This window comes from Geobacillus zalihae NBRC 101842 (assembly GCF_001544135.1).
Taxonomy (GTDB): domain Bacteria; phylum Bacillota; class Bacilli; order Bacillales; family Anoxybacillaceae; genus Geobacillus; species Geobacillus zalihae.
Map to the genome: position 1 here is coordinate 1 of NZ_BCPV01000031.1, position 45832 is coordinate 45832.

At 54.4% G+C, this 45832-nt stretch carries 44 protein-coding genes, 1 pseudogene, 1 riboswitch and 3 other annotated features; of the genes and pseudogenes, 4 read left to right on the forward strand and 41 right to left on the reverse strand.

Annotated features, from left to right (window positions below; all coding sequences use genetic code 11):
• Positions 1-158: 158 nt before the first annotated feature.
• From GZ1_RS19270 to zapA, 6 genes are read right to left on the reverse strand one after another with little or no spacing between them, the layout of a single operon-like run.
• On the reverse strand, positions 159-323 hold the full coding sequence (locus tag GZ1_RS19270) for a hypothetical protein (RefSeq protein ID WP_162833771.1): 165 nt from the start codon (positions 321-323) through the stop codon (positions 159-161).
• A gap of 13 nt (positions 324-336) precedes the next feature.
• Entirely contained in the window at positions 337-744 is a 408-nt protein-coding gene (locus GZ1_RS10130) for a DUF350 domain-containing protein (protein WP_015375560.1), read from the reverse strand.
• 14 nt (positions 745-758) lie between these two features.
• Positions 759-3113: an endonuclease MutS2 gene (locus GZ1_RS10135; protein WP_373278100.1), complete on the reverse strand. Its 2355-nt coding sequence runs from the start codon at positions 3111-3113 to the stop codon at positions 759-761.
• 20 nt (positions 3114-3133) lie between these two features.
• Positions 3134-4858, reverse strand: coding sequence for a DNA polymerase/3'-5' exonuclease PolX (polX, locus tag GZ1_RS10140; RefSeq protein ID WP_060788415.1), 1725 nt, complete (start codon positions 4856-4858; stop codon positions 3134-3136).
• A gap of 42 nt (positions 4859-4900) precedes the next feature.
• A complete protein-coding gene (locus GZ1_RS10145; RefSeq protein WP_060788416.1) occupies positions 4901-5440 on the reverse strand; it encodes a CvpA family protein in 540 nt (179 codons plus the stop codon).
• On the reverse strand, positions 5433-5708 hold the full coding sequence (gene zapA, locus GZ1_RS10150) for a cell division protein ZapA (protein WP_015375564.1): 276 nt from the start codon (positions 5706-5708) through the stop codon (positions 5433-5435). Before zapA ends, GZ1_RS10145 begins: the two co-directional genes overlap by 8 nt.
• A gap of 111 nt (positions 5709-5819) precedes the next feature.
• Here zapA and rnhC point away from each other — a divergent pair, with 111 nt between their 5' ends.
• Positions 5820-6749: a ribonuclease HIII gene (gene rnhC, locus GZ1_RS10155; RefSeq protein ID WP_060788417.1), complete on the forward strand. Its 930-nt coding sequence runs from the start codon at positions 5820-5822 to the stop codon at positions 6747-6749.
• A gap of 277 nt (positions 6750-7026) precedes the next feature.
• Here the strand turns inward: rnhC and GZ1_RS10160 are convergent, their stop codons facing one another.
• From GZ1_RS10160 to GZ1_RS10180, 5 genes are all read right to left on the reverse strand, one after another.
• Positions 7027-7692, reverse strand: coding sequence for a type 1 glutamine amidotransferase domain-containing protein (locus GZ1_RS10160; RefSeq protein WP_060788418.1), 666 nt, complete (start codon positions 7690-7692; stop codon positions 7027-7029).
• A gap of 131 nt (positions 7693-7823) precedes the next feature.
• On the reverse strand, positions 7824-8450 hold the full coding sequence (locus tag GZ1_RS10165) for a hypothetical protein (RefSeq protein WP_021322151.1): 627 nt from the start codon (positions 8448-8450) through the stop codon (positions 7824-7826).
• A gap of 33 nt (positions 8451-8483) precedes the next feature.
• The gene (locus GZ1_RS10170; RefSeq protein ID WP_081130547.1) at positions 8484-9017 is read right to left on the reverse strand and encodes a matrixin family metalloprotease; all 534 of its coding nucleotides are present in this window, start codon (positions 9015-9017) and stop codon (positions 8484-8486) included.
• 352 nt (positions 9018-9369) lie between these two features.
• Complete coding sequence (locus GZ1_RS10175) at positions 9370-12534, reverse strand: MMPL family transporter (protein WP_060788419.1); 3165 nt, start codon at positions 12532-12534, stop codon at positions 9370-9372.
• Positions 12531-12983: a MarR family winged helix-turn-helix transcriptional regulator gene (locus GZ1_RS10180; protein WP_060788420.1), complete on the reverse strand. Its 453-nt coding sequence runs from the start codon at positions 12981-12983 to the stop codon at positions 12531-12533. Before GZ1_RS10180 ends, GZ1_RS10175 begins: the two co-directional genes overlap by 4 nt.
• A gap of 278 nt (positions 12984-13261) precedes the next feature.
• Here GZ1_RS10180 and GZ1_RS10185 point away from each other — a divergent pair, with 278 nt between their 5' ends.
• Positions 13262-14542: an alkaline phosphatase gene (locus GZ1_RS10185; RefSeq protein WP_047758138.1), complete on the forward strand. Its 1281-nt coding sequence runs from the start codon at positions 13262-13264 to the stop codon at positions 14540-14542.
• Between the two features lie 327 nt (positions 14543-14869).
• Here GZ1_RS10185 and crcB read toward each other — a convergent pair whose 3' ends face one another.
• The 3 genes from crcB to modA all read right to left on the reverse strand — a co-directional run bounded on the left by crcB (position 14870) and on the right by modA (position 16660).
• Entirely contained in the window at positions 14870-15220 is a 351-nt protein-coding gene (crcB, locus tag GZ1_RS10190; protein ID WP_033006429.1) for a fluoride efflux transporter CrcB, read from the reverse strand.
• Positions 15220-15609 (reverse strand): fluoride efflux transporter FluC, encoded by a 390-nt coding sequence (locus GZ1_RS10195; RefSeq protein WP_033006426.1) that lies wholly within the window; start codon positions 15607-15609, stop codon positions 15220-15222. The genes crcB and GZ1_RS10195 overlap by 1 nt, the downstream gene beginning before the upstream one ends.
• Positions 15610-15655: 46 nt before the next feature.
• A riboswitch (Fluoride riboswitch) is annotated at positions 15656-15718 on the reverse strand.
• 150 nt (positions 15719-15868) lie between these two features.
• The gene (gene modA / locus GZ1_RS10200) at positions 15869-16660 is read right to left on the reverse strand and encodes a molybdate ABC transporter substrate-binding protein (RefSeq protein WP_015375573.1); all 792 of its coding nucleotides are present in this window, start codon (positions 16658-16660) and stop codon (positions 15869-15871) included.
• A gap of 124 nt (positions 16661-16784) precedes the next feature.
• Here modA and GZ1_RS10205 point away from each other — a divergent pair, with 124 nt between their 5' ends.
• Entirely contained in the window at positions 16785-17708 is a 924-nt protein-coding gene (locus tag GZ1_RS10205) for a substrate-binding domain-containing protein (RefSeq protein WP_015375574.1), read from the forward strand.
• A gap of 111 nt (positions 17709-17819) precedes the next feature.
• On the opposite strand, the gene pheT is transcribed toward GZ1_RS10205, so the two are convergent.
• The 5 genes from pheT to GZ1_RS10230 all read right to left on the reverse strand — a co-directional run bounded on the left by pheT (position 17820) and on the right by GZ1_RS10230 (position 23801).
• Entirely contained in the window at positions 17820-20234 is a 2415-nt protein-coding gene (gene pheT, locus GZ1_RS10210) for a phenylalanine--tRNA ligase subunit beta (RefSeq protein ID WP_060788421.1), read from the reverse strand.
• Positions 20235-20255: 21 nt separating this feature from the next.
• Entirely contained in the window at positions 20256-21290 is a 1035-nt protein-coding gene (pheS, locus tag GZ1_RS10215; RefSeq protein WP_015375576.1) for a phenylalanine--tRNA ligase subunit alpha, read from the reverse strand.
• A 42-nt stretch (positions 21291-21332) separates the two neighbouring features.
• Positions 21333-21568 (reverse strand) — a binding site (T-box leader).
• 87 nt (positions 21569-21655) lie between these two features.
• Entirely contained in the window at positions 21656-22408 is a 753-nt protein-coding gene (locus GZ1_RS10220) for a TrmH family RNA methyltransferase (protein WP_060788427.1), read from the reverse strand.
• Complete coding sequence (gene msrA / locus GZ1_RS10225) at positions 22405-22929, reverse strand: peptide-methionine (S)-S-oxide reductase MsrA (RefSeq protein ID WP_013144533.1); 525 nt, start codon at positions 22927-22929, stop codon at positions 22405-22407. Before msrA ends, GZ1_RS10220 begins: the two co-directional genes overlap by 4 nt.
• 128 nt (positions 22930-23057) lie before the next feature.
• Positions 23058-23801 (reverse strand): HI0074 family nucleotidyltransferase substrate-binding subunit, encoded by a 744-nt coding sequence (locus GZ1_RS10230; protein ID WP_015375578.1) that lies wholly within the window; start codon positions 23799-23801, stop codon positions 23058-23060.
• A 127-nt stretch (positions 23802-23928) separates the two neighbouring features.
• Between GZ1_RS10230 and sspI the strand changes: the two genes are divergently transcribed.
• Positions 23929-24138 (forward strand): small acid-soluble spore protein SspI, encoded by a 210-nt coding sequence (gene sspI / locus GZ1_RS10235; RefSeq protein ID WP_015375579.1) that lies wholly within the window; start codon positions 23929-23931, stop codon positions 24136-24138.
• Between the two features lie 28 nt (positions 24139-24166).
• Here sspI and GZ1_RS10240 read toward each other — a convergent pair whose 3' ends face one another.
• From GZ1_RS10240 to GZ1_RS18935, 22 genes and pseudogenes are all read right to left on the reverse strand, one after another.
• Positions 24167-25255: a M42 family metallopeptidase gene (locus GZ1_RS10240; RefSeq protein WP_015375580.1), complete on the reverse strand. Its 1089-nt coding sequence runs from the start codon at positions 25253-25255 to the stop codon at positions 24167-24169.
• Between the two features lie 92 nt (positions 25256-25347).
• Entirely contained in the window at positions 25348-25833 is a 486-nt protein-coding gene (locus GZ1_RS10245; RefSeq protein ID WP_025039320.1) for a dUTP diphosphatase, read from the reverse strand.
• A 418-nt stretch (positions 25834-26251) separates the two neighbouring features.
• Complete coding sequence (locus tag GZ1_RS10250; protein ID WP_013524295.1) at positions 26252-26503, reverse strand: DUF1294 domain-containing protein; 252 nt, start codon at positions 26501-26503, stop codon at positions 26252-26254.
• A gap of 57 nt (positions 26504-26560) precedes the next feature.
• Entirely contained in the window at positions 26561-26920 is a 360-nt protein-coding gene (gene rplT, locus GZ1_RS10255; RefSeq protein WP_011232190.1) for a 50S ribosomal protein L20, read from the reverse strand.
• A gap of 25 nt (positions 26921-26945) precedes the next feature.
• On the reverse strand, positions 26946-27146 hold the full coding sequence (gene rpmI / locus GZ1_RS10260; protein ID WP_011232191.1) for a 50S ribosomal protein L35: 201 nt from the start codon (positions 27144-27146) through the stop codon (positions 26946-26948).
• Between the two features lie 13 nt (positions 27147-27159).
• Positions 27160-27744 (reverse strand): translation initiation factor IF-3, encoded by a 585-nt coding sequence (infC, locus tag GZ1_RS10265; RefSeq protein ID WP_075261478.1) that lies wholly within the window; start codon positions 27742-27744, stop codon positions 27160-27162.
• Positions 27739-27872, reverse strand: a sequence feature (ribosomal protein L20 leader region). Its footprint overlaps the gene before it by 6 nt.
• A 226-nt stretch (positions 27873-28098) precedes the next feature.
• Entirely contained in the window at positions 28099-30057 is a 1959-nt protein-coding gene (gene thrS / locus GZ1_RS10270) for a threonine--tRNA ligase (RefSeq protein ID WP_060788422.1), read from the reverse strand.
• A 59-nt stretch (positions 30058-30116) separates the two neighbouring features.
• Positions 30117-30347: a binding site (T-box leader), on the reverse strand.
• Positions 30348-30392: 45 nt separating this feature from the next.
• Positions 30393-31268 (reverse strand): putative sporulation protein YtxC, encoded by an 876-nt coding sequence (gene ytxC, locus GZ1_RS10275; protein WP_011232194.1) that lies wholly within the window; start codon positions 31266-31268, stop codon positions 30393-30395.
• Positions 31269-31616: 348 nt separating this feature from the next.
• A complete protein-coding gene (gene dnaI / locus GZ1_RS10280) occupies positions 31617-32558 on the reverse strand; it encodes a primosomal protein DnaI (protein WP_013144524.1) in 942 nt (313 codons plus the stop codon).
• Positions 32559-32569: 11 nt separating this feature from the next.
• Entirely contained in the window at positions 32570-33955 is a 1386-nt protein-coding gene (locus tag GZ1_RS10285) for a replication initiation and membrane attachment family protein (protein WP_060788423.1), read from the reverse strand.
• Between the two features lie 105 nt (positions 33956-34060).
• Positions 34061-34522, reverse strand: coding sequence for a transcriptional regulator NrdR (gene nrdR, locus GZ1_RS10290; RefSeq protein ID WP_013144522.1), 462 nt, complete (start codon positions 34520-34522; stop codon positions 34061-34063).
• Positions 34523-34589: 67 nt separating this feature from the next.
• Positions 34590-34988 carry an aminotransferase class IV gene (locus tag GZ1_RS10295; RefSeq protein WP_011232198.1) on the reverse strand — a complete coding sequence of 133 codons (399 nt, stop codon included), beginning with the start codon at positions 34986-34988 and terminating at the stop codon, positions 34590-34592.
• Between the two features lie 123 nt (positions 34989-35111).
• A complete protein-coding gene (gene speD, locus GZ1_RS10300; RefSeq protein WP_011232199.1) occupies positions 35112-35486 on the reverse strand; it encodes an adenosylmethionine decarboxylase in 375 nt (124 codons plus the stop codon).
• Positions 35487-35800: 314 nt separating this feature from the next.
• On the reverse strand, positions 35801-36829 hold the full coding sequence (locus tag GZ1_RS10305) for a glyceraldehyde-3-phosphate dehydrogenase (RefSeq protein WP_060788424.1): 1029 nt from the start codon (positions 36827-36829) through the stop codon (positions 35801-35803).
• Between the two features lie 116 nt (positions 36830-36945).
• Complete coding sequence (gene coaE / locus GZ1_RS10310; RefSeq protein WP_020754978.1) at positions 36946-37551, reverse strand: dephospho-CoA kinase; 606 nt, start codon at positions 37549-37551, stop codon at positions 36946-36948.
• Between the two features lie 27 nt (positions 37552-37578).
• Entirely contained in the window at positions 37579-38403 is an 825-nt protein-coding gene (mutM, locus tag GZ1_RS10315; RefSeq protein ID WP_011232202.1) for a DNA-formamidopyrimidine glycosylase, read from the reverse strand.
• 329 nt (positions 38404-38732) lie between these two features.
• On the reverse strand, positions 38733-41369 hold the full coding sequence (polA, locus tag GZ1_RS10320; protein WP_060788425.1) for a DNA polymerase I: 2637 nt from the start codon (positions 41367-41369) through the stop codon (positions 38733-38735).
• Positions 41370-41522: 153 nt separating this feature from the next.
• Positions 41523-43271, reverse strand: a complete 1749-nt coding sequence (gene pnpS, locus GZ1_RS10325) for a two-component system histidine kinase PnpS (protein ID WP_060788426.1) — start codon at positions 43269-43271, stop codon at positions 41523-41525.
• On the reverse strand, positions 43264-43971 hold the full coding sequence (locus GZ1_RS10330) for a response regulator transcription factor (protein WP_014196523.1): 708 nt from the start codon (positions 43969-43971) through the stop codon (positions 43264-43266). The genes pnpS and GZ1_RS10330 overlap by 8 nt, the downstream gene beginning before the upstream one ends.
• A 208-nt stretch (positions 43972-44179) precedes the next feature.
• On the reverse strand, positions 44180-44647 hold the full coding sequence (locus GZ1_RS10340) for a MaoC/PaaZ C-terminal domain-containing protein (RefSeq protein WP_011232207.1): 468 nt from the start codon (positions 44645-44647) through the stop codon (positions 44180-44182).
• 84 nt (positions 44648-44731) lie between these two features.
• Positions 44732-45670 (reverse strand): malate dehydrogenase, encoded by a 939-nt coding sequence (gene mdh, locus GZ1_RS10345; protein ID WP_011232208.1) that lies wholly within the window; start codon positions 45668-45670, stop codon positions 44732-44734.
• Between the two features lie 26 nt (positions 45671-45696).
• Positions 45697-45832 (reverse strand): annotated as a pseudogene (locus GZ1_RS18935) (NADP-dependent isocitrate dehydrogenase); the annotation flags it as partial.

Genomic DNA, 45832 nt, shown 5'->3' on the forward strand with positions numbered 1-45832 from the left:
GGAAAGCGTTTTCTTTGGATAGTCGAGCGTGTGCGGAATCTCCGGCGGGTAGTGAGCGAGCCACGGTTTTTCCATATGCAATCCCCCCTTGCTTCTATTTTATTTTACTTTTTCTAATTTTTCATCAAAAAAAAAGAACGCCAGGCTTGAACCGAGCGTTACCAAAACCAGTACACCAAACCAATGAAGAAAAAGCACGCGCAAATGACAAACAAGATTTTCGCCAACACATCAACCGATCGGTTGCGCACCGCCATATAGACGATGCCGGCGATCAAAAGCAGTCCGACTGCGATCAACAACCATTTGACTACTGCGTTCATTCGTTGTTCCCCTTTACTGAATCCCTTCGCCGATGACAAACGACAAACCGACGGAAATCACCATGGAAATCAAGCCGACGGCCCGGTTGTCATTGGCAATTTCGTCATCAATATTGAATTTCGGCGTCAAAAATTCGTAAATAAAGTACGCGGCCAGCAGAAGCAAAAACCCGTACAGCCCCCAGCCGATCATCGACGGCAGCGATTCATGGCGGGCGAGCGCATAGCGGAAAATGTTGGCGATGCCAAAAATCTTTCCGCCGGTTGCCATCGCCACCGCCACATTTCCTTTGCGAATCTCTTCCCAGTTTTTGTATTTCGTCACCAATTCAAATACGGCTAAAAAGACGACGATGCACAGCACGGCGACGCTGAAATTGGCCGCCGTTTTCACCATGTCGTGCTCCCAAAACGACGCCATTGCCATCGCCCCCATCATTTCAGTTCCACGATCGTCACCCCAGTGCCGCCTTCATTCGCCTCACCAAATCGGAAGCTTTTCACCGCCCGATGCTGCTTCAAAAACTGCTGTACTCCTTGGCGGAGCGCGCCCGTTCCTTTGCCGTGAATGATCGAAACACGCGCATAGCCAGCGAGCACAGCATCATCCAAGTACTTCTCAAGCCGAAGGAGAGCGTCTTCGTACCGTTCGCCGCGCAAGTCAAGCTCGAGGCTCACATGGGCGTCCTTGCCTTTCACCGTCGCAATCGGCGTCACATCTTTCGCCGGCGCGCTGCCGATATACTCCAAATCGCGTTCACGGATTTTCATTTTTAAAATGCCAAGCTGCACTTGCCATTCGTCGTCCGACACTTTTTCGATCAAGTAGCCTTTTTGGTTGAGGCTCGTCACCTTCACTTCATCACCCGGCTGGAACACATGGCGTGAAGCAGCCTTTTTCGCCTTTTTCCGCTTCTCCACTTTCGGCATAGCGGCAGCGAGCCGCTTTTTCGCCTCGACGAGCTCATGCTCTTTCACTTCCGCCTGCTTTTCTTTTTGCAAGCGGCGCAGCTCTTGAATGATCCGCTCGGCTTCGCGTTCCGCGGCGCGGATGATGTCGGCTGCTTTTTGCGTTGCTTCCGCCAGCCGCTCCGCTTTTTCTTCTTCGAGCTCTTCCCATTTTTGTTCCCATTCGGCGCGCAGACGCTCAGCCTCCTCCAGCGCCGCGCGCGCCCGCGCTTCCTCTTCCTCCGCTTGCTTTTTGCTCCGTTCAAGCGACGCGATCATGTTTTCGACGTTATGGCTTTCCGCGCTCACTTGCGCTTTCGCCCGCTCAATGATGCGTTCATCAAGCCCAAGGCGGCGCGAGATGTCAAAGGCGTTGCTGCGGCCGGGGATGCCGATCAACAGTTTATACGTCGGGCGGAGCGTTTCGGTGTCAAACTCGACGCTCGCATTCACGACACCGGGGCGGTTGTAGCCGTACGCTTTCAACTCCGGATAATGCGTCGTCGCCACCGTCCGCGCTCCGCGCCCATGCACTTCATCCAAGATGGCGATGGCGAGCGCCGCCCCTTCCTGCGGATCGGTGCCAGCCCCAAGCTCGTCAAACAGCACAAGGCTTTCACCATCGACATGGCGCAAAATGTCAACGATATTGACCATATGGGACGAGAACGTGCTCAAGCTTTGTTCGATCGACTGCTCGTCGCCAATATCGGCGAAAACGGAACGGAACACCGCTGCTTCCGATCCGTCGGCCGCCGGGATGAACAGCCCCGCTTGCGCCATGAGCGTCAACAAGCCGATCGTTTTTAACGTCACCGTTTTTCCGCCGGTGTTCGGCCCGGTGATGACGATCGTCGTATAGTCGCCGCCGAGTTCAATGTCATTCGGCACCGCCTTTTCTTGATCCAGCAGCGGATGGCGTGCCTGCAAAAAACGAAGATAGCCTCGGCTATTGACCGCTGGCTTCGCGGCTTGCAACCGGCGGGCGTATTTCGCCTTGGCGAACGCAAAATCAAGCGCCGCAAGTGACTCAACCGCCCGCGCAAGCGGCTCGGCCTGCTCAGCGACTTTTGCCGAAAGTTCGCGCAAAATGCGTTCGATTTCTTGCTTTTCTTTCGCCCGCGCTTCGCGGAGCGCGTTGTTCAACTCGACGACCGCCTGCGGTTCAATAAACAGCGTCGCCCCGGACGCTGACTGGTCGTGGACGATGCCGCCGTAGGCGCCGCGATACTCTTGTTTCACCGGGATGACATATCGGTCATTGCGGATCGTAATGATGGCGTCCGACAGCCGCTTTTGCGCCGACGGCGAGCGGATGATGTTCTCGAGTTTCTCGCGGATGCGCGCTTCCACTGACCGAATTTGCCCGCGCAGCGAGCGGAGGCGGTCGCTTGCGGCATCCAACACTTCGCCATGGTCGTCGATCGAGCGGCGAATGTCATGTTCAAGCGCCGGCACCTCCACGAGCTCATCGGCATAAGTGGACAGACGGTCCAATCCCCCGTGCTCTTCATGCAGATCCATAATCAGCCGCTTCATTTGCCGGCTTGCGGCCGAGGTGGCCGCCACTTCAAGCAGCTCTTGCGGGCTGAGCGTGCCGCCGATCGCCGCCCGCTTGAGATGCGGACGGATGTCGACTACTCCGTCAAGCGGCGCATAGCCAGCAAGCCGCAAAACAGCGGCGGCTTCATCCGTTTCGTCAAGCCAAGCGGCCACCTCCTCCCAGTCAGAAGACGGCATGAGAGCGTCGATTTTTTCCAAACCGAGCGGCGAGGACGCATGCTCAGCCAACTGCTCTTTCACTTTATCAAACTCCAAGGTGTGAAGCACTTTTCGTTGCACGTATCTGACCCCCAGCTGATTCATTTCTTTCGTTTGTCGTGCAAAAACTGTTGCAGCTTTTCAAGCGGCCATGTGTTGATGACCGTTTCCTTATGGATCCAACCTTTTCTTGCCGTCGCTACGCCGATCGCCATATCCTCGAGCATGTCCAAATGGTGGGCGTCCGTGTTGATGGCAATGTACACCCCCGCTTCCTGGGCTTTTTTCACGTAGGCCGCCGACAAGTCGAGCCGGTTTGGGTTGGCGTTTAACTCAAGCACCGTGTTCGTCTCCGCCGCCAGCTCGATGAGCCGCTCGATATCGACGTCATAGCCGTCGCGCTGGCCGATCAGCCGCCCGGTCGGGTGGGCAATGACATCGACGTACGGGTGGCGAAGCGCCGCCTCGAGCCGCTTCATGATCGTCTCGCGCGGCTGTTTGAACGCAGAGTGAATGGCGGCGATGACAAAATCAAGCTCCTTGAGCACGTCATCGTCGTAATCGAGCGTCCCGTCCGGCAAAATATCCATCTCAATGCCGGCCAAAATCGTAAAATCCGAATAGCGCGCGTTCAGCCGTTCGATTTCCTCGCGCTGGCGCCGCAATCGATCCGGGGTCAAGCCGTTGGCCACTTTCAAATAGTGCGAATGGTCGGTGATGGCGATATACCGGTAGCCGCGGCGGCGGCACGCCTCAGCGAGCTCCGCAAGCGAACACGACCCGTCGCTCCACGCCGAATGCATATGCAAATCGCCTTGAATGTCTTCAAGGCGCACAAGCGGCCGATCAGCGGAAAACCGCTCGATTTCCGTGCCATCTTCACGCAGCTCCGGTGGAATGTGCGGCAGCCCGAAATGGGCGTAAAACGCCGCTTCATTCGGGAACGTTTTCACTTCGCCTGTCGCTTCGTCTTCCACGCCGTATTCGCTGATTTTCTCGCCGCGCTCTTTGGCGAGTTGGCGCATGCGCACGTTATGCTCCTTCGATCCGGTGAAATGATGAAGCGCGGTCGCGAATTGCGCCTCGCTGACCAGCCGAAAGTCAACGGCCACTTCATCCTCATACTGGAAAAGAAGCGACACTTTCGTCTCCCCAGCGGCGAGCACCCCGCGGACGCGCTCAAAGCCGAGCAGCCCGTCGCGCACCTCGGCCGGACGGTCGGTAGCGATGACATAATCCAAATCTTTCACCGTTTCATTCAAGCGCCGCAAGCTGCCGGCCCGCGAGAAGCGAATCACGCCATCAAGACAAGCGAGCTGGCGTTCCATGTCCGCCGCGATCGCGAGCACCCGAGCGAGCGGCAGCCGCTCGGGGCGTTTGCCTGCCTTTTCAATGGCCGCAAGCAGCTTTTCTTCCGTTTTCGCGCCAAAACCGGCAAGCGCGCGCACTTTTCCAGCCAAGCACGCTTCTTTCAATCCGTCCATATCGACAATGCCAAGCTCCTGATGCAGCTTGGCGATTTTTTTGCCGCCAAGCCCCGGGATCTTAAGCAAGGAAAGAAGCGTTTCCGGAATATCGCGCTTTAATTCCTCGAGCACCGATGATGAACCGGTTTCGACAAACTCGGTGATGATCGCCGCTGTGCTTTTGCCGATGCCGGGAATGGCGGTGAAATCGCCAATTTCCGCGAGGCTCCGCTCATCCGTTTCCAAGGCGTTCGCCGCTTTGCGGAAGGCGTTGACCTTAAACGGATTTTCTCCTTTGATCTCCATATACAGTGCGATCGTTTCAAGCAGGCGGATGACCTCTTTTTTATGGACGCTCATCCCCGTTCCCTCCCTTTCCCGCAAAACCACGGCCGCGCTCGGTCAGACGCGGCCATGAATCCACCAGTTGCCAAGCATCTCCGACAACACCGGCGTATGTTTCACAATCACGGTCGCCATGAGCGAATGCTGCAGCTGTTCTTGGACGCTGTCAATCGGCACGAGCGCACCGATATACAAAAGCAAAAAGACAAGCAAATACACTTCCGCAAATCCGAGCGCCGCCCCGGCCAAGCGGTTGACGCTGCGCAACAGCGGCAGCTGGGCGACGAAATCGAGCATCGAGCCAACGATTTGAAGCACGATTTTCACCACAAAAAATAAAAGTGCAAAGGAAATCGCCCGATAATAGGCATCGTCTAAATGGGTGCTCTGAAACAGCAGCTTCATCGTCTCCGGATCACCGAACGTCGGATACGGAATCCAAAGGCGCAATGTCGGCACCAACCGTTCATAATAGCGATAGGCGACGAAAAAGGCGATCAGAAACCCGGCCATATGAATGAATTGAAGGATAAAGCCGCGCTTCAGCCCGATCATCGCCCCCAGCAACAGGACAAACAACAGCACGACATCAATCATCCTGTTTCCCGTCCTTTTCCTGTTTCAGCTGTTCCGCCAGCCGTTGATATTCTTCTTTTAGTTTGAGATATTCACTGGCGATGTTGACGGCCGTCAACACGGCCAGCTTCGGCACATCGAGCAGCGGATTTTTCTCACTGAATTCATGCATTTTATCGTCAACGAACGCCGCCACGAGCCGGATGTGGGCCGGGCTTTCCGCGCCGACGATCGTGTAGTCTTGTCCATAGATGCGGACGCTCACCCGCGTTTTTGGCTGTTCTGTCAAGCTTTCTCCCCCATTTCGCCAAATCCTACTGTTTATCATATCATGAACGCTGGTATAATGGAAAGAAGCGACACACAGCAACGATAGAGAAGATAAAGGAGCGATCGAACGTTGTCAAACTATGTGATTCAAGCCGACCAACAGCTGCTTGACGCCTTGCGCGCCCACTACCAAGACGCCTTATCCGACCGGCTTCCGGCTGGAGCGTTGTTTGCCGTCAAGCGCCCGGATGTCGTCATCACCGCCTACCGCTCAGGCAAAGTGCTGTTTCAAGGGAAAGAGGCGGAGCAAGAAGCAGCGAAATGGATATCAGGGGCGAGCGCCTCAAACGAAACAGCTGACCACCAGCCGTCCGCTTTGGCAGCTCATCAACTCGGGTCTCTTTCCGCCATCGGTTCCGATGAAGTCGGCACCGGCGATTATTTCGGCCCGATCGTCGTCGCCGCCGCCTACGTGGATCGGCCGCATATCGCCAAAATCGCGGCGCTTGGCGTGAAAGATTCGAAACAATTGAACGATGAGGCAATCAAACGGATCGCCCCCGCCATCATGGAAACCGTGCCGCATGCGGTCACCGTGTTGGACAATGCCGAATACAACCGCTGGCAGCGAAGCGGCATGCCACAGACGAAAATGAAAGCGCTCCTTCACAACCGGACGCTCGTGAAACTCGTTGACGCCATCGCGCCCGCCGAACCAGAAGCAATCATCATCGACGAATTTTTAAAACGGGATTCGTATTTCCGTTACCTTTCCGATGAAGATCGCATTATCCGCGAGCGGGTGCACTGCCTTCCCAAGGCGGAAAGTGTCCACGTATCAGTCGCCGCCGCCTCGATCATCGCCCGCTACGTGTTTTTAGACGAAATGGAGCGATTATCCCACGCCATCGGCCTCCCGCTTCCAAAAGGCGCCGGCGCCATTGTCGATGAAGCCGCGGCCAACATCATCCGCGCGCGGGGGGCGGAAGCGCTTGAGACATGCGCCAAGCTTCATTTCGCCAATACAAAAAAGGCGCTGGACATCGCCAAACGCCGGTAGTGGTTTCCATCACCCCCATGGGAAACGGCAGCGTTGGCTCCGTTGCAAAGGTCGGCCCGCAGCAGCGAAACGCCACCGTTTTCCGTCCTTTTCACCTGTTTCGGTTTACAGATGGTTTGCTAACTGGTGGTCGACAACATGCGTGGTGAGCCGAGAAGAGTTCTCAACAAACTCTTGACTGACCGGGATTCATTTCCGGACAACGGCCAGAAAATCGTGCAAAAAAACAAGACGCGCCAAAAAAGCAGCGTCTTGTCACAAGTTCAGCCGATATTACTCACGCCCGCTCTTCCAGCGCGGCGACGACTTTCTCCGCCGTGCTTCGGCTCGATTGCGGGTTTTGCCCAGTGATCAAGTTGCCGTCGCGCACGGAGAAATCGGTCCACTTCTCGCCGTGGACGAAATTCGCCCCGCGCAGGCGCAGCGTCGACTCGAGCAAAAACGGCATATGCACATCAAGACCGACTTCACGCTCTTCTTCATCCGTAAATGACGTGACCGTTTTTCCTTTCACAATCGGCGTGCCGTCTTTGTATGTGGCGTTCACCAGCCCTGACGGACCGTGGCAGACAGCGGCGATGATGCGCCCGTCTTCGGCAAACTGCTGCAAGACGTATTGCAGCGTTTCGTTGTCTGGAAAATCGAACATCGTCCCATGCCCTCCGGGAAGGAAAATGGCGTCAAACCCGTGTGCATCGTCCTTGCTCAAACGTGCTGTGTTCTTCAGCGCCGCTTCCGCTTCCGCCCAAGACGGATCTTTTTCATTGATGCTGCGCGGGTCAAGCGGCACCTCGCCGCCTTGAATGCTCGCCACTTTCACGTCATACCCTTTTTCTTGAAACACCAAGTACGGCACAGCAAACTCTTCCAGCCAAAGCCCGGTTTTATGGTCGTCGGTGATCGTCGTATGGTTTGTCACCACCATGAGCACTCGTTTCGTCATGCCCGCATTCCTCCTTTAGGTTTTAGCATGTTCTCTACCATTCATCATACTTTACATTGGGCAAAAGCGGAAAAAATATGCTTGTGAAATCGAATCGCTCTTGATAAAAATAAGTGGAGGAAACGAAAACATCATTCCTCCACTGCTGCTTTCACTCTCGCTTTGAACGCCTTTACTTCTTCAGGTTTATAAATCTCCAGCAAATCCTTTTCTTTCGTCTTTAGCACCACTTGGTTGTTCTCAAGGACAAAGAAAAACGGATCTCCAACACTGTAATAACGGCCGGTCAAATTCGATTTTTTGACAAAAAAGATATAGGTTTGTCCGGATGCCAAACCGATGTAATGCTCATCTTGAACCATGGGCCCATCTTTGTCTAACCGCATTTGCTTTTGCTCAGTGACAAGAACATGAGCATTTGCGTGTCCTTTTAAAACTTCAATCACTTTTACATCATAGTCGACTCCTTCGATATAAATATTCGGATCTTCTTGTGCTGGGTCGTTCGGATTACGCGCAAGATTTCGCGTACCAGCCACTCCTTCGACGATTCCAATAAAGATGCAGTCAGACGCCTTGCTCAAATCCTTTATATTTGTATATTTTGGACGATCAGAATGACTGATGGTATGGATATGCCGAGTTACTTTGGCAGTCCCTATTTGTTTATGGATATTCCCTTCATCCTTTATGAAATAGACGGCTCCGCCCACAAATATAACACCAATCGTCACGGCGAACAGCACCATTTTTTTCATCCTCTTTTTCCTCCCCTTGGATAGATGAACCCATTAATATCTTGCATTTACGCCATTAATGTCATCCTGCTGTGGAGTATAGATGCGCGTCCGATCACGATTCGAATTCATGATCGCTATCGCTGTCGAATGATCCAATCCAATTCCGTGCCCTAATTCATGCCCGGCTGCACTTCGAGCCACGTTGCTTTTTCCGATATTAATATTCCCTGCGTTAACCATAGCTGTAAAATGGAGTATCTCACTGCCTGAATACGTGATGTTGCAAACACCATATTCGGAAGAATCGGAAACATAGTAGGAGTTGAGCGTGTTGGAAGAACGGCTGCTGTAGGAAAACCAAACAGGGGTTGGCGTTCCATTCCAATCGGAGAGGGCATTTTCAAAAGCCGTCCGAATCACCGTGCCGGACGTTTGAAGATTGCTTCCCCATTTATACGTGAGGCCGCTTACTCCATCCTTCCAATAGTAAGGTTCTAAAACATAGGCGCGCACCATTAAGGGAGCTATCAAAATAGCTAACGTTACCGAGAATGGGACGGCGATTTTCCTCAACTTCATTTTCATCACTCCAACATTCAATATTTTGTAACTATGTTAACAAAAAATAAATAATATTCAATATATTCAAACAAAAACTCTTTTCTCCATGCGCCATACGATCCACATTCACGGGGAAAGAATCAAGGAAAACAACTATACAGAGCACGTGGAATATACGTTTCTGTTGAATCAAACAGAGCGCCTTGCTTTCTTTTTATGCGTGCGTAAAGGACTAAGGAAAAAGGAGCTGACCCAAGAGGGTAATGCCCCTTAAACCAAACACAACATATTGCTTTTTATCGACCATTTTGCTGCTTCATACAGGAACAAGAAAGGGTGTCCCGGTCTCTTAGGACACCCTTGTTGACTCGCCTTCTTAACTGATTTTTTGTTGTTCCAGTCCAGCTGTCTCGCTTGCCGGCTGCCGAAACGGCCACCAGTTCGCGCGGCCGAACGTGCGGACCATGACCGGCACAAACAGCGGCAGAACGACGAGGGCGTAAAGGAGAAGCCCCGTCAGCACAATCGTCGCGATTTGCAAGAGCGACAAGACGCCGGACGGATACATCGCGGCGAACGTTCCGCCTAAAATGACGGCGGCCGAGATGATGACCGTCCCCATATGGCCCATCGCCGACAGCATCGCTTCCTTCACCGGCCGGCCGCGGTATTCGTTGAACCGATCCATGAGGAAGATGCTGTAGTCGATGCCAAGCGCCAACAGCAACACAAAGGCGAAGAACGACACCGCCCAGTTCAAGCCGGCATAGCCGAGGCCGTTGACGAAAATGAGTTCGGTGACGGCCATCGATGTGTAATATGTCAACACGAGCGACAAGATCAAATAGAGCGGCATGATAAGCGAACGAAGGAGCGCTGCGAGCACGATGGCGATGCCGATCAACATCAGCACGGCCGTCCGTTTATAGTCGACGTTTGAGATCGCCTGCAAATCGGCGTACGTGCTTGTGACGCCGCCGACAGCGATCGTCGCGTCTTCCCACTTCGTCCCTTTCACCGCCCGCTCAGCGGCGGCGTGAATGTCATCCACACGGCTGAGCGCCGATGTCGAATACGGATTTTCTTTTAAAATGACATCAAACGTCACGATGCGCCGGTCTTTCGACATATACGCGTCTTTCGCCTGCGCAAAGTCTTTGCTTTCGCGCGCTTCCTTCGGCATGTGCCAGCCAGCCATGTCTTTCTCCGGCGCCGATGACAAATCGGCTAAATACGTTTCCGCCGTTCCGAGGCCGTCCGCCACTTTATGCAGACCGGACGCGCTTTGGTCCAAGCCGTTTACAAGCTGGTCGAGCTGGCCGCCAAGGGCGGAGAAATGCTCAAGCAATTGGCGCTGGCCGCCGTTCACTTGCTCAAGCCCTCGGGAGAATTGCGGCAATTGGTCGACCGCCTGTTTCTGGCCGTCGGCCGCTTTCGTCAACCCGGCTTCGAGCTCCGAAAGCCCGGCGATGATCCGGTCCAAGCCGCCGTTGACCGCCGCTTGGCCGGCCGCAAGCTGGGCGAACGAGTCGTTCGCTTTCGCCAAGCCGGCGCGCGCCTGCTCAAGCGCCCCGTTCAACTGTACGAGGCCGTCCGCCATTTCGTTCGTCTTTTCGGACAAGGCGGCGACCGTCATTTTCGCTCGTTGATATTGGGCGTCTTGCGCGAGCTCCGGGTGCGCCTGTTCGACTTGCGCAAGCATCGCCTGCACGGCGGCGAGCTGATTGGCGACGGCCTTTAACCCCGCTTCGATTTGCCGGTACTGGCCGCTTAATGCCGACAGCCCTTGTTCCGTCTGCTTGTAGCCGTCAAGCAGCTGCGTGGCGCCTTCCTGCAACTTTTTCGCATTGTCGCGAAGCGTCACTAAGCCGTTTTGCAGCTCGCCGGCGCCCACCGCTCCACGACGCACGCCTTGTTCGATTTGACTAAGGCCGTTTTGCAGCTGGCGCAGACCGTCTTCAAGCCGCTCCGTTCCAGAGACGAGCTGGCCGATGCCGGATGACGCCTGCTTGAGCTGCGGCGCGGACGAGGACAATTTTTCGCTTGCCGTCTCAAGTCCGGCGCCGATTTTCTCAATCCCCTCTTTGCCGGCGCCGAGGCCGTCTTTGAGCTGTTTCGCTTGTTCGGTGACATACAGCTCCTGAATCGGCTCTCCGGTCGGACGCGTCGCCGAGCGGACGCTTGCCACGCCATCAACTTTTTCGATCTCGCGGCTCATTTTCTCTATCAACGCCAGTCCTTCTTCCGAATCAAGTGGCTCTTTGCTTTTTACCACCACCTGCGTCGGCATGGCATCTCCCGGATTGAAATGATCGGCAATGATGTCAAACGCTTTGACCGAACGATAATGATCGCCGATCTCCTCCATGGAGTCAAACGACAGCTTGCCGTTGTATGTCGCGAGCACCGGCACCGTCACAATCCCAACAATCGCCAGCGCCAGAAGCGGACGGGCGAAGGCAAAGCGACCGGCGGCGAGCCAAAGCCGGCTTTGCCCGTGCTCAAGCTTCCCGCGCACCGGCCAAAACAGCTTCTCGCCAAGCACGGCCATGAAAAACGGCACGAGCGTCACGAGCGCCAAAAGCAGCACCGCGACCCCAACGGCGACGGCCGCCGCCGATTGGTACAGCTTAAACGTCGACAACCCGATCGCCGCAAAGCCGATCATGACGGCCAAGCCGCTTGCCGCCACCGTTTTCCCCGCCGTCCGGTACGTGGCGGCGATCGCCTCCGCCCGGTCGCCGCGCTTCGCCAGTTCTTCTTTAAACCGACTCAGCAGCAAAATGCAATAGTCGGTCCCAATGCCGAACAACACGGCGACTAAAAACGTCTGCGTAAACGTCGACAACGGAAAGTTGACCTGATCGACCAAAAACGCCACGACTGACTGCGAAACGACGTACGTCGCCCCGACCACAAGCAGCGGAATGAGCGGCGCTACCGGCGAACGGAACACGGCGAGCAAGACGATTAAAATAAAAACGACGGTGATCCCTTCCGTTTTTTTCACGCCTGCCTGTGAGCTTGCCACCACATCTTCATCGATCATCCAGCCGCCGGTGAAATAATGCTCGACTTTGACGCCGCTGACGGCTTTATATAAAGCATCCGTCAGCTGTTTCGCCGTCCGGCCGGCCGGGTCGATGGTGATGGAAATGAGCATCGTCGTCCCGTCTTTGGAGATGAGTTCTTTTTCGAGCTTCGGGTTGGCAAACGGCGAGACGATGTTCGTGACATGAAGCTCCTCTTTTTTCTTTTCGAGCGCGTTTACCGCCCGTTCAATCTCTTTTTTGTCATCCGCCGTCAACCCGCCTTTTTGGTAAAAGACAAGCACCGCGGAGCGTTCGTTTTGTTTGTTTTCCTGGCTGTTCGCCTCTTTGATCAGCTTGGCCGCCAATGACGACGAGTAGCCGTCAGGCACGCTCAACTGCCCTTTCTCGCGGACAAGATCGCCCATGTTCGGCGCCGTCGCCATGAGCACGGCCGCAATGGCGATCCATGCCGCAAGTACGAGCCATTTTCCTTTGATGATCGCTTTCATGTCGCCTCTTCCACCTCCTGCAGCACGCGGGCCAGCCGCTCATACGTGCGGATGAACGCTTCAATTTCTTCTTCCGGAAAGCGGGCGATTACTTCTTCGACGAGCCGATAGACGCTCCGGTCCATCTCCTTCACCCATGCTTCCCCGTGCTCTGTCAGCGATAAGACGATGACGCGCCGGTCGTTCTCGTCACGGTCGCGGCGCAGCCAGCCTTTGTCGACGAGGCGATTCGTCATCGCCGTCACCGCGCTTTTGTTCACGCCAAACATCGCCGCGAGCTCCGTTGACGTGCACGCCCCCCGCCGGCGGATGTAGCGAAGCAAATAATATTGATCGTGCGTCATCTCTTCGCAAAGACTGCCTTTGACAAGCGCCGCTCCGCGTTTCATCACGAGAAACGACACGGACAAATAGCGGTCGATCCATTCATCGATGTTTCGTCCCGGCATTGATTCACCTCCGATGGTTCAATCATTGAACAATCAACCAAATTCAACAGTAGATGGAGAGCTGTCATCCATTTTGTTCAACTGTTGAACTATTAGTAACGATACCAAGGAAAAAAGAGAAAGTCAACAAGGAATGTTGCCAAAGGAGAAACCATTCTATCGTCCAATCTGAATAGAGAGGAAATTTTTTCAAATCCATTACATTGCATTCACGAACGCTTAACATCTGGCTTGTACAATAAAAATGACAAAATCATCTGAAAAGGGAGAGGAGAACGATGTTCCGATCGAAACGCCGCACCGCTTTGCTCATTGCCGGGCTGAGCGCCGGACTGACGCTTTATCATGCTAGTCAAGCTGCATGGGCCGCCCCAACGAAACAATCGAAGCCGCCTGAAGTGAAAAATGTCATCCTTTTTGTCGGCGATGGCATGGGCACCGCGCATCGCAACGCCATTCGCCTCGCTACAAAAGGATTGAGCGGGGAATTGGAAATGGACAGCATGCCGTACAGCGGCCTCGTCCATACGAACTCTGCCGACGCGAAATCATTCATTACCGACTCCGCCGCGGCGGCGACTGCCATCGCCTCAGGCGTGAAAACATACAACGGCGCCATTTCCGTTGATCGACAAGGGAAACCAGTGGAAACGATTTTGGAACAAGCGAAAAAAGCCGGCAAGGCAACAGGGCTTGTCACGACCGCCCAAGTGACGGACGCCACACCGGCCGCGTTTGCCGCCCACACCGCCAGTCGTTCGGCGCAAAGCGACATCGCCAAGCAATACATTGAACAAACGAAAGTGGACGTCATTTTGGGCGGCGGGGAGGATTACTGGTACCCTGATGGAAATCCTGGCTATTACCCCGACCATCCAGCCGAAGATCCGGAAGAAGGAAGCAAAGGCACGCAAGGCAACTTGGTTGAACGGGCGAAACAATTGGGCTACACGTACGTCCGCACCGCCGATGAGCTGAAACAAGCGTCCGGCCGCAAGCTGCTCGGGCTGTTTGCCAATGAGGAAATGTTCCAGCAGCGACCGGAAGGGGAAGGGGATGTGTACAATCCCGTCGTGCCGCTGCCTGATATGACGAAAAAAGCGTTGGATGTGCTGTCGCAAAACAAAAAAGGCTTTTTCCTCGTGGTCGAAGAAGAAGCCATTGATGAAATGAGCCATGAAAACAACGGATCGCTCATGCTTAAAGCGGGCCAGCAGCTTGACGAAGCGGTCGCTGTAGCGAAGCAATACGCCAAGCGCCATCGGGATACGCTCGTCCTCGTGCTCGCCGACCATGAATGCGGCGGCTTGACGATCGAAACGCCGGGCGGCGCCGATGAGTCGGGAGACGGCAAGACGATTTCCGGCGAAGACGGCCCGTTTGCCATCGCTGGTTCTTCGCAAACGTTCGCCCTCGACTGGACGACAACGGGCCACACCGCCGCCGATGTGCCGCTGACCGCCATGGGCCCGGGGGCGGAGCGGTTCACCGGCGTGTACGAGAATACACGCATTCATGATATTCTTGAAGAATTATTGTTTGGAAAAAGCAAAAGATAACGCATCCGTGTTTCGGTCGTTGTCCTTCATCGATCTCCGATTCCCCGCGAACGAATCGTTTGCGGGGAATCGGTTTTGATTCATTGACCTGGATTGCCCAAAGACAAGTGAAAAAATGGTTTTTCATCATCAAAAAGACGTTTCATCAAATCCGACCATCAAACTCATCATCGATCGATTGGTTATAGTAGCCATCGATAAAGTATCGCAATGTCTTGAATCTCTCTTCCACTCTTGCCCTCGCCATTCTAGTCTCCTCCCCTGGCTCAACAAATCGCAATCTCTTCCCCCCGATCAGAAATCAAGCCCGTTTTTCATTGCCGCTCATCACCGCCCCACGCGATAGCCAAGCCACGCCAGCCACACGCCACACGAATACGTAGCCGCCAAATAAACGACCACCTTCGCCCATTGGCGCTGCTGCATCATTTGCACGCTTTCCCATTTCAACGTCGAAAACGTCGTGAACGCGCCCATGAAGCCGGTGCCGACAAGCAGCTTCGTCGCATCGGCGGCGCCGCTTCCGGCGAGCCAGCCAAGCAAAAAGGACCCAAGCAAGTTGACAATGAGCGTCCCTATGGGAAAACGCGGCGAACGCCGAGCCGCCCAGCGGCTGACGGCATAACGGCAGATGGCGCCAAAAAAACCCCCCATCATCACCAATAGCGGTGCGGTCATCATGCTATTTCCTCCTTTCGCTTTGGATGGGCGGCAACATATCCCGCCCATGCGGCGGCTAGGCCGCCGAACAGGCTGGCGGCGATATACACGGCCGCCATGCCAAAGCGCCCTTGTTCCATCCATTCCACACATTCGACGCTGAGCGTCGAAAACGTCGTATACGAGCCGATGAACCCGGTCGTCGCCGCTGTTTTCAGCCACGGCGGCCAAGACGGGCGGCGGGTGAACACCACCGTAAGCCAGCTGAGCAAAAACGAGCCGGTCCAGTTCACCAAAAGCGTTCCGAGCGGAACCCCTCCCAACCAGGCAGCGGGCACGACAAGACCAACGACATAGCGGACAAGCGCGCCGATCATGCCGGCTGCGCCGACGGCGAGATAGACCAATAACCATCCCTCCTTCGTAAAATAAACAGACTCCTGCCGCTTTTCATTTGCAGCAGGAGTCATCAGCCGGAAGCCGGCGGTTATGGCGAACTCCATCGCCTATAACGTTTTCTTGTTTGTTATTTTACCATATGTCCCCTTCCCATGTGAAGGACAGCAAACAGGCGGCATTTTGCCAAAAAAGAAGGCTGATTGTGCTAGGCTTCTCTAGTTGAGAAAAGACAGGATTCAGCGGTATTTTTACTCGCCCACCAGTCTTCTAGCGGGCGCGGCGAAATCCGTGCTCTTCGAACATTTGCAACGCTGGACCGCTTGTCAAATACGAGTAAAACTGTTGCGCCTCCTTGAGATGTTTGCTCGTCTTGACGACACCAAGCGGATAGACGATCGGGTCGTGCATGCCGCTTGGCACTGCAGCGACGATATTGACGTTCTCCGAGGCGAGCGCGTCCGTCCGGTACACAAATCCGGCGTCGACGTTGCCGGTTTCCACATACGTCAACACTTGGCGAACGTCTTTCGCGTACACGAGCTTCGGTGCCACCTTCTCCCACAGCCCCGCCTTCTCCAATGTTTGTTTCGCGTACATACCGGCCGGCACCGATTCGGGGATGCCGATGGCGATCCGTTTGGCGCGGATGATGTCATCGAGCGACTGAACCGCTCCTTCCCCTTGTTTTGGCGCAATGAGGACGAGTTCGTTCGCCAGCACTGTTTTTTCGTGTTTGGAATCGATCAACCCTTCTGCTTTCAATTTTTCAAACGGCTCAGCGGCCGCCGAAAAGAAAAGATCGACCGGCGCCCCTTCGGAAATTTGCTTTTGCAACGCGCCCGACGCACCGAAATTGTATTGGATGCGGATGTTCGGATGCTTTCGTTCAAACGCCGTTTTCGCTTCTTCCAGCGCTTCTTGCAGACTGGCGGCGGCGGAGACGGTGAGCTCCACTTTATCCGCCGGTTTCGTTTGCCCCTTCCCCTCTTTTGAGCCGCTGTCGCAGCCATACAAGCCGAACAGCAAGAGCAATGCGGCAAGCCATGCGATTTTTCGCATCTGTCTCCCCCTTATCTTTTTATATGTAATGATATCTAATTATAAATAATAATAAGTAGTTAGGAAAGAAAAATTTTTCCCCATGCGTTCTTTGCGCTACAATGAAAGAAAGGAGGATGGCATGATGACGGAGCCGCAGTCATACACGATTGAAGAAATCGCTTCCTTATTAAAAGTGTCCAAACTAACGGTGTACGATTTAGTGAAAAAAGGGAAGCTGCCCGCCTTTCGCGTCGGGCGGCAAATGCGGATTACCGCGGATGATCTTCGCCGGTACATCGACGGGCAAAAAGGGGAGACAAGTCCCGTTTCTTCCGCCGTTTCACGGCCGGTCGAAGCCGCCGTTCGCCCCATCATCATCAGCGGCCAAGATGCGGCGCTCGATTTGCTTGGCGTCCATCTGGAAAAAAACGGCCCTTATCAATCGCTCCGCACCTACACGAGCAGCCTCAATGGGCTGATCGCCCTGTATAAAGGGCAATGCGACATCGTCAGCGTGCATTTGTTTGACGGGCAGACAGGCGAGTACAACCGTCCGTATGTGGAAAAGCTGTTGACAGGCCATGCGTACATCATGGTGAACGTCATGCGCCGGCCGATTGGATTTTATGTGTCAAAAGGCAATCCTCGCAGCATTCAAACGTGGCACGACTTAGGAAGGAGCGACGTCGTGATCGTCAATCGGGAGAAAGGGGCCGGGGCGCGCGTCCTGTTAGATGAACAGCTGCGCCTGCATGGATTGTCGCCGTCCGCCATTCGCGGCTATGAACGCGAGGAAACAAGCCATTTGAGCGTCGCCTCCGCGGTGGCGTCAGGTCTCGCCGATGTCGGCATCGGCACGGAAAAGGTGGCGCGAATGGCCGGCGTCGAGTTCATTCCGCTAATGAACGAACAGTATGATGTCGTCATGCTGCGGACGCCGGAGAATGAATCGCTCATCGCTTCCGTGCTCGACGTGCTCCGCTCCGATTCGTTCCGCGCCGAACTCGAAGCGCTCGGCGGGTACGATGTGTCGCAAACCGGGCGCATTATGGCTGAACGCGGCTGACAGGGCATCCACCTTTGTTAGCATCCTTCGTTTTCTGAATCTGTTTGAAAACGAGCTCTCATCAAAAAAAGCTGTTCCAAAAGCCCATCGCTTTCGGAACAGCTTTTCGTTTTACCCGCGCAGCACGGCGCCAAATTGCTGCTCGACCGCCGCCAATACCCGCTCATAGACGGCCGTGACTTCTTCATCCGTGAGCGTCCGCTCCGGATCATAGAAGCGGAGCGAGAAGGCGAGCGATTTTTTTCCGGCCGGCAGGCGCTCGCCTTGGTAGACGTCAAAGAGGGAGACGTCTTTGACGAGCGGTTTCCCGGCTTCGGCAATCGCCTGCTTCAAGGCGCCGGCTTCGACCATTTCGTCAACGACCAAGGCGATGTCGCGCACGACCGACGGGAAGCGCGGAATCGGCTCGTAGCGGATCGCTTCGCTTTCGGCGTTCAACAGATCGGCCAAGGCGAGCTCGAACACGTACGTTTCTTTTAAATCGTACTCTTTTTGCACGGCCGGATGGAGCTGGCCGACAAAGCCGATCACCTTGCCGTCAAGCGCAATCTCCGCCGTCCGTCCCGGATGCAAATCGGCGCGCTTGGCCGGTTTGTATTCGATGCGGGCGGCAAGTCCAAACAAGTCAAACAGGCCATCCAAAATCCCTTTGGCAACGTAAAAATCAACGGCCTTTTTCTCGCCTTGCCACAAATGGGCGTGCCATAAGCCGGTGAGAACGCCGGCGAGGCGCTCTTTTTCCGCTGGTTGGACGCCTTCTCCTTTGGACAAGTAGACAGAGCCGATTTCGTACAAGGCGACGTTCTCGACTTGGCGGGCGCGGTTGTAGCTCGCCGCTTCAAGCAGATGCGGAATTAAGCTTTGCCGCAAAACGCTCCGCTCTTCGCTCATCGGCAGCGCCAAGCGGACCAATTCGGCCGTCTCAAGCGCAAAGCGCGCCGCTTTGTCCGGGCTCGTGAGCGAATACGTGATGGCTTGGAACAAGCCCGCCCCTTCCAAATAGCGGCGGACGCGGCGGCGCTTCGCCTGATGCGGCGTGAGTCCGCCCGGCTTCGCCTCCGCCACCGGCAGCGTCGCCGGCAGACGGTCGTAGCCATACAGGCGCGCCACTTCCTCGATGATGTCTTCTTCAATCGCAATGTCGCGCCGACGCGACGGGACATCGATCGTAAACGTTCCGTTGTCTTCTGTGAACGGAAATTGCAAATTCGAAAGAATCACGGCCACTTCCTCTTTCGACATCGCCGTGCCGAGGACACCGTTGATGCGTTCGAGCGTGACCGTCACCGCCACCGGCTCCTCACGCCACACGCTCGCTTCCACGACGCCGCCGACGACCTCGCCGCCGGCGTATTCGGCCATCAGGGCGGCGGCGCGCTCGAGCGCTTCTTTCGTCCGCGCCGGATCGATGCCTTTTTCAAACCGAGTGCTCGCTTCGCTGCGCAGCCCGTGGTCTTTTACCGCCTGGCGGATGACCGGGCTTGTAAAGTACGCCGCTTCAATAAACACGGTTTTCGTGTCATCGCGCACTTCCGAATTCGCCCCGCCCATCACCCCGGCTAAGGCGACCGGCTCGCGGCCGTTCGTGATGACAAGGTGGTCTTCGGTCAGCTTCCGTTCGACATCATCGAGCGTGACAATCGTTTCGCCTGCCTTTGCGCGGCGGACGACAATTTCCTGCGAACCGAGGCGGTCGTAGTCAAACGCATGAAGCGGTTGGCCGTACTCAAGCAAAATGTAGTTCGTAATGTCGACGACGTTGTTGTGCGGGCGAATGCCGGCTGCCATCAAGCGCGCTTGCATCCAAAGCGGCGACGGGCCGATCCGGACGTTTTTCACGATCCGCCCGGCGTACAGCGGGTTGTCTTCCGGCGCCTCGACGCGGACGGAAATGTAGTCGTGAACGTTTTCGTTCGTTTCTTTGACCGCCGCTTTCGGCAGCTTTACTTCACGTCCGAGAATGGCCGCGACTTCATAGGCGACGCCGATCATGCTTAAACAGTCGGCGCGGTTGGGCGTCAAAGACAGTTCGAGCACTTCATCGTGCAAGCCGAGCCATTCCAGTGCATCGGCGCCGACCGGCGCATCGCTCGGAAAGACGAAAATGCCGTCTGCATACTCTTTCGGCACGACTTTCGTTTCGACGCCGAGCTCTTGGAGCGAACAAATCATGCCGTTCGATTCTTCCCCGCGCAGCTTCGCCCGTTTGATTTTGAAATTGCCCGGCAGCACCGCCCCGACTTTGGCGACGGCGACCTTTTGCCCTTTGGCGACGTTCGGGGCGCCGCAAATGATTTGCACCGGCTCGCCTTCGCCAAGGTCAACGAGGCATTTCCGCAGTTTATCCGCGTTCGGGTGCGGCTCGCACTCGAGCACATGGCCGATGACGACGCCGTTCATCCCGCGGTCGAGCGCCTCAACCCGCTCGACTTCAATGCCGCTTTTCGTGATGCGATCAGCGAGTTCCGCGGCGGTGACCCCCGTCAAATCGACGTACTCGCTCAGCCAACGGTAAGACACGAGCATGGAAAACCCCTCCTTTTTCTGTTACACACGCAAAAATTGCCGCAAGAAACGTAGATCGTTTTGATAGAAATGACGGATGTCGTCAATGCCGTACTTCAGCATCGCGATCCGCTCCGGCCCCATGCCGAACGCAAAGCCGGTGTACGTTTTCGAATCAAAGCCGGCCATCTCAAGCACGTTCGGATGCACCATGCCGGCGCCTAAAATTTCGATCCAGCCGGTGCCTTTGCAGACGCCGCAGCCCCGCCCTTCGCATCGGAAGCAGGACACATCGACTTCGACCGACGGCTCGGTGAACGGGAAAAAGCTCGGCCGGAAGCGGATGTCGCGCCCTTCCCCGAACAGCTTGCGGGCAAATTCGCGCAGCGTCCCTTTCAAATCGCTCATCCGGATGTTCCGATCCACAACCAATCCTTCAATTTGCGTAAACTGGTGCGAATGCGTCGCATCGTCCGTATCGCGGCGGTACACTTTGCCCGGACAAATAATTTTCACCGGGCCGCGCCCGCGGTGTTTTTCCATCGTCCGCGCCTGCATCGGCGATGTGTGGGTGCGAAGCAAAATCTCCTCCGTGATGTAAAACGAATCTTGCATATCGCGGGCCGGGTGGCCTTTCGGCAAATTGAGCGCCTCAAAGTTGTAATAGTCGGTCTCGACTTCCGGCCCTTCGGCGACCGTATAGCCCATGCCGATAAACAAATCTTCAATTTCTTCAATGACGCGCGTCAGCGGATGGGGATTGCCAAGACTCACAGGTCGTCCCGGCAGCGTCACATCGATCGCTTCGGCGGCCAGCTTCCGCTCGACTTCCTCCTGTTCCAGTTTCGCTTGTTTCGCCTCGAGCGCCTGCTGAATCGCCGCTCTCACTTCATTGGCCAGCGCGCCGAGTTTCGGGCGCTCTTCCGGCGGCAATGCCCCCATGCCGCGCAGCACTTCGGTGATCGGCCCTTTTTTGCCCAAGTAAGCGACGCGCACGTCATTCAGTGCTTTGACGTCTTTCGCCTCATCGATTCGGCGAAGCGCTTCTTGCTTCAGCTCGTACAGCCGTTCTTTCACTTGAGTCCCTCCTCTATCCAAAATAAAAAACCCGCCCCCCCGGTAAGGGACGAGTTGTTGCTCGCGGTACCACCCTTGTTAACAGCCGAAATGCGCTGTTCACTTCATTGCGATAACGGCCGAAAGCCGGAACACCTTTACATCCCCTTTTGGGATGGTCCCGGTGTCAACTCGGGAGGTGAACTTCACTTGCGTCAGCCATAAAAACGCTCCCAGTCTCCGGCGTTTTCTCCCTGGATGGCGAGCAGCAAGCTACTTTTCTCCGTCATCGTTGTTGTCCGTATGGGAAATTGTCGCTATTCATTATACGCAAATGAGTGGGCAAAGGCAAGGTCAGGCCGAAATTTCTTTGCGCAGCTCATCGTTTACCGCACCGCCTGCAAGGAATAAAGCAAAATTCCGGCCGCGACGGCGACATTCAGCGACTCGGCTTGGCCGTAAATCGGGATGTAGATGGTTTCCGTCGTCATCTCGAGCCATTCGCGCCGGACGCCGCTTCCTTCATTGCCGACGAGCAAGGCGAAGGAAGACGAAGGCGGAACGGTGCGGTAATCGACGGCATTCTCCAAGGCCGTTCCGTACACCGGAATGCCCTGCTCCTTGAAACGCGCGATCCATTGCACCAAATCGCCTTTGACAACCGGAAGATGAAACAGCGACCCTTGCGTCGCCCGCACGACTTTCGGATTGTACACATCGGCGCACCCTTCGCCAAGGATGACAGCATCGATCCCGGCGGCATCGGCGGTGCGAATCATCGTCCCGAGATTGCCCGGGTCTTGCACGGCGTCAATGAGCAAGGCGGTCTTCACGCCTTCAAGCTCGGCTGGCAACTTTCGGCACACCGCGGCGATGCCTTGCGGCGTCTCCGTGCTGCTGATCGCCCTCATCACCGCTTCGGTCACGATCACAACCGGGACGCTGACGTCCCAGCCGGGCGGGATGGCTGTCCGCTCGTCCACCATCAGCTCAACAAGCGGCGCGTTGCTTTTTACAGCCTCTTCGACAAGATGAAACCCTTCAAGCAAAAACAATCCGGTCTCATCGCGCCCTTTTTTGGTCAGCAGCTTTTTCCATTGTTTGACGCGCGCATTTTTCGGCGATTCGATCCGCTTCACCGTTTCGTCCCCCAATGTTTGGCGATAAACTCGTCGCGCCCGGACGCGGCGCGGTCTTGTTTGTAATGCTCCGGATTTTTCTTATGGTAGTTTTGATGATACTCTTCCGCCGGGTAAAACGTCGTCGCCGGCAAAATTTTCGTTACAATCGGCTTCGAGAAGCGCCCGCTTTCCTCGAGCGCCCGCTTTGACTGCTCGGCGAGCTGGCGCTGTTTTTCGTTATGGTAAAAAATCGCCGTCCGGTATTGCGGCCCGCGGTCGTGAAACTGGCCGCCGTCATCGGTCGGGTCGATTTGACACCAATACAGCTCCAACAGCCGCTCATACGGAAAGACGTCCGGGTCAAACGTGATTTGCACCGCTTCGTAATGGCCGGTCGTGCCGGTTTTCACTTGCTCGTATGTTGGGTTTTCGACATGCCCGCCCGTATAGCCGGAGACGATGCCGTAAATGCCGTCAAGCTCCTCAAACGGCGTCACCATGCACCAAAAGCAGCCGCCGGCGAATGTCGCTTTTTCCATTGTGTCGTCACCTCATTCGTCAAGTTTCTTCATTTGATTATAACAAAATGTGTGCCGTTGTCATCTTTCACGACCAAAGCCAAGTTCCTTCACAAAGCCAGGCTCGTTCCGTTCCGCACGCCGGCCGCTCATGTCACTGAGTCAAGCTGTCGTTTCATTTCGTCAAGCAAACGGTCAAACAGCGGGATATAGTGTGTACGGATGCGTTCGTAAATGTCCATCGCCGTTTCTTCGTCATACGTATGGGACGTCCGGTTGCGGTCTTCGAGCATGCGAAGCCATGTCTCTCCGTCTTGAATCAACCCTTCCCGAAACGCCTCGCGAATCGTTTTCCTCGGACTCGTCACTTCAGCGTATCCCTGATGCTCCAAATAAAGTTTCATCCATTTCCATGCTAGTTCGTACGTGAATTCAAAGCGTTGAATGGTCGCATCAACAACAAGGTCATCCGTTTGAGCGTCTCTTGCGGCACTTTGCCGGAGTTTGGAGAGCGCCCGTTCGAAATCGTAAAATCGATCCATCAGCCGGCTCATGGTGACCATCACCTTCCCGTGCTCGTTCGTTTGAAAAATCGTCTTTCCTTCTTGGTCAATATTCATTTTTAGCTGTTCGTTGTGAATTTGATTGTAATCAACAACATCGATCGGATAAATGATCGGAAGTTCATCCAAGTCCGATTGCAGGAGGTACAGCGGGCCTCCCGGTTTTCGAAATTGGATCGCCAAATCGATATCCGATCCTTCCTTGTAATCGCCTCGTGCTCTTGAGCCGAACAAAATGACTTTTTCAATGACATCAGCATAACGGGAAAATAGATGGAGCAGTTGGCGAAATACCGTTCGTTCCAATCCATAGAGCGGTTTCTCGTCCATCGTCGCCATCACTCATTTCGGTCTAGTTTTTCCTCTATTATACCATATACGAGAGCCGCTCCATGTATAAATCCGCCGCCATTGGCAAACGATAACGGTGTACAATACGGCCAATGAGGTGAGACAAATGGATTTGAACTTGCGGAAAGCCATTATGCACAACGTCGCCAACAACTCGAAAGAACAGCTCGAGAATACAATCGAGGACGCGATCCAGCGTGGCGAGGAAAAATATTTGCCCGGCCTCGGCGTCCTCTTTGAAGCCATTTGGACGCACGCCAATGAACAGCAAAAAGACATGATGCTCACCACGCTCGAGCAGGCGGTTAAACAATGACGAACACCGGCCGAATTGGCCGGTGTTTTTATTCGTCAAACGTCAGTTGTTTCACTTTGTCGGCGTCAAGCCGTTTGATCACTTCGACAAGCAGCTTGACCGTGTTCTCGTAGTCGTCGCGATGCAAAATGGCGGCGTGCGAGTGGATGTAGCGCGTCGGGATGGCGATCGTGAGCGACGGAACGCCGCTGCCCGTTAAATGAATCGCTCCCGCATCCGTACCGCCGCCCGGCATGGCATCAAAATGGTACGGAATGTTCAGCTCTTCCGCCACTTCGATGACGAATTCGCGCAAGCCGCGGTGCGACACCATCGTCGCGTCGTACAGGACGATGTGCGGGCCGGCGCCGAGTTTGCCCATCGCTTCTTTTTCCGACACGCCCGGTGTATCGCCGGCAATGCCGACATCCACCGCAAAGGCGATATCCGGCTGAATGAATTGGGCGGCCGTGCGCGCGCCGCGCAAGCCGACTTCTTCCTGCACCGTGCCGACGCCGTATACCGTGTTTGGATGGTCGACGCCTTTCAGCTGCTTGAGCACATCGATGGCGACCGCACAGCCGATCCGGTTGTCCCATGCTTTCGCGAGCAGCATTTTTTCATTGTTCAATACCGTAAATTCAAAATACGGCACGATCATATCGCCCGGGCGGACGCCCCACTCCATCGCTTCCTCGCGGCTTGTCGCGCCGATGTCGATGAACATATCTTTGATTTCCACCGGTTTTTTGCGCGCCTCCGGCGGCAGAATGTGCGGCGGCTTCGAACCGATGACGCCGGTGATGTCGCCTTTTTTCGTCACGATCGTCACGCGCTGGGCGAGCATTACTTGGCTCCACCATCCGCCAAGCGTTTGGAAGCGGATGAATCCTTTGTCGTCGATTTGCGTCACCATAAAGCCGACTTCATCCAAATGGCCGGCGATCATCACTTTCGGCCCGCCCGATTTCCCTTCTTTTTTGGCGATCAAGCTGCCGAGGCCATCCGTTGTCACTTCATCCGCATACGGAGCTATGTATGTCTTCATCACATCGCGCGCTTCCCGCTCATTGCCCGGGACGCCTTTCGCATCGGTCAGCGCTTTCAGCATCGTCAACGTTTCGTCCAACTTCGCCATCTTGGCACCCCTTTCCGGTTTTGTCCACTTTTTTATTATACTTGAAAAGGCTGACGATTGGCAAAATGAATCATTCGCCACCCGAAAAAAGATCAGTAGCGCTCGTTTTGCCGCTTGTGGTTCACTTCATTTTTCCGCCGATACGCCGCCTCGATGTCGTCGGAAGAAAAACCGAGCGCCACGCCAAGCCGCCAATACTCCGCAAACAGCGCATCATATTCCCCTCGCGCTCTCGTCTCCCCGAACCGCTCGGCGGCGCGAAAGATGGCCAAAAACTGCTCAACAAGCGGCCGCTCGACAGCCGGAAGCTCCCGGCTTTCATAAAACAGCCCGCAATCCAGCCCGAGCGACAGCAAAAAATGCAAACCGTCGACATATTCCTCCAGCACCCGTTCCGCCGGCGCCGACGGTTTCACGCTCCAAAATTTAAAACAGCGCGTCTCATTGGCCAGCTCCCCAAGTTCGACGAGAAACGCAAGCATTTTCCGATTGAACAAGTCCTCATGCATAAGGCCGTGCTCTGTTTCAATCCGCTCATCCAACATGCGCTGCATATCGTAAAGCAAAGGCCAATTCATCCTATTTCGCGCAGGAGACTCCCACTTCAACGACCAAAGGGAGTAAGTGGGAGAGGAATGCGCGTTCCCCCTTTCTTTTGTGTATGATAGAATAAAGGCGTGGAGAAAACCGTTCAATAAAGGCACTCCAATAACTGCTACTCGATGTATGGAGTTGGTTACAGGAAACGTTGTAACCGTAAAACATCGAGCGTAGGTCCGTCTGTTGTGTGTGGAAGCCAAGTACTGCCAACAGACACACCGAGAGAATCGGTAACGATGCAGGCATGACCTGCGTCGTTGGGTAGTCGTCAACCTGCCCCCTGATGCAACCCCAAGTCAAGGAAGGAGGACGAAGTCCGTTTGCACTTCTGGGGAGTTGCAAGCCCCCACTTCAAGCGTTAGCTAAGTGGGAGTAGTTGACTCTCTCCTCCCCTTTCTACCTCATCCATCGCCAATAGAGAAACAGCTCCACCGCTGCCAACAGCGGCAAACCATAGCCAAAAGCCCGATGGCGCGTTTTATGACGAAACGTGTACATGCCCGCCATTGCCCCCAGAGCTCCGCCCAACCACGCCAGCAGCCAAAGCGTCCGCTCGGCGGTGCGAAAGCGGCGGCGCTTCGCCTTGTATTTGTCGACCCCCATCACGAAAAAAGCGAGAAGGTTGATCGCTATCCCGTATTGTACCATATCGATCCCTTTCCTTGATAAGAAAATGGCCACCCTGATCAAGGATGGCCATCGTTGTTATTTATTCAAATTCGCTTTCGCCAAGTCGGCGAGTTGGGCGAACGCGGCTTGATCGTTCACCGCCAAGTCGGCGAGCATTTTCCGGTTCACTTCCACGCCGGCCAGCTTCAAGCCGTGCATCAAACGGCTGTAGGACAAGCCATTTTGGCGAGCCGCCGCGTTGATGCGGACAATCCACAGTTTGCGGAAGTCGCGCTTCCGTTGACGGCGGTCGCGATACGCATACATGAGCGATTTCATCACTTGTTGGTTCGCGACTCTATATAATGCGTGTTTCGCGCCGAAATAGCCTTTTGCGAGTTTTAACACTTTTTTGCGACGTCTGCGCGTCACTGGTCCACCTTTTACGCGTGGCATAATCGTTCCCTCCTATAGTCGGTCGTTATTTCAAGTTGTCAAGCATTTGGCGGATGCGTTTGAAATCGCCAGGCGAGACAAGCGTCGCTTTGCGGAGATGACGCTTTTGTTTTTTCGTTTTATTGGCAAACAAGTGGCTCGTGTACGCGTGGCCGCGTTTTAATTTGCCGCTGGCCGTTTTTTTGAACCGTTTCGCCGAGCCGCGGTGAGTTTTCATTTTTGGCATCGCAGGTTCCTCCTTACTTGTTGTCGTTTTTCGGTGCGAGCACTAAAAACATGTTGCGCCCGTCCATTTTCGGCGCCGTTTCGACAACGGCAATGTCGGCGCACGCTTCCGAGAAGCGGTCAAGGACGCGTTGCCCAATTTCTTTATGGGTGATCGCCCGACCTTTAAAGCGGATCGTCGCCTTCACTTTATCGCCTTTTTCCAAAAACTTGCGCGCATTGCGCAGCTTCGTGTTGAAGTCATGCTCCTCGATCGTCGGGCTGAGGCGCACCTCTTTGACGTTGATCACTTTTTGTTTTTTGCGCGCTTCTTTCTCTTTCTTCTGCTGCTCGAAGCGGAATTTGCCGTAGTCCATGATGCGGCAAACGGGCGGTTTGGCGTTCGGCGCGACAAGCACAAGATCCAAGTTGCGTCTTGCCGCAATCTCAAGCGCCTCCTGCTTCGACTTGATGCCAAGCTGTTCGCCGTTTTGGTCGATCAAGCGCACTTCACGGGCACGAATTTGTTCGTTGATAATAAAATCTTTGCTAATAATGAGCCACCTCCAAGGTTTTTTCCGACTGGCTTGTTTGCCAGCAGAGCCCCACTTCCAGCCCAAAAAAAAGCGCAGATGCACAAAGCACCCGCGCAGTACGTCCTTACACTCGCATTGACGAACCGTAACAACCTGCCAACAGCCGTCTTGGCGTCGGTCAGGTGAGAAGCGGGGTGCTTCTGCTTTTGTTACAAACAAGCCATCATTCCACTTTATACACTATACCACCTTGGCGATGGCATGTCAAGGAGCGGATCTTGATAAACACAACGTCCTTTATTATAGCGGATCAACATTCAATTGGCAAGAGAAAATCTTGTTCACGCCGCCATTTCTTTGAAAAACCGCCCATGACATGGGCCATCGCCACCGTTGCTTCCTTGTAGCGCTTGAACGTTTATGTCGCCTGTCAACGGTTTATTGCGCTTTCCCTAATCTTGTCCGTTTTTCCCGCACATCGTCAGCGAGCAAGGCCATAAACTTGTCAAGCCCCATCGTCCGGCTTTCTTTTTCTCCATAGCGGCGGACGTTGACCGCTCGCTCAGACACTTCTTTATCGCCGACAACGAGCATGTACGGGATTTTTTGCATTTGCGCTTCGCGGATTTTATAGCCGATTTTTTCGTCGCGCTCGTCGACTTCGACGCGGAAGCCGCGTTCTTTCAGCGTCCGTTGCACGTCATACGCGTAATCGAGATGCGCCTCCGGCGACACGGGGATCACTTTGACTTGAACCGGGGCGAGCCATGTCGGAAACGCGCCTTTATACTCCTCGATGAGGAACGCGACAAACCGCTCCATCGTCGAGACGACGCCGCGATGGATGACGACCGGACGATGCGGCTTCCCATCCTCGCCAATGTATGTCAAATCAAAGCGCTCGGGCAACAGGAAGTCAAGCTGCACCGTCGAGAGCGTCTCGTCTTTGCCAAGCGCCGTGCGCACTTGCACATCGAGCTTCGGCCCGTAAAACGCCGCTTCCCCTTCCGCTTCGTAGTAATCGAGGTCGAGCTCGTCCATGGCTTCCCGCAGCATGCGTTGGGCTTTTTCCCACATTTCATCGTCATCGTAATATTTTTCTTTGTCATGCGGATCGCGGTAAGACAAGCGGAACGAGTATTCCTCAATGCCGAAATCCTTATAGACTTCCAAAATCAAGTTGACGACGCGCTTGAACTCGTCTTTGATTTGGTCCGGGCGCACGAAAATGTGGGCGTCGTTGAGCGTCATGCCGCGGACGCGCTGCAGGCCGGTAAGCGCTCCAGACATTTCATAGCGGTGCATCGTGCCGAGCTCGGCGATGCGGATCGGCAGCTCGCGGTAGCTGTGCAGCTTGCTTTTGTAAATCATCATATGGTGCGGGCAGTTCATCGGACGAAGCACAAGTTCTTCGTTGTCCATCTCCATCGGCGGGAACATGTTTTCTTTGTAATGGTCCCAATGGCCCGATGTCTTGTACAGCTCGACGCTGCCGAGCACCGGTGTGTAGACATGATCGTATCCGAGCGCCACTTCTTTGTCGACGATGTACCGTTCGATAATGCGGCGGATCGTCGCTCCTTTCGGCAGCCATAGCGGCAAGCCTTGTCCGACTTGTTGCGATGTCGTAAACAGCTCAAGCTCTTTGCCTAATTTGCGGTGATCGCGCTCTTTCGCTTCTTCAAGCAGGCGCAAATAACGATCCAAGTCTTCCTTTTTGAAAAAGGCCGTGCCGTAGATGCGCTGCAGCATTTTGTTGTTGCTGTCGCCGCGCCAGTAGGCCCCCGAGATGCTGAGCAGCTTGAACTCTTTGATTTTTCCAGTCGACGGCACGTGCACGCCGCGGCAAAGGTCGAAAAACTCGCCTTGCTCATAAATCGAAATCGGCTCGCCTTCCGGAATATCGGCGATCAACTCGAGCTTCAACTCATCGCCGATTTCTTCATACAGCCGGATGGCTTCTTCGCGGCTCACTTCTTTGCGGACGATGTCCAAATTTTCTTTGACAATCTTGCGCATTTCCGCTTCGATTTTCGGGAGGTCGTCTGGCGTCAGCTTATGCTCCATGTCGATATCATAGTAAAAGCCGTTTTCAATGACCGGACCGACGCCGAGCTTGACGTTGCCATACAGCCGCTTGATCGCCTGCGCCATTAAGTGGGCGGTGCTATGGCGCAAAATGTCAAGCGCCTCCGGCATGTCTTGGGTAATGATGACAAGCTCGCCATCTTCGTGAAGCGGCGTGCGCAAATCAACGAACCGGCCGTTCAGTTTGCCGGCGATCGCTTTTTTCTTCAGCCCCGGGCTGATCGAGGCAGCGATGTCTTCCGTCGTCGTCCCCTTCGGAAACTCCTTTTCCGCCCCATCTGGGAACGTGATGCGAATGACGTCTGGCATTGGCAATCACTCCTTTGTCATGATGATGAAAATGGAAAAATAAAAAAACTCCTCCCTCCTAAAGGGACGAGTTTTCATCGTGGTTCCACCCTTCTTCCCATGGCAACGCCTCGCCATGCCATGGCTCAACAAGAATAACGGTCGTCCACCGGCGGCAACTACTGGGCGTTGCGTTCGCTGCCGCAGCTCTGAGGGGGTAAGCGCATTTTTCGTGTTAGGAAGGTTCCAGCCGCTGCCTTCCCTCTCTGGAAACCGTAAAAATGCGCCCATGTCCTCGTCATCGCTTGTATTCATCCATATTCATGACGTCATTATAGCGAAAACAGCAGGAAAAATCAAGCTTCTCCCCCATTTCCAGCGTTGGCGGCAAACAAGCGGGAAAAATCGGCGCGGCGGCAGACGATCAGCCGTTCTTGAAACACGTTTTGCAGTGTCTGCACCATGCCGTCATCCGGATGATCGGTGTACAGCTCAATTTCCGCCGGAGCGAGCGAGACAAGCGGAGCGAGCACCGATGCATCAATATACATCGGCTGGCTGAAGACGAGATGGCGGTCGATCAACTGTCTCACTTCCGCCGCCGACAGCTCCCGCCGCTCGCTGTCGTAAAATACGAAGTGCGGCGGATCGTGCACCAAATACAGGCGCGGCCATTGCGGCGTCCGGCCAGCCAGGCAGTCGCGCAGCATTTGCACAAAATTTTGATACTCCTGCTCCAGCTTGTATTCATCAATCGCCAGCTCGACATAATGTTGGAGGCGCTCCATATACGGCTTTAGCCGGAACGTAACGAACGAAGAAAACGAAAATGACAAGCCGTCGCGCAAAAAGGAGGCAAAAGCGTCGCGCAACATCACGGTGCGCGAGGCGGCAAACGCCGCGCTTTTCCGGTAATCGCGCCGCTCGCCGTCCAAAAATGAATGAGCGAGGGCCAAAATTTGCTGCTGTTCTTCGACGTCGCGGAAATAAAAAACATTGGCAATGATGGATAGCAGCAGCCGGTCTTCCATCACCTCCTGCATAAACGCCGTCATCGCTGGGATGATATGCTCCTCAAGCACACGCTTCTCCTCGCCCTGTATGTAAACCGCCACGGTTTTGTTCCCGTCATAAGCGGCATGAAACAGCGGACCGTCATCCGGTTGCCGGTGATCTAGCAGCCCAACCAATTTTTCCGCCTCGCTTGCCTCGTCAAAATGGATTTCGATCACCCGCTGTCCCCCCTTTAGCCCGAAAGGCATGCTTGGTTTATATATATGGGGACAACGGGCTGTTTAGACTAAAAAACCACAAAGCTTAGCGGCGTTCATTGTTCGAGGAGAGGGTGCCCCAAAAGGATCGGGACACCCTTTCTTATTACCGTATACAGGCATAAAACAATTAAATTAAGAAACAATATGTTGTGTTTTGTTTAAGGGAAATTACCCTTTTGGGTCAGCCCCAGTCGGCAAACGAACCGCTTGCCGACTACGGCAGAAAAGCTAGAAACAGAACCTGCTCAACTAGTTTTTATGGGTTAATCAACATGCCTGTGCAAACGGCAACGTTTCAAATCGCCTTTATATATTTTGCTCGCGGCGGTTCGGTCCAGTGATTTCAATCGGATAGGCCAAATAGCGGATTCGCTCCATAATGCGCGCCGCCTTCACCTTCTCTTCTTCGCCGCGCTGCGAATACGTCAAATGATGGGCGAGCTGCTGCATATCAAAGTTCGACGTGAAAAACGTCGGCAAGTTTTCAAACATCCGGTATTGCAAGATCGGGCCAAACACATCATCGCGCACCCAGCTTGACATCGCCTCCGCCCCAAGATCATCGAGCATCAGCACCGGCACTTTTTTGATATAATCAAGCTTTTCGTTCATCGTCTGGTCTTGAAGCGAATGTTTCATCTCACGAAACAGCTCGGGCACGTAGACGATCAGCGACGAAACGTTTCGCTTCGCCAGCTCGTTGGCGATCGCGGCGAGCAAATACGTTTTGCCCACCCCAAACGATCCGTGCAAATACAAGCCTTTCATTTTTTTCCCTGGCTCGTATTCCGCCACAAACCGCTCGGCAAATCGGATCGCTTTGATCCGCCCATCGTCATTGAGATCGACGTCAGAGAGCGAAGCACGCAAGATTTCGCGCGGCATGAACATGCTTTGAATGAGCGACTCTTGCCGTTTTCGCTCGTCATGCTGCACTTTTTTTGGGCAGCGGTCGTACTCAACGTCGATCCTTCCACCGTTGACCACCAAATTTGGATGGTACCCCGGCAGCATGTTGTTGCATCGCTCAAGGCCCGGACATTGGCGGCAATTCCCGTGCTGCTCGATGAACTCATACAGCTTCATCAAGCTGCGGTCAACCGCATCGGCCGACAATTGCCGTTCGTGCGCCCGCAAAAACGGCTGCACGTCCGGATGCTCCAAAATGTAGCGTTTCATTTGTTCGTAGCGTTGTTTAAACCGTTGATTGCCAAGCAACCGCTGCAACAGGTGGTTTACTCGTTCCATGGCTTTTCCCTCTATGATTCATCACGGTATTTTTTCAGCCGTTCCTCAAGCTCTTTGCGCGCCTGTTCGACGTCAAAATCATCATCATCCGGCTGGCTGTAATCCATGTTCAGCCAGTCCGGGACGATTTCCGTGCGCACGACTTTGCGCACCGTCCGCGTCCCTTTTTCCTTTTCGTTCGCCCAGTTTTGGTATGTTTTCGCCTCTTCTTTCGCCAGTTCCATTGCTTCCTTCACGGTTTTCACCTTTTTGCGCGCCCAATGGCTGGCGATTTTTTCTACGTATTTTTTCGACAGCTTCATATTCGTCCGGAGCATGACATAATAAATGAGCACGTTGACAACTCCGGGGAGCAGCTGCTGCTGGAACATAATGTCTTCGATCAACTGCAAATCAGCAAGCGACGGCTCAGCGCCGCCTGAAATCTCTTTCAGCAGCTGGCGCGGGGAAATTGTTTCCAGCTGTTTCATTAGTTGCTCCTCTTTTGTGCGCGGTTCGATGTTTTCCATCGTCCGGTAGGCGAGCGGCTGCACTCGTTCGACGAGGCGCGGCTCGACACCGCCATGTTCGAGCTCATACCATTCGCGCGCCGCCCGGCGCAACGCGTCAATATCGATATGATAGGCCGGATCGATGACGCCAAGGACCAGTTTTTGCATCTCAAGCGGCGGAATGCCGTATAAAAACGCCAGCTTTTTAATCGCTTCCTTCACTTTCGCTGTCACCGCTCGGCGCGGCACAAGCTGCTTGGACAGGCCGGCAAAAAACAGCTCAAAGTCGAATACATCATCATCAAGCACATACGACTCCTCATCCCGCCTGATGTGATCCTTCCCTTCAAGCAGCTCGGGCCCGGCTTCTTCGCTGAGGCCGGCGACGATTTGTTCAGCGGGCACGGCCGAAAACACGTCGGAAAACGACCGCGTCACCTGGGTGAATTTCGTTTCATCAATGGACGGACGGGCAAAAAAGTTGCTCAGCTGGATAAACAAGTGGCGGCCGACTTGCCGGTGCAAAAAAACGCTCAACATCTCGTCGCGGAAAAACTGGTCTGGCGCCAACGGCGGGCGCAGCTCATAAAGAAACAGCTTCGGTTCATCCGCCTCTTTAGCGTGGACGTATGTGTCGAGCAGCCCGATTCCTTCGAGTTTCAACCGTTCGCTGTAAATGTCCGGCAGTCCGCACTGCATGAGCGCCATAAGCCGATGATGGGTCGCTTCCTGGCCGTCAAGCAGCTCAAGCTCCCCCCAAAGCGTCATATAAAGCGCCAACGCCCGGCAGCCGATGAGCGGCTGGTAAAGCAGCGTCAGCACTTTACGGTCCACCTCTTGCAACACCCCACGGCTTTGCACGGTATAACGGTCGACAGCAATCAGCTCTTTCCAATGGTGTTGCATCGCTCCGACCTTCCATTTCGCCGTATTCGTTTCAAACCGGCTCTCCCCTTTCCTGCCGAAAAGACGTTGAAAAAAAGGGCTTGCCGCCTAACGCCAAAGCCCTTTTTACCGTTGCCCTTTTTTGATCAGCTCTTTCAGTTCTTCAATGAACACATTAATATCTTTAAACTGCCGATAGACGGAAGCGAAGCGGACATAGGCGACCTCATCGATGTGTGACAGGCGCTCCATCACCATTTCGCCGATCGTTTCGCTTTTCACTTCCGAGACGCCTTGATTGCGCAGTTCGCGCTCAATTTCCTGCGTCACTTTTTCAAGCTCCTCGAGCGCCACCGGCCGCTTCTCGCACGCTTTGATCAAGCCGCGCAAAATTTTCTCCCGGCTAAATTCTTCGCGCGTCCCCTCTTTTTTCACAACAATCAGCGGCGGCTCCTCGATCCGCTCAAACGTCGTAAACCGATAATGGCACTGTTCGCACTCCCGCCGGCGGCGGATCGAACGACCCTCTTCAACCGGGCGCGAGTCAAGCACGCGCGTGCCTTGATGATGGCATGAAGGACATCGCATAACATCCACTCCGTTGATCTTCTTATTTTCTATCATACCGGAATGGACGAAAGCAGACAAGATATAGTTAGCTGTTCAGTCCGGAACCGATATAGGGCAGGCGGGCGTCGAGCTTCCGATACAAATCGAGAATGACCGCCCGGCTATGCCCAAAATCAAACGGCAATAGCTTCGTCTCCGTCGTCGCGGAAAAGTCGACCGCCGTTTCAAACGGCCGCACGGAAATGACGGTAGCGACGATAAACAACTTTTTGCCGCGCCTTGTTTGTGCACAAATTTCGCCGCGCTCTTCGGAAACAGAAACGAGCTCGGCGCCAGGCAGCGACGAGAGCAGCTCCTTGACCGCATCGATCACAGCGCGGTTCGTCGCTTTGTAATAATGGCTTCTTAGCTCTTCATCTTCATGATTTTCCCGCGTTTCACAATGGTTTGTGAAGGCGTATTTGAGTGTTTTCCACATGCTCATTGCCACGTCTCCCTAGTCATTCTTTTTCTTCCATCATACCATGATGTTCGCCGCTGTTGTACCGCCGAGGGCGCAAAAAAAGGAGCGTTTCGCTTACGCTCCTTTCGGTTTATCATGATCCAATTACAGCGCCTGCGCCTTTTTCACTTCGATTGGGCGCATGCCGCGCGGAAGTTCAATCGTTTCCCGCGTTTGCGCGCCCAGCATTTCGGCAATGTAATCGGCGGCAATCGTCGGGTCTAAATGGCCGCATGTATACACATCAATGCTCGCATAGCCGTGTTCGGGAAACGTGTGAATCGTCAAATGCGATTCCGAAATAATGACGACCCCGCTTACGCCTTGCGGAGCGAATTTATGGAACGCCACTTCGCGAATCTCCGCTCCCGACTTTAACGCGGCGTCAACGAACGTTTTTTCAATAAAATCAATATCATTCAGTTTGTCAAAGTCGCATCCCCAAAGTTCCGAGATAACGTGACGACCCATCGTGTCCATGAAAAGAATCCCCCTTTAACCAATTTTCTCAAACAAATAAAAAAACAGAAGGTGAGTTGCAAAATGGCATGTATAACTACCACGGGGGAAAGTTAGTCCTAAGAGGTCCTAACCCTTTAAGTAGTCACATTACCCTTGCCGTTAAGAAGTTCACGAGACATAGTATACTTTGTTTAGGGGGTTTTTGCAACAGGCTTTTTTAATTTTTTTGCATAAAAAAGAGAAAAAGCGCCCACGCCCGCACCGTGGCCCGATCCGTTTGTGCGGATCGCAAAAGCCATAGCGCAGGCGGCGCGCTTCACATCGAACCGCTGTTACGCATTGACGCTGAGACGCTCATTCATTTTGGCCGCGACAAGATGGGCTAAATCAACGACGCGGCACGAATAGCCCCATTCATTGTCATACCAAGCGAGCACTTTCACTTTTCGCCCTTCCATCACCATCGTCGACAGGCCGTCGATAATCGCAGAATGCGGATTCGTATTGAAATCGATCGAGACAAGCGGCTCCATCGTGAAATCCAAGATGCCTTTCAATGGGCCGTTGGCAGCGCGGATCAGCGCCTCGTTCACCTCATCAACCGTCACATCGCGCTTCAAGTCGACGACCAAGTCGACGAGCGAGACGTTCGGCGTCGGGACGCGGAGCGCCATGCCATGAAGCTTCCCTTTTAAATGCGGCAGCACTAGGCCAAGCGCTTTCGCCGCTCCCGTTGTCGTCGGGATGATCGACTGCGCGCATGAGCGGGCGCGGCGCAAATCTTTATGCGGGTTGTCGATGTTTTTTTGGTCGTTCGTATACGCGTGAACCGTCGTCATCAGGCCGTTTTCAATCCCAAACGCTTCATCGAGCACTTTGACGACCGGAGCCAAACAGTTTGTCGTACACGAGGCGTTCGAAATGATGAAATGGCGGTCGATGTCAAGCATATGCTCGTTGACGCCAACAACGATCGTCACATCTTCATTTTTGCCCGGGGCGGTTAAAATGACGCGCTTCGCCCCTGCCTCAAGGTGAAGGCTCGCCTTTTCGCGGTCGTTGAATTTTCCGGTCGCTTCAATCACAATATCGATAGCAAGCTCTTTCCACGGCAGCTGTTTCGGGTCGCGCGAGTTTAACAGCCTCACTTTTTTGCCGTTGACGAGCAGGCCGTCTTCCAAGGCGATGACCTCACCGTCAAATTTACCGTGGTTTGAGTCATATTTCACTAAATGGGCTAACGTTTCCGGCGGATAGCTGGCGTTCACCGCCACAATGTCGAGGTCAGGGGAATTGATGGCGCGCCGGAACACCATCCGTCCGATTCGTCCGAAACCGTTAATCGCCACTTTCGCCTTCATTCACTTTGTTCTCCTCTCATATATGTTATACTATTTTCTTATATTTGTATAAATAGTATATCATATTTTTAGGGAATGTGGAGAACAAAATGACTGAAAGCGAACAAAAAAGACGCCTATTTTTCCAAGGCGTCCCATTGTTTCAAAATAGCCAACAGCTGACGGCGTGTCTCTTCCCTCGTTCCGTTATTGTTGATGACCGCGTCGGCCCGCTTCATTTTTTCCGCCAGCGGCCATTGAGCGCAAATGCGGGCGCGCGCTTCTTCCTCAGTGAACCCGTTCCGCTCCATCAGCCGGCGAAGCTGGATGTCATCGTCAACATACACGACAAGTACTTTATCGACCCAGGATGTCAATCCGCTTTCAAATAAAAGCGGAATGTCCAATACGACCGTTTTCGCCCCGGAACGGACGAGCGCTTCTTTCTCCGCGAGCATTTTCTGACGCACCGCCGGGTGAACGATGGCGTTTAGCTTTTTCCGTTCTTCTTCGTCGTTGAACACGATCGCCCCGAGTTTCGCCCGATCGATCTCTCCATTTGTCTGCAAAATGCCCGGACCGAAGGCGGCGACAATCTGACGGTAGGCGTCTTCCCCCGGTCGGACGACGGCGCGCGCCGCTTCGTCAGCATCAATGACCGGAAGGCCGAGCTCGCGCATCATCGCGCTCACCGTGCTTTTGCCGCTGGCGATCCCGCCGGTCAATCCGATCGTCAACGTCATGGAACCTCTCTCCTTTTTACACGCCGCCTAGCGCTGGCAGCGCGGGCAATAATGCGTGCCGCGGCCGGCGACGACCGTTTTTTCAATCGGCGTGCCGCATCGTTTGCATGGCTCTCCTTTGCGTCCGTAGACGAACAAGCTATGCTGAAACGCACCCGCTTCCCCTTGCGTGTTCACGTACGTGCGTACCGTGCTTCCCCCTTTCATGACCGCCTCGCCGATCGTCGCCACCATTTCCTCATGCAGGCGCTCGATCTCTTTGCTGGAGAGAGAGGCGGCCGGCCGGCCGGGAAGAATGCCGGCGCGAAACAGCGATTCGTCGACATAAATATTGCCAAACCCAGCCACGACCGTCTGATCAAGGAGCAACGCTTTGACCGACCGTTTCGTTTTCACCGCCCGCTCCGCCAATACAGCTGGGGAAAACGCCGGGGAAAGCGGCTCCGGCCCAAGCTCAGCAAGCGGCGGCCGGCGGTCAGCTTCTTCTTTGGCATAAACGTGCATCGTTCCGAACTTGCGCACGTCGCGGTAACGGAGTTCGCTGCCGTCCGTGAAGCAAAACACGACGTGCGTATGCGGTTCGAGCGGCTCGAGGGCAGAAGCAACGGCGTAGCGCCCTTCCATGCGCAAATGGGAAATGAGCGCATCGCGGTCGAGCAGGAATTTCAAAAATTTCCCTCTCCGTTCCAAACCACGCACCGTCTGTCCGATCATTCTTGCCGCAAACGCCTCGGGGTCTCGCGGATGGCGGATGATGTTCGGCCAAAAGATGCGCACATCCTCAATCGTTTTTCCGACAATAAGCGGCAAAAGCGTACGACGGATCGTTTCCACCTCCGGCAATTCCGGCATGGCGATCCCCCCTTTCCTCCGTTTTCCTGCATCGTTCCTGCCGACGCTTTCACATTGACGCCGGTTCATCCGCCGAGAGAAAGATTCTCCATGGGGCGGCAGCTGTTTCGCTCCCATTCATCGAGTTGCAGCCGAGAATCGTCGCACCGAAAGATTCTGCCTAAAAGGCCGGTGAGAAACGCTGATTTTCACAAAATCGGTCATGTTGGTTGAGAAGGACGGCTCGATGTTCAAGGCTTCCCAACTGGAGAAGAGTCGTTGTGAAACTGCTTTTTCATTCCATCACAGGCCTTCTTAGGGATGCCGGCGCTCCACACCAAGACTTCTCTTTATTTCGCGTCATACCACGTCGAGCCATAATGGTAATCGACTTTGAGCGGCACGCGAAGTGTGACCGCTTGCTCCATCACTTCCGGAACGAGCCGGCACAGCCGCTCCATCTCTTCTTTCGGCGCCTCCAAAATGAGCTCGTCATGCACCTGCAGCAAAAGGCGCGCTTGCAGCCGCTCTTCCTTCAGTCTGGCGTTCAGATCGATCATCGCCTTTTTAATAATGTCAGCGGCGCTCCCTTGAATCGGCGTGTTCATCGCCATCCGTTCAGCAAAGCTGCGGACGTTGAAGTTGCGGCTCGTGATATCCGGCAAATAGCGGCGCCGATGCAGCAGCGTCGTCACATACCCTTTCTGTTTTGCTTCTTGCACAATGTTTTCCATATACCGCTTCACGCCAGGGAAGCTTTCGAAGTAGCGCTCGATGAATTCAGCCGCCTCTTTGCGCGAAATATTTAAGTTTTGCGCCAAGCCGTAATCACTGATCCCGTAAACGATCCCAAAGTTGACCGCCTTCGCCTGACGGCGCATGTTGGGCGTCACTTCGTCCTCGCTCACTTGGAAAATGTCCATCGCTGTTTTCGTATGGATATCCAAATCGCGGCGGAACGCTTCCATTAAATTGTCATCTTCCGCAATATGGGCGAGGACGCGCAACTCAATTTGTGAGTAGTCGGCGGCGAAAATGAGCCAATCAGACTCCGACGGCACGAACGCTTGGCGGATTTTCCGTCCTTCCTCAAGCCGAATCGGAATGTTTTGCAAGTTCGGCTCCGTCGAGCTGAGCCGTCCGGTTTGCGTCAACGCCTGATTGAAAATCGTATGCACCTTCTTTGTATCGGGTCGCACGACTTTCAGCAATCCTTCAATATACGTCGACTGCAACTTGCCAAGCTGGCGGTAATGCAAAATGTTTTCCACGATCTCGTGATAAGGCGCAAGTTTTTCAAGCACATCCGCTGAAGTGGAGTAGCCGGTTTTCGTTTTTTTCAAGACGGGCAGCTGCAGTTTTTCAAATAAAATGACGCCGAGCTGTTTCGGTGAATTGATGTTGAATTCTTGGCCGGCGAGCTCATAAATGCGCTGCTCGACCGTGCCGAGCTGCTCGGCGAGCTCTTCGCCCATCTGTTCGAGCCGCTTCGTATCCACTTTCACTCCGGCAAATTCCATTTCCGCCAAAATCGAAGACAACGGCTGCTCGAGCTCGACGAGCAACCGATCTTGTTCGTTGCGGCGCAGCTCATCCAAAAACGGCCGTTCGAGCTCCCAAATCGCCGCCGCCTTGCGGACGAGATGCTCGGCGAGCACTGGCTCATCCGGCACGGCCCGCTTCGCCCCTTTGCCATACACCGCTTCATCCGGGCGCACCGCTTCGTATTGCTTCATTTTGGCTGCGGCAGCTACATCATCAACACCTTGCGCCGGATCAAGCAAATAGGCGGCCAGCAATAAATCAAAGGAAACGCCGCATAGCTCAATTCCTTTCCATTTCAAGGCGACTGCCGCGCGCTTTGAGTCAAACATGCTTTTTTTCTTCGTTTCATCACCAAGCCAGGCGACAAACTGCGGATCGGCAAGCGCCGTCTCCGGGCGCAGGAAAAACCGTCCATGTTCGTTGACCACAGCGATGCCGACGATCGGCGCATCATGATAATTTTCCTCGACCACTTCAACGACAAGCGCCGCCTTGTCGGCAAGCATCTCCTCCGTCACGCGGTCAGCAAGCGTAAATGCCATCTTGGCAAGCGGTTTTTCCTCTTCTGATGACGGCGATTCCATTTTCTCTAAAAACGATTGAAACCCAAGCTCTTTAAATAAAGCGACCACTTTCTCCCGGTCTTCCCCTTGATAGACGATGTCATCAAGCGAGAGCTCGACCGGGGCGTCGCGGCGAATGGCGGCGAGCTTTTTGCTTAACAGCGCCATCTCCCGGTGTTGGCGCAGCGTTTCTTTCAACTTTTCGCCTTTGATCTCGTCAATGGAGGCAAGCACATTTTCGACCGTGCCGAATTGCCTGAGCAGCTTGACCGCCGTCTTTTCCCCGATGCCCGGCACTCCGGGGATGTTGTCCGATTTGTCGCCCATCAATCCTTTCAAATCAACGATTTGTTCCGGAGTTAAGCCGTATTTTTCGCGGACCGTCTCCGGCGTGTATGGTTCGATATCGGTAATCCCTTTTTTCGTAATGTCCACCGTCACATGGGGGGAGGCGAGCTGGGTCAGATCGCGGTCGCCGGAAATGACTTTCACCTCAAACCCTTCCTGCTCAGCGCGGGCGGCAAGCGTTCCGATAATATCGTCCGCTTCGTAGTTCTCGAGTTCATAGGCGGGGATGCGATATGCCCTCAGCAGCTCGCGCAACAGCGGAAACTGCTCCGACAGCTCCGGTGGCGTCTGCTGGCGCCCACCTTTATACTCTTGAAACGCTTCATGCCGGAACGTCGTTTTCCCGGCGTCAAACGCGACAAGCATATGAGTTGGCTCTTCTTCCGCCAAAATTTTATTCAACATCATCGTAAACCCGTAGACGGCGTTCGTATGGATGCCTTTGTCGTTATGCAAAAGCGGCAAGGCAAAAAAGGCGCGGTACGCCACGCTGCTGCCGTCGATTAAAACAAGCTTTTTTTTCAATCTCATCCCTCCTCGGATGCTTCCTTGTCCTATTGTACCATGCCTGCGGCTTGCCTTGAACGCTCTCCCACCATGATGGGAGGCGCCGATTCATCCCCTGCTTACGCTCACGCTGAAAAATGGGAGGCTTCTCAGTTGGAGATGATCAAAAGAAGCCGGCTACCGTCCCGGCTTTGGAAAATGGATCGTGAACACGGTGCCGCACCCCACTTTGCTCGCTACGGTAATATATCCATGGTGAGCCTCAACCAAATGTTTCACAATCGAAAGGCCCAACCCCGTTCCGCCGGAATCGCGGCTGCGCGCCTTGTCGACGCGGTAAAAACGCTCAAAAATGCGCGGGATTTCCTTTTCCTCAATGCCGATTCCGGTGTCTTTCACATGGATCAGCACTTCTTTCTCCGTCTCTTCCGCCTCGACAGCGACCCGTCCGTGCTCCGGCGTATACGTGATGGCGTTGGCGAGCAAGTTCAGCAAAATTTGCTTCATCCGATTTCTGTCACCGCGGATGACAAGCCCGGATGGCGATTCGATATGCAAATCAATTTGTTTTTCCGCCGCTTTTTGGCGAAACACAGCAGCCGCTTCGGCGATGACTTGAGCGATATCCACGTCTTCGAGTTGCAGCTGAAATCCGTGCTGCTCGATTTTCGACAAGTCCAACAGTTCCTCAACGAGCGTTTGCAGCCGTTCGCTTTCTTTTAAGATGATGGTCAAAAAATGTTCGAGCGCCGCTTCATCCTTCATGGCGCCATCCAATAGCGTTTCGGCGAATCCTTTGATGGACGTCACCGGCGTTTTCAATTCGTGCGAAACGTTGGCGACAAAGTCTTTGCGGATTTGCTCAAGACGCTTCAGCTCCGTAATGTCGTGAAACACGACGACAATCCCTTTCCATTCGGCGTTCGTGCCAATGATGGGAGCCCCGTATACATCGAAATGTTTCCGCTCGATGCCAATCGTCAGCCGCATATGCCGGCGCATCGTCGTTTCGGTGATGAAAATATCATCGATAAACCGGACGATGTCGCCATGCGGCAGCACATCGGCGTACGGACGGTGTAAACAATCCGACGGATCGAGATGAAACTGAGTCTGGAACGCCCGATTGATGAGAGAAATATGTCCGCGGTGGTCAATAAACAACAGGCCGCTGCCGACGTTTTCAATGAGCGTGTGAAGCCGATCGGTCTGAATTTCCCGCGCCCTGCTCATCTCCTGCAAATGGCGGGCCAGCCGGTTGATCGAGCGCACAAGCATCCCGGCCTCGTTATATTCACCATCGGGCACACGGGCGGCGTAATTGCCTTTTTCCAGCTCAAACGCCACTTTCGTCGCTTCTTCAATCGGCTTCATATATTGATTGGCGATTTTCCAGACGAGGGCGATGATGACAACGAGCGCCATCCCGAGGCTGCTCGTGAGCACGCCCCAAATTTGCTCGTTTACTTTTTGGAGTGAGCTCGTCGGTGTGCTTAACACGACGTACCCGCTCCGCTCACCGCGCTCGTACGGGACGATGTAGTAATAGACGTCGTTTGTTTTTTCAATCACGGAAAAACGGGGAAACTGCTTTTTGCGCAAAATCGCGCGGACGATGCGCTCATGGTCTTTGTCGCTGATCGCTGCGACGCGACCGCTGTCAAACCGCACCCGTTCTTCTTTATCGAGCACGGTGATGCGGGACGACAGCTCATTCCCCATTTCCTGCAAATCGGCGCGGATTTGCTCGAGCGGTTCATTTTCAAGCAAAATCGCAAGCGCTTGGGCCTCTTTTTCCATCCGTTTGTTCATCGTCTCGGCGTAAAAATCTTTCAGCAATTGCCCGAGCAAAAGCCCGAGGGCGATCAACACCGTGGCGATGAGCGTCACGAGCCAAAACAAAAGGCGGGTGCGGAAGCTATTCATGCCGCTTCGGTTCCTCCAACTTGTAGCCAAGGCCGCGCACCGTTTTAATGTACATCGGTTTTTTCGTATCGGTTTCGATCTTCTCGCGCAAGTGGCTGATATGGACGTCGACAATGCGTGTATCGCCGGCAAACTCGTAGTTCCACACGGCGCTGAGCAGCTGGTCGCGCGTCAACACCCGCCCTTTATGGCGAGCCAAATAAAGGAGCAACTCAAACTCTTTCGGCGTCAGCTCAAGCGGCTTGCCGTCGATCGTTGCTTCATAGCGTTCCGGAAAAATTTCCAGATCGCCAACAACAAGCCGCTCGCTCGATTCAGCCGCCGGCTGAACGATCTCCGTGCGGCGCAAAATCGCCTTGACGCGGGCAATGACTTCGCGCGGGCTGAACGGCTTTGTCATATAGTCGTCGGCGCCAAGCTCAAGACCAAGCACTTTGTCAAATTCATCATCGCGAGCCGTCAACATTAAAATCGGCGTCATGATTTGCTGCTGGCGAAGCCGCTTGCACACATCAACGCCGTCAAGCTTCGGCAGCATCAAGTCCAAAATAATGAGCGCCGGCTGCTCGGACGCTACTTTCACGAGCGCCTCTTCGCCATCGTGAGCGGTCACGACGTGAAATCCGGCTTTCTCCAAATTGTACGACAACAGAGTCACAATCGGCTGTTCGTCATCGACAACTAAAATTTTTCGTCCCATGCCGCTCCTCCATCCCGTCCAATGGTTTCTGCCTTTATGATACCACAATTGACGCCATGATTCGGACAAAAAAAGAAAAAAGGGCGGTTTTCCTGCGGACAGGTTGCCCGCGGAAAACTGCCTCTCGCGTTTGGTTGGCTTCCTTTGGCGGAAAGCGGCATAAAACTCCCCCTTTGTTTCGAAGTGGGGGACTGCTTTCAACATGAGGTCAAAAGTTCTCGAGCACCCGCCCGTCTAGGCGCGGCAACGTATGCGGCGGGCAGACAGACAGCGTTCCGTCAAGCACCGTTTCCGCACCGCGCGTCGCCATGACGGACAACGTCACGCAATGGCCCGCCTCATCGACATCGGCGACTTCGAGCAAAAATTCGAGCGTTTCATAATGATAAACGGGGCGGAGAAAGCGAAGATCCTGCCGCGTAATGTAGCTGCCCGGGCCTGGCAAATATTTGGAGACCGCGGACGTGATCATCCCCGTCAACATGACCGGCGGCACGACCGGTTTTCCAAACGGCGTCTGTGAAGCATAATCATGCTGGATATAGAGCGGATTGGCATCATCCGTCAGCCCAAGATAAAGAAGCAAGTCTTTGTCTTCGATGGCGGCTTGGAACACGAGCTTTTCCCCCGCTTGAATTTCCCCGATCCGTCTCCCGAGCTTTCGTTTTTTCAACATGTTCCCACCCCTTCGTTGTCTAGAAAGCGCTTTCATTGACTGTGGGCAAAAATCCGGGGCAATGCCCGGATTTTTGCCTCGCCGCTATTCCAGCATGCGCATGACATTTTTAACGGATTCGACGGATTTGGCGAGCGCCGCTTTTTCCTCTTCGGTCAGCTCGAGCTCGATCACTTTCTCGATGCCGTTGCCGCCGAGGATCGTCGGCACGCCCAAATAAATGCCTTCATAGCCGTATTCGCCTTCAAGGTAGGCGATCGCCGGCAAAATGCGGCGCTGGTCTTTCAAAATCGCTTCGACCATTTCGACAAGCGAGGCGGCCGGTGCGTAGTAGGCGCTGCCGTTGCCGAGCAGGTTGACGATTTCACCGCCGCCTTTGCGCGTCCGCTCAACGATGGCGTCCAAACGATCTTTCGGAATGAGTTTTTCGAGCGGAATGCCGCCGGCGTACGAGTAGCGGACGAGCGGCACCATGTCATCGCCATGGCCGCCTAAAACAAACCCAGTGACATCTTTTACCGAAATGTTCAGCTCCTCGGCGACGAACGTGCGGAAGCGCGCCGTATCCAAGACGCCCGACTGGCCGATGACGCGGTTTTTCGGAAACCCGGACTCTTGAAACACCGTGTATGTCATGGCATCGACCGGGTTCGTCAAGACGATGATGTAGCAGTTCGGCGAGTATTTGACGACTTCCTTCGTCACTTGCTTCATAATTTTTTGGTTCGTCGTCACCAAATCGTCGCGGCTCATGCCCGGCTTGCGGGCGATGCCTGCTGTGATGACGACGATGTCGGAATCGGCTGTGTCAGCGTAATCCGATGTGCCGATGATATTCGCGTCAAAGCCGAGCACCGGGCTTGCCTCGAGCATATCGAGCGCCTTCCCTTTCGTTGGGTTCTCAAGCTGCGGAATATCGACCAACACGACGTCGCCGAGCTCTTTTTGCGCCAAAAGGAACGCCGTCGTCGCCCCCGTGAATCCGGCGCCGATCACCGAGATTTTTTTCCGTTTCATCGCCATCGTTTGCCATCCCTTTCCTTCAAAGGTTAGTCCATATTGCGGATGAGCGCATCAGCAAATTCGGAGCATTTCACTTCCGTCGCCCCTTCCATCAGGCGGGCGAAGTCATACGTGACGATTTTCGCAGCGATCGTTTTCTCCATCGCTTTGATGATCAATTTC

Bases quoted from the DNA above. Each gene is read 5' to 3' on its own strand.
- GZ1_RS10165 (WP_021322151.1), bottom strand. From the start codon at position 8,450: ATGAAAAAAATGGTGCTGTTCGCCGTGACGATTGGTGTTATATTTGTG.
- GZ1_RS10185 (WP_047758138.1), top strand. From the start codon at position 13,262: ATGTTCCGATCGAAACGCCGCACCGCTTTGCTCATTGCCGGGCTGAGC.
- GZ1_RS10180 (WP_060788420.1), bottom strand. From the start codon at position 12,983: ATGCCGGGACGAAACATCGATGAATGGATCGACCGCTATTTGTCCGTG.
- GZ1_RS19270 (WP_162833771.1), bottom strand. From the start codon at position 323: ATGAACGCAGTAGTCAAATGGTTGTTGATCGCAGTCGGACTGCTTTTG.
- GZ1_RS10130 (WP_015375560.1), bottom strand. From the start codon at position 744: ATGGCGTCGTTTTGGGAGCACGACATGGTGAAAACGGCGGCCAATTTC.
- speD (WP_011232199.1), bottom strand. From the start codon at position 35,486: ATGGACACGATGGGTCGTCACGTTATCTCGGAACTTTGGGGATGCGAC.
- pheT (WP_060788421.1), bottom strand. From the start codon at position 20,234: ATGCTCGTGTCTTACCGTTGGCTGAGCGAGTACGTCGATTTGACGGGG.
- nrdR (WP_013144522.1), bottom strand. From the start codon at position 34,522: ATGCGATGTCCTTCATGCCATCATCAAGGCACGCGCGTGCTTGACTCG.
- GZ1_RS10305 (WP_060788424.1), bottom strand. From the start codon at position 36,829: ATGAAGGCGAAAGTGGCGATTAACGGTTTCGGACGAATCGGACGGATG.
- rpmI (WP_011232191.1), bottom strand. From the start codon at position 27,146: ATGCCAAAAATGAAAACTCACCGCGGCTCGGCGAAACGGTTCAAAAAA.
- dnaI (WP_013144524.1), bottom strand. From the start codon at position 32,558: ATGGAACGAGTAAACCACCTGTTGCAGCGGTTGCTTGGCAATCAACGG.
- GZ1_RS10240 (WP_015375580.1), bottom strand. From the start codon at position 25,255: ATGGCGAAGTTGGACGAAACGTTGACGATGCTGAAAGCGCTGACCGAT.
- GZ1_RS10230 (WP_015375578.1), bottom strand. From the start codon at position 23,801: ATGGACGAGAAACCGCTCTATGGATTGGAACGAACGGTATTTCGCCAA.
- GZ1_RS10160 (WP_060788418.1), bottom strand. From the start codon at position 7,692: ATGACGAAACGAGTGCTCATGGTGGTGACAAACCATACGACGATCACC.
- GZ1_RS10285 (WP_060788423.1), bottom strand. From the start codon at position 33,955: ATGCAACACCATTGGAAAGAGCTGATTGCTGTCGACCGTTATACCGTG.
- msrA (WP_013144533.1), bottom strand. From the start codon at position 22,929: ATGGAAAAAGCGACATTCGCCGGCGGCTGCTTTTGGTGCATGGTGACG.
- GZ1_RS10245 (WP_025039320.1), bottom strand. From the start codon at position 25,833: ATGAATTGGCCTTTGCTTTACGATATGCAGCGCATGTTGGATGAGCGG.
- pnpS (WP_060788426.1), bottom strand. From the start codon at position 43,271: ATGAATAGCTTCCGCACCCGCCTTTTGTTTTGGCTCGTGACGCTCATC.
- mutM (WP_011232202.1), bottom strand. From the start codon at position 38,403: ATGCCGGAATTGCCGGAGGTGGAAACGATCCGTCGTACGCTTTTGCCG.
- sspI (WP_015375579.1), top strand. From the start codon at position 23,929: ATGGATTTGAACTTGCGGAAAGCCATTATGCACAACGTCGCCAACAAC.
- crcB (WP_033006429.1), bottom strand. From the start codon at position 15,220: ATGACCGCACCGCTATTGGTGATGATGGGGGGTTTTTTTGGCGCCATC.
- GZ1_RS10330 (WP_014196523.1), bottom strand. From the start codon at position 43,971: ATGGGACGAAAAATTTTAGTTGTCGATGACGAACAGCCGATTGTGACT.
- rplT (WP_011232190.1), bottom strand. From the start codon at position 26,920: ATGCCACGCGTAAAAGGTGGACCAGTGACGCGCAGACGTCGCAAAAAA.
- GZ1_RS10340 (WP_011232207.1), bottom strand. From the start codon at position 44,647: ATGTTGAAAAAACGAAAGCTCGGGAGACGGATCGGGGAAATTCAAGCG.
- thrS (WP_060788422.1), bottom strand. From the start codon at position 30,057: ATGCCAGACGTCATTCGCATCACGTTCCCAGATGGGGCGGAAAAGGAG.
- coaE (WP_020754978.1), bottom strand. From the start codon at position 37,551: ATGACGTTGACGATCGGATTGACCGGCGGGATCGCCAGCGGCAAAAGC.
- polX (WP_060788415.1), bottom strand. From the start codon at position 4,858: ATGAGCGTCCATAAAAAAGAGGTCATCCGCCTGCTTGAAACGATCGCA.
- polA (WP_060788425.1), bottom strand. From the start codon at position 41,369: ATGAGATTGAAAAAAAAGCTTGTTTTAATCGACGGCAGCAGCGTGGCG.
- GZ1_RS10250 (WP_013524295.1), bottom strand. From the start codon at position 26,503: ATGGTACAATACGGGATAGCGATCAACCTTCTCGCTTTTTTCGTGATG.
- GZ1_RS10295 (WP_011232198.1), bottom strand. From the start codon at position 34,988: ATGAGCATGTGGAAAACACTCAAATACGCCTTCACAAACCATTGTGAA.
- GZ1_RS10145 (WP_060788416.1), bottom strand. From the start codon at position 5,440: ATGATTGATGTCGTGCTGTTGTTTGTCCTGTTGCTGGGGGCGATGATC.
- mdh (WP_011232208.1), bottom strand. From the start codon at position 45,670: ATGGCGATGAAACGGAAAAAAATCTCGGTGATCGGCGCCGGATTCACG.
- GZ1_RS10205 (WP_015375574.1), top strand. From the start codon at position 16,785: ATGACGGAGCCGCAGTCATACACGATTGAAGAAATCGCTTCCTTATTA.
- GZ1_RS10175 (WP_060788419.1), bottom strand. From the start codon at position 12,534: ATGAAAGCGATCATCAAAGGAAAATGGCTCGTACTTGCGGCATGGATC.
- GZ1_RS10170 (WP_081130547.1), bottom strand. From the start codon at position 9,017: ATGAAAATGAAGTTGAGGAAAATCGCCGTCCCATTCTCGGTAACGTTA.
- modA (WP_015375573.1), bottom strand. From the start codon at position 16,660: ATGCGAAAAATCGCATGGCTTGCCGCATTGCTCTTGCTGTTCGGCTTG.